The organism is Nostoc sp. FACHB-888 (assembly GCF_014696655.1).
Lineage (GTDB): Bacteria > Cyanobacteriota > Cyanobacteriia > Cyanobacteriales > Nostocaceae > Nostoc.
Map to the genome: position 1 here is coordinate 1 of NZ_JACJQM010000012.1, position 57,671 is coordinate 57,671.

A 57,671-nucleotide genomic window follows, 5' to 3' on the forward strand; every position below is an offset into this window, starting at 1 on the left:
GTGATGTTTTTTCTGTCAGACGTTCCGCGATTACAACTATCGCTATAAATACCCCAGGCATCAATCTTTTTAGTTATCTCACCCCATTCAGATTAAGAAAACCAATCATTATAACACAAAATCAATTCTGCAAGAGGTCTAATAGAGATGCAGCAGGCACAAAGCAAATACTAGATTTAAGCAACAATTCGGTTCAGGTATCCAAAGTCCCCGAAGGAAGCATAATTATAGGTTTACTAGCAGTATGGAGTTTAGGATTTAGCCTCAAGCAGAAATTCAATCCAAAATCCAAAATCTAAAATTGCTAAGTGTTACTTTACAGGGATAAAGGTAAAAATCGGAGGCGATCGCTATGGTATCAGTCAGCGATGCACAAGCAATTATTTTAAATTTAGTACAACCGTTGGATCACCAGCGTGATACAGAAGTTATCGATTTATTAATAGCCGATAGCCGGATTTTGGCAAAACCTGTCACCAGTCCGCTAGATTTTCCCCATTGGGATAATTCGGCAATGGATGGCTACGCAGTTCGCTACGAAGATGTACAGCATAGTAGCGAAAACCCAGCCGTTTTAGAAATTGTTGAAGATATTCCGGCTGGGTATCAGCCCAAATCCACGATTCAACCAGGGCAAACTGCACGGATTTTTACAGGTGCAGTGATCCCAGGCGGTGCGGATACTGTAGTTATGCAAGAAAAGACACGCCGGGAGGAAAACCGCGTATTTATTCTAGATGCGCCAAAACCGCAAGAATTTGTCAGACACAAAGCATCTTTTTACCAATCTGGAACACAATTACTACCAGCCGGAATTAAGTTAAATGCCCCAGAAATAGCCGTATTGGCGGCAGCACAATGTCCACAAGTAAATGTTTACCGCCGTCCGCGTGTGGCAATTTTTTCCACTGGTGATGAGTTGATGACAGTTGATCAACCCTTGCAACCAGGGCAAATTGTGGATTCTAATCAGTATGCGCTAGCAGCTTTGGTGAGACAAAGTGGCGCAGAACCAATACTTTTAGGCATAGTCAAAGATGATCCAGTTGCCTTAGAGAAAGTCATTGCTCACGCCGTCGCGATCGCTGATATAGTTCTCTCTTCTGGTGGTGTCTCAGTGGGGGATTATGACTATGTTGATAAAATTTTAGAGTCATTAAGAGCAAAAATCCACATTCGATCTGTGGAAATGAGGCCGGGGAAACCCCTTACCGTGGCCACTTTCCCAACTCAAACCTCCCCACTCTACTTTGGTTTACCAGGAAACCCTGCTGCTGTATTGGTGACATTTTGGCGGTTTGTGCTACCAGCAATCAAGAAACTTTCGGGAATTACTGAAGGTTGGGAACCAGTATTTTTGAAAGTGCGATCGCATGATGAATTGCGATCAAATGGCAAGCGCGAAACTTACCTTTGGGGTAAATTGCATTTAATTAATGGAGTATACGAATTTCATCAAGCTGGCGGTAGTCAAAGTTCCGGCAATTTAATTAATTTAGCTCAAACCAATGCTTTAGCTGTTCTCCCGGTAGGTAAAACATTAATTTACCCACAAGAAGAGGTGCAAGTTTTGCAACTTAGTAATGGGTAATAGAGAGTGGAGAATAGGAGGCAGGGGGAGCAGGGGGAGAAGAACAATTTATGATTATTCACCAATGCCCAATGCCCAATCTTAAAATACTTGCTCAAAAGCTTCAATCAAGCTGTTAACTTCCTCAAGTGTGTTATAATGCACCATACTCACCCGGACTATTCCACCTTGAGACGCTAAACCCAGGTAATCAATCAGCCGTTTAGCATAAAAGTCTCCGTAGCGAATTGCAATATAATGTTGGTCAATTTTTGCCGGAATGGTTGAGCTATTTATTCCATCTACTACAAAAGATATAGTTGGCACACGAAATTGACGGTCAGCTTTTGATTGACCAATTACTCGCACATTAGATTTGCTGTTGAGGTAATTTAAGAGGCGATCGCTAATATGTTCTTCATGTATGCTAATTAAATCAAACGCCTGTACCATTTGATTTCTCAAGTCAGGTGCAGTTTGATTGCCGTAGTGCAGTTGTGCTAACTCACTTAAATAATCACATAAACCCAACATCCCATAACTCAATTCAAAATTGACATTCCCTAACTGAAATTTATAAGGTATATCTGTTTGCTCAATAAAATAATGGTTAAGACCAGGTAATCTTAATAAATGTTCTTCTTTGCCATAAAGTAAAGCATGGTGTGGCCCATAGACCTTATAACAACTAAAAGTATAAAAATCAACATCCAAATCTTGGACATCAACTAATCTATGGGGTGCATAAGCTACACCATCCACACAAATCATTGCGTTGCGATCGTGTACAAATGCAGCAATTTCTTTAATAGGATTGATGGTTCCCAAAACATTAGAAGCATGAGTCAAGGCTACTAGTTTTGTACGCTGACTCATCAATGGTTCTAAATCTGCTAAATGAAGTTCCAAGGTATCTGGGCGAATTTGCCACACTTTAACCCTCATTCCTTGTTTTTCAAGAGCCACCCAAGCACCAATATTGGCCTCATGGTCACAATTAGTAACAATAATTTCATCACCAGGTGTAAAGGTTTGACCAAGACAAATAGAAAGAACTTTCAACATCATTGTGGTAGATGGGCCCATAACCACTTCTTTATAAGAATTGGCGTTAATGAAAGTAGCCATTCCCCTAGTTGCTAAAGCCAATCGTTCTCCTGCAAGTTGAGAAACTGCATAAGAAGCTCCCAACTGGACATCAGAAGTCAGGAGAAACTCGCTAATTCTATCTACTACTTTTTTCAGCGTTTGTGATCCGCCAGCATTATCAAAAAAAGTCCATTCACCAGCTAGGGCGGGAAAATATTGGCGAACTTTATCAACATTCAGGAGCATAGTATAAGTTTTTTGGAGAATGTTCTTTATCTTTACCCTAGCCTACCTTTTGGCAAGCCGCCTAGAGAGCATCTAGATTCTCTCTTGATGTTTACAGCTTGTTGTGCCAGTCTTCTGACTCTGTAATAATCTCTCTACAGAGGGTATATTTGGAGACTCAAAGAAGATATTACTAAAATATAGTAGTTCCAGAATAGGTAAAGTATAGAAAAAAATAATTAATCACGGATAAACACGGTTACTCATAGGGACAAGGGATTATCGTGTACCTCATTCAAGTGAGAATCACTATATCTAAGTTCTTGTAAGGATTAATGTCTTGATTCTTCACAATTCTCGCCAGTTTTATTTGATAAGTTTAAGGTAGAGCCAAAGCAACTATTGTTTTGATTCAGGCGGAGATCGTTGAAGCAGGAATCACCCGACTTTGAGTCGTGTGAGGTTCAATGAAAACAAAGGAACGAGCTATGAACATTACGGTTGAATACGACATTGAGGTTATCAAGGAAGAAGCACTTCAACTTGTTAAAAAGAGACTTGTTAACCGTCAGCAGCCAATTTATACCCTCTGTAAATATATTCCTTATCGTAACTGGGTTAATTTTGAACTTGAGTTAGAAAAAAACGAATTTCTGCTTAGAGATAGAATTATCGATCTACTGAATCACGAATCGTGGGAAGATGATTGAGGCTACATCTAAAAGCTGAATCTTATTAACGGCATTCCGATAAAATTAAAATTAAAAATTCATTTTTCAGCATTAAAAACCCTCGAATTGAGTCGGGGGTTATAAACAAGAGATTATTAAAGTTGTAATAAATATTTATAAAAAGGCGTCAGGAAAACCCATTCTTTTTAAAGATGGGATGAGAGACGCACTGACACTGTTGACGGTTGACGTTTAACAGTCAACAGTCAACATTTACGTGTTATTCCATCCCCTTTTAGGGGTGGGATGAGCTTAAGAATAGGTTAGGTGCTTGAAAAGAAAACTATGACTAGTACAGGTCAGCGTAAATAAACATAACACACCCTATCAGCGACTTAGTATTAGGCAGACATCTCTTCTAACTCTATCCATTCGTTGATAGATTGCCATTGCCTTGCGTAAACAGTAGTATTTCTACGTTTTTCTTTTTGGGGCTTGCTAGATAGTTTCCCTATGACAGCTTCGGTGAATGAACTGGATTGGTTCAGATTATAAACAGGCATTTCTTGCCAGCAGTGGCGGCAAAACCAGTAACTCTCTGCACCGCGTATATGCTCTAAAAGTAGATTTGAACAGCAAGGACAGTAATTCATATTTTTCTAAAATCCTGTTAATAAAAGTGTTATTGCAAATCAGGGCAGCCAGTTGACAAGCCCATAGATATTTAAAACCAGGTGTCTATATTTGGACTATAAGGTTTAAATATGAGGAACTTGTGAAGAAAGTTAAAATATTTAATAGTCTCGTATAAATTATATTTTTTATTTAAGTAATATTCTCAAGAAGAGGCAGGGGGAAGGGGGCAGGGAGCGGGAGGATATGCTCCCTGACTCCTACCGTGGAATGAAGAGAGGAACATGGGTTTGAGTTCCCCACTTCTATTAAGTGGTTCTCGTACCCTACGGGAAGCTAGCGCAATAGGTGGGGTTGAATCCCCATCTGAATTATCCCCCTTGCTCCCTGCTCCCCTGCCTCTTTGTCAATATTTACACTCACCAAATTAATTTCAAAGGTTTCAGACTAACAAAACTACCAAAACCATCAATTAAGTTAATGTATTGAGATGGATGGTCTGCTATCTCTAATTTGACAATAGAATGAGTTTAGCGGCTCTAAAATTCTATCTACTTACTGGTTTATTTATTAACTTACATTGTGTCCACATATATTAGGCATTCTAATATTGAAATGGCGAATTTATCAATATAGTTAATCCAAGTTGATTGATAGTTAATTGCACCAAAATAATTCCTGATTTTCAACAGCTTACTTTTTCTGATTCTCACTAGCTTTTACTAGTTCGTTTTGATATCAAAAAGATCATTAAAATCGACTAATTAACTATGCGGTTCAACGATCAACTGATTAACTTACCTAGCTTAAATCATGTTATTAATCGTTCTCCCTTAACGATTAACCCTGAAAGTTTTGTAGTTGAAGCTATTATCTTGATGACTCAGGAAAGATGTAGTAATTATGCACCTACTAGTTTAAATTCGTCATTAGATTTAGGCTCCAGAAGTCAACCATCTAGTTGTGTCTTGGTTTTGGAAGAAGCAAATTTATTAGGCATTTTTACTGAAAAAGATGTACTGAGACTTATAGCTTCTGGAATGGACTTATCCAAGCTGACAATTGCTGAAGTGATGACGCAGCCAGTGGTTACCCTTAAAGAATCAGAAATTGGGGATATTTTCATTGCCTTATCCTTATTGCGTCAGCATCAGACTAATTATTTGCCCGTTTTGGACGATCGCGGACAATTAATAGGAATCATTACCCAGACTAGCTTGCTACAAGCCTTCGACATAGTAAAAATGGTTGGAGTCGTTGAAGGATTGCAGCAATACTTACAAAAACCTAGAGATGAATTCAGGCAGGTTAATCAGTCAATTGAGATAGAGCAAGTCCGCTATCAAACTCAAAATAACTTAAGATTATGGGTTGAGGCACAATCGGCTGAAATCATGCAAGTTAATCAGGAACTTCAGCAAGCCCTCGAAGAACTCCAGGTTGTAGAAGAAGAACTGCGCGAACAAAACGAAGAGTTGGCCGTTGCCCGCGAGCTAGTAGAATTGGAGCGCCAGCGTTACCAGGATTTGTTTGAATTCGCTCCAGATGGTTATTTGGTCACTGATACAACAGGAATTATTCAAGAGGCTAACCGAGCAGCAGCCATTTTGCTGGCTGTACGCCAAAAATATTTGGTAAACAAACCATTAATTTTATTTATTGCTCACCAAGACCGCAAGACTTTTACCATTCGACTAAATAATGAACAGCAGGAACAGCAGTGGGAAGCTTACCTAAAACCACGGGGAGGTACAGCTTTTCCGGCTAGTATTAGAGCCTCTGCCATGTACGATTCAGAGGGTAAACAAGTTGGCTGGCGCTGGTTACTGTGCGATATTAGCGACCGTCAGCAGGCAAAGGAAAGGCTGTGTAAAGCTTACGAGGAGTTGGAACAACGAGTGGCAGAACGGACAGCAGAACTTGTTACGTCCAATGTCCTATTGCAACAAGAAATTAGCGTTAGCGAAGCTGCCCGAAGGGAACGCCAACGCGCAGAACTTGCATTACAACAAAGCGAAAACCTCTATCGCCATCTCGTGGAAAGCCAAATTGACATAATTATTCGCATTGATTTGCAAGGGCAAATTACCTTTACCAATGCGGTAGCTTGTCAAACCTTTGGCCGGAAAGAAGATGAGTTGCGTGGTCAATCATTTTTTCAGTTTCTTCATCCAGATGACTTGCCTGAAGCGATGGAAGATATAACAAATTTAGAATCTTCATCCCATCCTTTGACTAATCATGAGCGACGTGCATTCACAGTCAAAGGTATCCGTTGGTTTCAATGGAATGCGATCGCAATTCATAATGACAAAGGAGAGGTTGTTGAAATCCAAGGGGTAGGCAGAGATATTACCGAAAGGCAAACCGCGCTACAGGAATGCCAACTTGCCGAAGCCGCACTGCGTCAAAGCGAGGAGAAATTTCGCAATTTTGTCGAAAACACCCATGCCATCATTAGTATTATTAGCCCAGATTCATTCCATCCCTTGTACATTAGTCCTGCTTATGAGAATATTTGGGGCCGCTCTTGCCAAAGTCTTTACGACCAGCCAGACTCTTGGCTAGAGGCAATTCATCCAGACGACTGTGATTGCGCTACCAAATCAGTAGAGCAACTACTTAATGCTAAATCTAGTTCAGCAGAATATCGAATTTTGCGACCTGATAACTCGGTGCGCTGGATTTGGAATCGGGGTTTTGCTGTCTATGATGGCCAAGGAGAAGTTGACTACTATGGTTGCATTGCCGAAGATATCACCGAGCGCAAACTGTCCGAAGATTCATTGCGCCAGAGTGAGGAGAAATTTCGCACTATTGCCGAAAATATCCACGCAGCCATCTGGATTGCTGATCCAGATTCATTCCGAACCTTGTACGTTAGTCCTGGTTATGAAAAAATTTGGGGTCGCTCTTGTCGCAATCTATTGGATCACCCTGAGTCCTGGATAGACAGCATTCTTCCAGACGATCGCGACATTACAACCATTGCAGCAAAGCAACAGCTTAATGGTGAATCCGCTTCAATAGAATATCGAATTTTGCGACCTGATGGATCGATGCGCTGGATCTGGGATCGGAGCTTTACTGTCTATGATGACCAAGGAAAAGTTCAGTACTATGGTGGCATCGCCGAAGATATTACCGAACGCAAACTGGCCGAAGAGTCACTGCAAGAAAGTGAAGCGCGATTGAGTTTAGCTACCGAAGCTGTTCAAATAGGGATATGGGATCGGAACCTGATCGCCAATACTGCTGTTTGGTCTGCCAATATGGGGCCACTTTATGGTCTACCTGCCAACACCTTGTGTCCAACCTTTGAAGACTATCTTAATTTAGTCCATCCAGAAGACCGTGAATCTGTAGCTGCGAGTATAGATTGGATGATTAAGGAAGGAAAAGGATCTATAGAATATCGGATTGTCTGGCCCGACGGTAGCCTACACTGGTTAAACTGCAAAGGTCAGGTTTACTATAACGAAATCGGTCAGCCGATTCGGATAATTGGCACAAATAGGGATGTCACTGAGAGCAAACTGGCAAAACAAAAAATCTCTGAACAAGCCGCTCTACTTGATATTGCCACCGATGCCATATTAGTTCGAGATTTCCAGTCTCAACTCTTATTCTGGAATAAAGGCGCAGAGCGGATGTACGGTTGGCTTTCTACAGAAGTTATGGGAAAAGACCTCCAGGAGATTTTGTACTCAGCAGAAACTCAGCAGCAACTAGAAGTACCGTTAAAAAGGGTAGTTGAGAGTGGCTCGTGGCAAGGCGAGTTATCTCAAGTTACCAAATCCGGTAAGGAAATTGTTGTAGAAAGTCGCTGGACATTGATGCGTGATGCTGAAGGAGAACCTAAATCTATCCTTACTGTTGACACTGACATCACCGAAAAGAAACAACTTGAAGAACAGTTTTTTCGCACCCAGCGATTAGAAAGCCTTGGTACTCTTGCAGGTGGTATTGCCCACGACTTGAACAATATATTGACACCAATTTTGGCCGCAGTTCAATTGCTACAGGGAACATTTTTCCAAGACGACCAAGAGCGTTTTGAGCAAATGTTGTCACTTGTAGAAACCAACGCCAAACGTGGAGCAGCTTTAGTGAAGCGAATCTTGTCCTTTGCGCAAGGATTTAAAGGAGAGCGGACAATTATCCAAATTGAGTACCTGATTTCAGAAATTATCCAAATTGCTAAACAGACATTTCCCAAATCTATTAAATTTTCTACGGTTATTCCAGAACACATTTGGGCTATCACTGGAGACACCACACAACTGCATCAAGTGTTGATGAATCTGGTAGTAAATGCCCGCGATGCTTTACCAGATGGCGGCAATATCGAAATTTCTGTGGAAAATAAGTTTATTGATGAAGCTTATACCAGAATGAATCTCGATGCTAAAGTTGGGTCTTATATTGTGATTACCGTTGCAGATAACGGAATTGGCATACCACCAGACGTATTAAATAGAATTTTTGAGCCATTTTTTACTACAAAAGATGTTAATACAGGTACGGGGCTTGGCCTTTCAACAGTGCTTGGCATTATTAGAAGCCATGATGGTTTTATCAAAGTGTCTAACAATGTTAGTAGTGGCAGCAAATTTGACTTATTTTTACCAGCAGTGGCAGCAACCCAAGGCTTCAGCATAGAAGAGATGGATTTGCTACCAGGACAGGGAGAATTGATTTTGATTGTAGATGATGAAGCCCAAATTCGAGAGATTGCCACAATTATCCTGGAAAACCACAACTATAAGATACTAACTGCCAGTAATGGCATAGAGGCGATCGCACTTTATGCCCAACACAAGCATCAAATCAATGCCGTATTGATGGATATAATGATGCCGGACATGGACGGAATCACCACTATTCGCACCTTGCAAAAAATAAACAAGCAGGTTCAAATTATTGCCTGTAGCGGACTGAATTTAATGCAAGTCTTTGCTCAAGCTGCTGATGCTAATGTGCAAGCAGTTTTATTAAAACCCTATACGGCCAAAGAATTATTGAAAAGTTTACACCACCTATTCAGAAGCTAGTACCGCAAGGCGGAAGTCAAAAGTCAAAAGTATTATGGAATAAGCTCTTTAGGGATTTTCAATGGTTGTTCTATTTACGCAACCGTGACATATTAGTGGGACTTAGACAAAAAGTAGCCAGAAAAAACCATCAAACGTACATACAGAAAGACTTTGACACCGTTTTGACTAGTTTGTTGATATATAGGAATCATATTTGATTTCTGAAAAAAGCTACGAGATAATACGGAGAAATATATCTGTCTAACAGCGAACCATGATAAACCAGCATCTACAAGGCGCGATCCCTGCGGTGTTCTCGTTGCCATCGCAGAACTACAAGAATTTATAGATGATCGCCCAGATGCGCGTGAGGTGAGGAAAGCATTGGCAGTAAAACTGGTTTATCAAGGCTACAAGTATGAGGAAATTCAAACAATTTTAGATGTGTCACGCTTTGCTCCGAATTGCCCGTCACAAAATCCCATTGAGGATATTTAGTTACAAGCTAAAACCTGGGTGCGACGTTTTTGTGCTTTGATTCCTTCATTCTCTCATCTCAAATGGATGTTTCAGTGCTTTATCCAACACACTACCTTTGATTTTTCCACTCTTCAAATGTACGGAGCTTTTTCAGAAATCAAATATTAGTCCTATATCAATACGTTTGGGTTGAAGGTAAATTTTAAAGCCTATTAAGAACCTTGCAAAAGCTCATTGATTGAACTTATACTCTGTTTAATCTGTTCTATCAGAGGAGTTCTTAATAAGTTAAGAGTTTCGTCTGAAAGGTTGAGTAATCCCAAAGCATATAACAAGCTCGAGATCCCAATAAATAGAGCCAAAAATCTACCAAAACAACCGGGATTAATTTCAATAAAACCTAATTTAGATTGCCCAATGACAGCAATGGTTATAAAAACAATCCCTGCTATTATAAATGCGTTACTCGAAGTTAAATCTGTCATTTAATTATATTAAGATACCTCTGTAGTTTTATTGTAACTATTATTAATTCAAATTAAAAGTGCGGAGAATCATGCAGTTAATCAAGCGCTACCATCACTGGGTGCGCCGTTGTAATTGTCATGTCAGTTATTTTAATACCATCCGAAATATTCCCGTGCATATTATATAAACCAAAGGCATTAGCTGGAAAACTACCGACTGGTACTGAGCATTTTGGACATTGCACCAAGTACGATACTTACCTCTTCCTTGCTCCACGAACCTTTGCGCCCCTACCCTACGGAGGCGTTTGCGTAGCGTCTCGTAGAAAAGCGCCTATGCATTAAAAAAACTACCCCTCTCCGCCACCGGAAAGGGGTTAATCACTGCTGAAACTCAGCACTTAGCAGTTTAATAAGCGTCTTGCAACTCGTAGAAATCAGGCGAAATGTAATCCTTCCGCAAAGGCCAACCTACCCAATCTTCCGGCATCAAAAGCCGTTTGAGATTTGGGTGTCCTTCGTAGATAATGCCGAACATATCGTAAGACTCGCGCTCTTGCCAATCTGCTGTCTTCCAAATCCAGTACAGAGAAGGGACTACGGGGTTTTCCCGTGGTAAGAACACCTTAACTCGCACTTCTTCGGGGCGATCGCTATTATCACCCACTTTAATCAAGTGATACACACTCACCAATTCCTGTCCTGGCCCAAGGTCAACGCCACCTTGAAACTGGAGATAATTAAACCCGTAAGCATAAAGGGCTGTAGCGGTAGGAAGCAAGAAATCTGCCGCCACCTTAATTATCTCTACACCATTCTTATCCGGTGCTAGAAACTCATGGTCAAAGCCATTTTCCGTCAACCACTGGGAAATTTTACCCGCTTGTACCAATGACTCTTCTTTCTCTGCTGGTACTGGTTTAGATTCTTCTTCAGCCACGGGTTTGTTCCTCCTTTTGCGCCTTTTCTGTCAGCAGTGCAGGTGGTATCGGCATACCGATCGCTTCTGCCAATTCCTTCGGTGGTGCAGAGCGAGTTGCTGATTGCAAATACTTACCAGTTAAGATTTCCTCTACTGGCTTCAGGTTATGAGTCGTGCTGTAGTAGCGGTGGGTTTGCTTAATTTTATCCCGCTCTTGCATCGATTCATTAGAGATTTTCTTCCGCAGCTTGATGATTGCGTCGATAATTGCTTCTGGACGGGGAGGACAACCAGGCAAATACACATCTACAGGAATCAGTTTATCGACTCCGCGCACTGCCGTGGTGGAATCAGCGCTGAACATACCGCCAGTAATTGTGCAAGCACCCATCGCAATTACATACTTTGGCTCTGGCATTTGTTCATAAAGACGCACCAGTTGGGGGGCCATCTTCATATTAATAGTCCCTGCCGTAATAATTAAATCGGCTTGGCGGGGGCTAGAACGGGGAATTAGTCCAAAACGGTCAAAGTCAAATCGGGAACCAATTAAAGCTGCAAACTCAATAAAGCAGCAAGCAGTACCAAATAGCAACGGCCAAAGACTAGAAAGCCGCGCCCAGTCGTAGAGATCATCAACCGTCGTCAGAATGACGTTTTCTGAAAGGTCTTGAGTAATTGTAGTCCGCTCAATGGGGTTGATGATTCGTTCTTTGCCCTGGGTTGTTAAGTTAGAATTCAAGACCATTCCAAAGCTCCTTTACGCCACGCGTAAACTAAAGCGACTACAAGAATTGCAATAAAGACTAGCGCTTCAATAAATGCTAATAGCCCCAAACGGTGGAAAGCTACCGCCCAAGGATACAAGAAAACAGTCTCCACATCAAAGACGACGAAGACCAAAGCAAACATGTAGTAGCGAATGTTGAACTGAATCCAGGCTCCCCCGATGGGTTCCATGCCAGATTCGTAGGTGGTGCGCCGTTCTGGGCTGTAACCACTGGGTCGTAGGAGCTTGGAAGCTGAGAGCGCTAAGGCAGGAACTAGGCTACAGACTATGAAGAAGCCTAGAAGGTACTCGTAACCGCTGAGGACAAACACAATGAGTATCTACCGTTTATGGAGTATTTTAAGTTGGGAGTGGGGAGTTGGGAGTGGGGAAAGGGGAGATGAGGGAGCAGGGGGAGCAGGGGGAGAATAACTATTGATTTTTAACTAATGCCCAATGCCCAATGCCCCATACCCAATACCCAATACCCAATACCCAATCCCTTGAATTACGTTACTTTCTTTTACATTATATCTGTTTGGTTTTTCTGAAATCTGGGAAACAGATACACTTCAAGTATTTAATTAGCTTTTGATAGTGATAGAAAAGCCTAACAATTATGTCATAATTTGTAACGTATATTTCAGATTTCTCCTCTGCGAGGCCCTAGCCATGAGCGAACCAGCTGTTGAGACTACGGTGTTAGACCGCTACGAGTGTCGCGCCTGCGGTTATGTTTACGAACCTGAAAAGGGAGACGACAAGGATGATATTCCTTCAGGGACATCCTTTGCAGAACTGCCCGTAAATTGGCGCTGTCCAGTTTGTAGTGCTAAAAAAACCGCTTTTGCCAACATTGGCCCCGCGGGTACTGCATCCGGCTTCAAAGAAAATCTCGGTTACGGTTTGGGTGTCAACAACCTAACGCCAACCCAAAAGAATATCCTAATTTTCGGTGCTTTGGCTCTTGGATTCTTGTTTTTTATCAGTCTCTACGGCTTACAATGACAGCCGTTATCTCAAAAACAGGGAGTAGTGAGTAGGGAAAGAGATTTTCATTATTGGTTGTGCGACTATAAATCACACAATTATGCTGTTTTACCTATTCTCAAGAGCCTTTAATTAAGCTAAAAATGCTCACTTTTGTTTACATTGATTAGCAGTGTATTCTCTGATAAAATATCAGAGATTCAGGTGAGAATGCGTAACGTCAAGCAACCTCTATACTGATAAGTTGCCTCTGAAGTGTTACAGCAAGTAATCGCAAATATGTTGCTTCTCAAAGCAAGAACCACGCTAGAAGCAAACAAGTAAGAGTGCATAGAACTTGTTTTTATGCATCGATTGATACACTTTGGTTGAGATTGAGCTGCTCAACTTATGTATTTGTTAGCAAATGTTAGCAAAAAAGTATCAGTAAACCTTTTAGAGAACAGCTACAGAAATTTAGAAACAAGTTAAGAAATACTAATGCATTCAATTGTGAAAGGTTGGCAACGAATAGCTGCCTTGTTGATAGTAGTCCTTATGTGCATAGGTTGTAGCAGAGTTCCTTCTGTTAGCTACAACCCTTGGAAAGTCATTTCTGTGCCAACAGACTCAAATCTCCTGGATATTGCTTTTACTAATAACCCTGAGCATGGCTACTTAGTAGGTAGCAATGCCACCCTATTGGAAACCAATGACGGTGGTAATACCTGGAAGCCAATAACACTGCAACTGGAGGAGCAAAAGTATCGCTTTGACTCGGTAAGTTTTGCAGGAAAAGAAGGCTGGATTGCCGGAGAGCCTGGACTGTTGCTGCACACTACCGATGAAGGTGCTTCTTGGTCGCGTATTCCCCTAAGTGAAAAGCTACCAGGTAGCCCGATCGCAGTTAAGGCACTAGCAAACAGCACAGCTGAGATGGCTACTGATGTAGGAGCCATATATAAAACCACAGACGGCGGCAAAAACTGGAAAGCCCAGGTAGAATCAGCAGTCGGTGTAGTGCGTAACTTAGAACGTTCTCCTGATGGCAAATATGTTGCCGTTTCCGCCAAGGGTAGTTTCTACTCGACTTGGGAACCGGGACAAGATGCTTGGGTACCCCATAACCGCAATAGTTCTCGGCGCGTAGAAAACATGGGTTTTGCTGAGAATGGGCAATTATGGTTACTAGCTAGGGGAGGTCAAATTCAGTTTAGTGACCCAACTAAACCTGAAGAATGGCAAGAGGCAAAATATCCAGAGTTATCCACCAGTTGGGGTTTACTGGATTTGGCATATCGCACACCCGATGAAATTTGGATAGGTGGCGGTAGTGGCAATTTGCTACGGAGTGGCGACGGTGGCAAAACCTGGGAAAAAGACCGTGAGGTAGAAGAAGTTGCTGCTAATTTGTATAAGATTGTCTTCTTAGAGCCAGAGCGGGGATTTATAATTGGCGATCGCGGCGTATTGCTCAAATATCTACCAAACCCTGAAACAACTTCTCCAGAAGCCGCTTAGTGAGTAAGAGGTAGAGGGAGTAGAGAGTCGGGAGTAGGGGAGATGAGGAAGAAATAAGCAATTCCGAATGCCCCATGCCCAATGCCTAACGTACAATTTCTGAGAAGAACTTTGCAACTTGTAACTCTTTCTTAACTTTGTAGGATAATAAACTCAATAACACTCTATGTATAAGGTAGGGATCTAAATGTCAGGTACCACTGGAGAACGTCCGTTTTCGGACATTATTACTAGCGTTCGTTACTGGGTAATTCACAGCATCACCATTCCGGCATTATTTATTGCTGGTTGGCTATTTGTCAGCACTGGACTGGCTTATGATGCTTTTGGCACACCCCGCCCCAACGAGTATTTCACACCAGCGCGGCAGGAAGTGCCGATTGTGAAGAACCGTTTTGAAGCTAAAAAACAAGTTGAAGAATTTATTGGAAAGTAGTTTGAGATCATGACTAGCGGAAACAACATCAATCAACCAGTTACCTATCCAATTTTTACCGTTAGATGGCTGGCAGTACACACATTAGGTGTACCAACTGTATTCTTTTTAGGCGCGATCGCCGCAATGCAATTTATTCAACGTTAGGAGCAATTATGGTAGAAAGATCGCCCAATCCCAATAATCAACCGGTTGAACTAAACCGGACTTCGCTATACCTAGGGCTACTACTAGTTTTCGTTCTGGGGATTCTGTTTTCCAGTTACTTCTTCAACTAAGTAGAAGTCCTGTTGTTAATTTTTGTTTATTGAACCTGTGTTGATTAGTTGTTAAGGGAGGAGAGAAGCTGTGTCTGGAAGTGGGAGAATTCCCCTGTGGGTCGTCGCTACGATCGCAGGTTTAGGTATAATTACAGTCTTGGGCATTTTCTTTTATGGTGCCTACGCCGGACTCGGTTCTTCGATTTAACATAAGTTAGTTTGAACCGAATACTATAAGTTAGAATTTTCTAGCATTTGTTGAGAAATCAACCTTAAAAAAACCGCCTGTCTCTATGAGATAGGCGGTATTAATTTTGGTCAATAGTCATTTGTTCTACCCTGCGGGTACTCCGTTGGAGAACTCGAAGAGTAGCCGCTGGTGCGTCTATGTCATTTGCAAATAAATAACTGATGACTAATGACCATGACTATATCAACCAATATCGTCTCTTTCAATGTATAAAAAGAAAAACGCGAAGGTCACGGCTGGGAAAACCAAACCAACGAGCGGAACTAAGATAGAAGGGATAAAGGAAGCTGCCATAGTAAAGGTTCCTGCTAAATAACACTACAATTCAAAATGAGCTTACTGCAAATTCTGCCAGATTTTTGAAATTCTTTCATATTTTTAACACAGGCAATATCGGGAGTCGGGAGCAGGGAGCAGGGGGAAAATTCCTTTCCTCTGTATATTTCCTTATGCCCAATTCCCAATTCCCAATTCCCTGATTTACATACCGAGGAGTTCATCTAGTTGCAAGCTTGGCAAGTCTGGAGGAACCACAGTCCTTACTATTGTGACTTTGTGACTCTCCTGTTGGGTTGTCAAATCAAGTGCGATCGCTTCCAAGCGAATTTCCAAACAGCCAAAGGGAATGTTTAATTGGGTCATCACTTCCAATCCTCCCAAAGCGTTAGGTAGCAAATTTGTCAGTAAATGGGGCCCCTCTAGTAACCAACGAGTTTGATAATCTTCAACCCATAACTTGACAACAACTTGGGGAGGTACTTCAGGCAGTACTACGCGCACTATGATGAACTTGCCGGCAATTAGTTCGCCTTCTGGTAGATACAGTTGTGGAATTGGCAAAGGCTCAATAGCTGCCGTAGTTATAAATGGTGAAGAGGATGAACCTAACAGTAATTGCTTCTCTTCTTCAAGAGAGTAATTCTTCGCCCTATCGGCTTCCAATTCATATGTATCATCTACAACGATTTCTTGCGCCAACCAAGCTGACGCTATATTCATTTTTATCAGAGGAGGGGGGGGCGGTATTTGTGTAACCACCATTGAGAGTGTTGGTTCGGATACTTTTTCTACTTCCGTATCTTCCCCTATTTCTAGATCAGCTTCCTTTGCTGTGTCTGCATCTTCCGCAAAATTATCAAGAGCAAAAACTGACTCTTGAACTTCTTCCCATGTCTCTGTATCAGCATCGACGCTTAACGGCATTACATCAACAATGGGAGTTTCAGCACTAAGAGAAAGTTGAGTCTCCTGGGCTTGAACATAGCTATTGTAATCTTGACGTTGCAGATCATTGATCGATTCAGGCAAAGAGTATCCTTGGCTCTGCATCCACTTCCTGAGCAAGGGAGATGAGTAAAGATTACCTGTTGCAATTAATTGTTCATTTAGCTGGGTTTCTACCTCAGCAACAGATTCTTCCTGGAATTGTGCATTTAGCTGGGCTTCTACCTCAGCAACAGATTCTTCCTGGAATTGTGCATTTGGCTGGGTTTCTACCTCAGCAACAGATGCTTCCTGGAATTGTGCATTTAGCTGGGCTTCTACCTCAGCAACAGATGCTTCCTGGAATTGTACATTTAGCTGGGCTTCTAGTTCAAGTGTATTTTCATCTTCAGCTACAGTTGTGTCCAACTGTGGGAAGTTTTCAGCCGCTTGAACTTTCAATGCATCTGAAGGGACATTGTTTTTTACTTCTTCTTGTGTGTTACTTGGCAAAGCTTGTAGCCGTCTCAAGTATGGAAAAGTAGTCTCCAGTATTGGCATTCGACGTTGCTTAATGACCAACTGCTCCAAGTTGATGGCAGCTATAGTAGTAGCATCCTTTTCCAGAAATTCCTCCTCTGTAGGGGGTTCTGCACCAACATCTGTGAGAGTGTTGCCATTGGTTTGAATAGGGGGCAGTTTCGGCAATTGAGGCGAAGTGCCTGAATTCGTTAAGTTAGATGTCCGCAGGGTGGCTTCTCGCAGAACTTGTAAGTTAATTTGCGGTGGTAGGGGTGTATTTGGTGATGGATTGAGTATTTGAGACTGGTATGTTTTTGGAATCTTGACCAGATTGAATAATTTCAAATCGATCTTCACAGCCGTCTCTGGCTCCGTGAAAGCAACAGACGAGTTCGATGGTGCTATGGAATCATTTAAAGATGTGCTAGGTTTTGCTGCGGCTGTGATTGCCAGTAATTCTGTTATATCTGCTGTAATCGTGAAAGACTGGCTGGCTAACCGGATGACTTCACCAACATCGGCGAATCGACCATACAAAGTGATATCTGCTAAAATTAACTTGGATTCACAGTCATCAGGAATATCAATTGAGGTATTGATGGTGAAGGGCAATTCCTGATCTGGTAAGGGTTGCCGTACCTGGGTTAAGATTTTTGATTCTACAGGCGATCGCAGTTCAATTCCTAGTTCAAGGGCCTGCAGGCTTTTGGAGAATAATGTTTCAGCCTGATCTTGAGTTGTCTTTTCTTTGAGTTCTATGTGCCCATCAATTGTAAGAGGTTGTCCCCAACGAGCAATGTAACTATCTTGACCTAAAGTTAGCAGTAATGGAGACGGTGGTTGTGTTGCTGGAGAATCTGTAACCTTTTCATCATTGAGCAAGGCTTCAGAATCGGGTAAAGCTAAATCTATTAAATTTTGTAAAATCTGCTCTGCCGTATCACCTTTAACCCATACAGGGCTAACAGGCTCATCGATTTCTTCCTCTGCTTCATCTGGCAGAACAGTGGTAGCGGGGTGATTGTCTGTAGTAATTACCAATTCTGTAGCGCTGGCTTTATCGAAGGTAATTGCGGGTTCAACTGGGGCACTATCCAAGTTCCCTTCATCTGGGACAACAATGGTAGCGGGGTTGGTGTCTGTAGTAATTACCAATTTTGTAGCGCTGGCTTTATCGAAGGTAATTACGGGTTCAACTGGGGCACTATCCAAGTTCCCTTCATCTGGGACAACAATGATAGCGGGGTTGCTGTTTGTAGTAATTACCAATTTTGTAGCGCTGGCTTTATCGGAGGTAATTGCGGGTTCAACTGGGGCACTATCCAAGTTTTCAGAAACAGTATCTAGGTGATCAGGCGAATTTGATTCTACCTTTTCCTCTGCTTTCTGGCACAATACTTGAACTTGGACACTGTATTCCCAAGATTTACCGAGTAAATCTGACATCAAATCGCCAGTACAACGCAACTCCCAAACTCCCGGCTCGAAGTAGGTAAAGGGAATTACCGCCATTAAACCTTCTGAATTAGTACGACGCGATCGCTTGAAAATTCGTCGCTTTGGTTGAACTTCCTGGGTTGAAGAGTGAATTACCCGCACTTCCACGTGTGTATTACGAAGGTTTGAACGAGCCAAAACTCTATACTGCCCTTCCAAAATTTCAAAATTTGGCGATTCTAGGATATGCCACGAGCGAGCGCCTTGTTTCTGTATCAGAAATTGCCAGTGTTCCATTGTGAGTGATGCCCAGACCGACGAGCCGCCCAGTTATATTGTGTAATTACCTTGCTTGCAAGTTTACCCCAGTATTTTATAAATGCATCCCTTAAATGGCTATCTAGTTAACTAAGTTTTACTTACCTCACTTCTGGCACTTTAACTAGTTGCGTCAAGGGAATTCCAATGGATTGCTGTGTTCCTTGTGCGTAAAGGTTTTGTTGTTTCCTGAATATTAATTTTGACACTCTCCAGTGCTAATTTAACAGGCAGGGTATGCTCAACTGATTGCAAATATTTTTGTATTATTTTTTACTGAAATGTCCATTTGCAATAGACACAACATACAATATATTAAGATTCACTTGACAATTTAATAAAAATTGTCATTGCCCACATTTTGCTACAAAGAGGTAGATGTGGCTCTTAAGTGTCCCCTGCGATCGCCTACGACGGGCGCAAAGCGCTATTGCAAATCACAACACTTAACCGCACAACGCGCATCCAACCTACCTGAAGCGTTTGAACCGCTACAAAGCGTATCCTCACCTGAGTGAAATGTGGGTAACAATGAGGATTTACAGGAGGGATTCGATGCTAGTCATTTTAATGGACGAGCAAATCCTTGCCCCTGAGCAAGTTTGCCAGTCTTGTTTACTCGCTGACAGGAGCGGTCAACCCCGTTGGCGTGCAGGTCAACTGCGTTGTGGTCAAGCCATTCACAAACTTGCTCAACAGCAGCCAGACCAGTATGAGTGTGTGATGGGTTTTCGCATCGCCCATATAGAATAGTTGAATTTGCCAGCAAGACCAAGTAACTGCGTTATCCTAAGCTCAAGTAACTATAGAAATTTAACCACAGGAGAACGCATAATGTCTTGGCGTGGGTCTACAACCGTTTCAGATCGAATTTTTGCTTCCTTGCCTTATTTGCTACCCTTAGTTGATGGTTTAGTCTTTGGCAGCTTTTTGTTAAATCAGTTTCCAGCACTACGAGTTCTGCTTGTACCACTGCAACCAGTGCTAATAATTTACGGTAGTTTAGGACAATTTGGACAAATAATTGTGTTCTTTGCCTTGTTTCTATTAGTGGTGAGAAACGAAAAAATCAGTCACTTCATTCGTTTCAACACAATGCAGGCGATTCTTTTGGACATAGTTATATTTTTGTGTTCCATACTGGTGGAAGTTTTAGGTCAGGTTCCTGGTACTGGCTTTGCAATAGAAACAGTAGCTAACACCATCTTTTTAGGCATAGTGGCAGCAGTTGCATATTCAGTCATCCAGTCAGTAAGCGGGCGTTATGCGGAAATTCCGGCGATTTCCGATGCAGTATATATGCAAGTGCGTTAGAAGTTAACGGGTCGCTACGGTGTTTTCCAGGCGACCAATACCTTCAATTTCGACGCGGACGCGATCGCCTGGATGCAATGGACTCACGCCCTCAGGCGTACCTGTAAGCACCAAATCACCGGGTAGTAGTGTCATAATCTGACTGATATAGGAAACTAGAACATCGGGGGAAAACACCATCTGATTTATACAGGCAGATTGGACTGGATTGGCGTCGTCATTCACAAAAGTCTGCAATCTCGCTCCTGGATTTAATTCGCGCACGATCCAAGGCCCCAAGGGACAGAAAGTATCAAAACCTTTAGCTCGCGTCCATTGACCATCCCGTTTTTGTAAATCTCGCGCTGTTACGTCATTGGCGATGGTGTAGCCCCAAATCTTGCTTTGGGCTACCTCTGGTGTACATTCAAAGGCGTAATCGCCAATCACTAACGCTAACTCTCCTTCGTAGTCAACTCTTTGTGACTGTGGAGGATACTTAATTTCCCTCTCAGATGGAATGATAGACGTAGGTGGCTTGAGAAAAATTAGTGGCTCAGAAGGTACTGAAGTTCCCATTTCGGCTGCATGGTCTGCATAATTCTTACCCACCGCCACAATTTTTGAAGGAGCGCAGGGAGCCAGAATTTGGTAATTTTCTGGTGTCAAAATTAAATCAGTGGGTTGTCCTTGTAACCAGGGCGGGGCATCTAGCACCTGCACATTGAGGGATAGTTGTAGTGTCCCATAATAAATTTGTCCTTCTTGATTTTGAATTCGCACATAGCGCTGCGCCATAACCTTGATGAATATCCTTTTATCTGCTTTTTTGTTGCTGTGAGCAAGTAGCAATCCTTTAGTTAGCTTTTTAGCGAACCGATTAACTCTTGAGCCTGAAAGCGATAGCTATAGATGCCCTTAAGGAAAAACACCCCTTGGTCAAGCTAATAGCTTAAGCAATCTTGCTAAAGAAATATCGGGGTTGCCTCCCGACTTAGTTTTCGTTAGGGACATCCAAAAAATCCAAATTTTGGCGATTTGGCTAATGATTCAAATTGAAAACTGGTAAGATTATAGTTCCTTGTTGCTTCAGATGTTGATTAATACTGGCATTTTGAACTAAAACAGGTATAAATTAATATCAGCAGCCATTTTTGTCCATAAGGAGACTGAAAAATATGACTACAAGTTACGAAACAATGTACATTCTGCGCCCTGACCTGGGAGACGAACAGGTAGAGCAAGCAATTACAAAATACCAGAATTTGCTTCGCGACCAAGGCGCTGAGGATATGCAAATTCAAAATCGTGGTAAGCGTCGTCTTGCTTATGAAATCAAAAAACACCGCGATGGCATCTATATCCAGTTAAATTACACTGCGCCTGCAACTGCGATCGCACCCTTTGAACGCGCCATGCGCTTGAGTGAAGAAGTGATTCGCTATTTGACAGTTAAGCAGGAAGCCGGAGAGGAAAAACCCCCTAAAGAAGAAAAGGAAAAACCCACTAAAGTGGCAGCAACGGTCTAGGAAATAGGGAGTAGGGAAAACAAGGCGGAAATACCAATCCCCATTCCCAATTCCCACTCCCCATTCAATAAAATTTTGTTTTTTCTTTTTTCGTGACTTGCTTGGGAATGCTAAATTAACAAATACTTGCCAAAGGTAGTACTCCCGCAGTTATACCTAAGAGTGGACAAGATTCTGAATGGGAGCTGTAAGCTACTGTGAGCCAATCTGATACACCCAATATTGAAGTTCTCTCGACGGAAGTATCGCAGTTACGACAAGAACTGCAACTTCGTGACCAATTAGTACAACAACTATCTCAAGAACTCTTCCGGCTGGTAAAGGGTAATACTAGTTTTATGCCCCAGCAGCCGGATCTTGAGCGTGATATGAGCCAGTTACAGGCTTTGCAAGAACAACTCCAAGCTGTGGAGCAGCAGGTGGCGTTCTACCAAGAGCAAATTACAACTCGTGACTCCGAAATTTACCAATTGCGACAGTCAGTCCAAGAACTCACCGATCGCACTCGGATGTTGGAGCAAGTAGTACAAGAGTTGCCTCAAATTTACCGTCGGAAGTTTGAGGAGCGGATGACACCAGTGAGAGAAAAGGTAGCAATGCTACAACGGGAAAATCGCCAACTACAAGCAGAACTGCAAAGTGTGAGTTACCGTTTAGCACTCAAAACTCGCAATGCTAGTCACAGTGGCATTGATTTACCCAATTTCCCCCGCCCAACATCCGAAGAAACTAACATTTCAACTCCTCAGAATGCCTAAAGTTACCATTCTGGTGGAATAGAAGAGGTAATAAATTGGTACAGGAAATAAAGTGTCTTGGAGACATCCAGCTAGTACACCAAGGCAAAAATAATAACTATGGAGTTATAAATAACGCAAAGGCTGATATTATAACCATTCTTTGCTTTACTGATTTAGGTACATGGTTTCCAATAAGCATATTTACTGGTGTGCTATTGAGATTACCTACCTCAAAGCGATGAATTTTCCTTGACATTCTTCTCTAAACAAAGAAAATCAGCCTGCTAGCACCAGACTGTTATCTTTGAGAATATGGAAGAATACAAATATTGCTTGACTCCACCATCCTTCTATAGGTAGATTTATTACTCAGCCTGCTAGCACCAAACTGTTATCTTCGACGGGGGTAAAAATGTCTTCATAAGTAGGGAAAATCTCAAACACTGAATCTAGTTGAGTAAGTTCCAAAATTAACCGTACAGGAGCTTGCACGTTGCATAGAACTAAGCGACAACCACTCTGGCGTGCAGCTTTCAACCCTTTTACTAAAGGCACTAACCCAGAACTGTCCATGAAATTAACTTCTGCTAAGTCGATAACCCAGAGTTGATCAGCTTGAGGTACTACTCCAGCCATCTGTACACTCAAAGCCTTGCCACCTTCCAAATCTATGCTTCCTTGGGGTTTAAACAAAATAACTTGAAGTTCTTGTGTGAGAATCATGATTTTAACAGGGTAATTGGAACACTTGACAAAAATTCAAAAAGACATCAATACCTTTTCTGTTTCAACGGCAAAATCACTGTTTTACCTAGATATTTGGGTAACTGGAGTAGTGCAGCTGAGAGACATTATTTCAGTATTCATGCCGTATAATTTATGATAACTTTCACCAATATAGGCATAAACGCTTAACAATTTCGGTATCAACCGTATCTTTTACGAAATGTTTATAATTCAACTGGCTATTGATAAATTTTTTATAAATACTTTTAATTTTTTTTTAATAAATATTAATTTGTAGTAATAAACTCTAAAAAATAAAATGCATAATATCAAAAGTTAATAGTTATCATAGACTTTAATCTATGAAGTATTCAGAATTAAAGTAATGACTCAATGGTTAAATGTAGCGGTTTGATTGACACCCCGCGCATAAACAAGCAAAGATATAATAAAAGTAAAAATTTGTAAAGACGGCGGTACGGGATGTCTTTAGAGCTGATTTCACTAGAAAATATCCAGGAAGTCGCCCACAATTACGGGTATTGGGCAATTTTTTTGGGAATTTTGCTAGAAAATTTAGGCATTCCCCTGCCTGGCGAAACCGTGACCTTAGTAGGCGGGTTTCTAGCTGGCAGCGATGAACTAAATTTCTGGCTGGTTCTCGGTGACGCAATTATGGGCGCTATCATTGGTGGCACTTGTGGCTATTGGATTGGTAGGGTTAGCGGTTGGTCTTTCCTGGTGAAAGTTGGTAGCATCTTTCGGATTTCTGAAGTGCGACTGCTGACTATTAAAGAACAATTTAGTCAAAATTCTGCCAAAGCAGTATTTTTTGGGCGCTTTTTGGCATTGTTGCGAGTTTTTGCGGCACCACTAGCTGGTATAGCCGAAATGCCCTTTGGAAAATTCTTTTTATACAACTTTTTAGGAGCAGTTGCTTGGGCTAGTTTGATGGTGACATTAGCTTTCTTTGCTGGCAGAATTGTCTCTTTAGAACAATTGGTTGCTTGGGTGGGTCAATTTGCGATCGCAGCGTTACTAATCTTAGCTGCCTTAATTATTGTGCCCCTGTGGCTAGAGTCTCGCCAAGTTAAGGGTGCAGCAGAAGAGTAAGTAGTGGAAGTGGGGAGATGAGGTAGCAGGGGGAGACAAGGTAAAATTTTCTCCCTCATCCCCCTCATCTTCCTAACCTCTAACTTGCTGTGACCAAATACGAGTTGGTAGCCCCCAAACGTAGATAAAGCCTTCAGCAGCTTTGTGGTCAAATTGGTCTTCGGCTCCGTAGGTTGCTAAATCGGGAGTATAGAGGGAATTATCACTCGAACGTCCAACTATTATAGAGTTGCCCTTGAACAACTTGACTCGCACAGTTCCAGAGACTCGCTCTTGTGTCTTTTGAATAAAGGCATCCAGTGCAACTTTGAGTGGACTGTACCACAAACCGTTGTAAACGATTTGGCTGTAAGTTTCTTCAATCCCACGCTTGTAATGGGTGACATCTGCCGTCAAAGTCAAGCTTTCTAAATCCCTATGTGCTTGAATTAGCACCAACATTGCGGGTGATTCGTAGATTTCCCGCGATTTGATCCCGACTAGACGGTTTTCTATCATATCGATCCGTCCAATACCGTGATTTCCTACCACCTGATTGAGTTCTTCAATTAGCTCAACTGGCTTTTTAGCTATACCATTGAGGGTTGTCGGAATACCACTGTGGAAACCAATTTCGATGTACTCTGGCTCGTTAGGAGTATCAGCGATCGCTTTGGTCATCTCATAAATTTCTTCTGGTGGCTCAAATGACGGATCTTCGAGTAAACCAGCTTCAATACTACGACCGAGTAAATTCTTGTCAATGCTGTAAGGAGAGGATTTTTTGACTGGTGAGGGGATACCAAAGTTTTCACCATAGGCGATCGTTTCCTCACGGCTCATGCCCCATTCTCTGGCTGGTGCAAGGATCTTCAGGTTGGGGTTTAAGGCGGTAACTGAGACATCAAAGCGAACCTGATCGTTACCTTTGCCGGTGCAACCATGAGCGATCGCATCAGCACCATATTTTTCGGCTGTTTCTACCAATACCTTGGCAATCAGTGGACGAGCAAGGGCAGTTCCGAGAGGATAACGATTTTCATAAAGGGCGTTAGCTTGAATCGCTCCAAAAGCGTAATTTTTAACGAAGCTGTCTTTGACATCCGCCACAAGGGATTCACTTGCACCCGATTTCAGAGCTTTTTCTCGAACTGGTTCTAATTCATCTCCCTGGCCTAAATCTGCTGCTAAGGTAATCACCTCTTCCACACCCCACTCCTGTTTGAGGTAAGGAATGCAAACAGAGGTATCCACTCCACCAGAATATGCCAGGACAACCTTTTTGGCGCGACCCATTAATTTCTCCAGTTAGGAAAACAAAGAATGAGTCATTATTATATCTAAACTAATCCATGTATATTTTACTCATGCAACTGAATAGTGAGATTCCCTACTTATTAAAGAAGTCGAGAATCTGAGGATTGCGATCGTTTCTATACAAAGCTTTTTTATATGCGTATTTAAATTAGTCTTGGTCACAACCAAGGTTAAAAACCAACGACAAATTTACTTAACAGATAGCCCGTTTAGAATGCAGATAATTTTAAAACAGAAATTAACAGCGATAAAAGTAATCGCTGTTAATTACCGCTTTTTGATCACTCTATACAGTTAGTTGCAGCATACTAGCACTATTGTATAAGCCTACCAATTTCCTAACTGCGCTGCTGACTCAGCGCTTTCCTTATCTGACTATCTTTTCATATTTAAGGACTTAAGTCATTACCTTTGCTCTATGACAGTTTGAGATGCAGGCTTTACGACGACTACGCTCAGTACAAGTGACTAATGACTAAATCGACGCGCGGCTATCCCGGACACCCCTTGAAGGGATAGAGTTAACACTTAAGATACTTTCGGTTGCTGCCATAGGATGAGTTTCAACTCAGAGCAGTTGCAAGCCCCATTACTAATTTCTCCTTCGTGGCTAGCTAGCCAATCATAAATTTGTGCAGCTTTTGCCAATGCTACTTTTTCTGAACGATAAAGCCGAGGGGTAGGGCAGTAGGCTTGGCCATTGATATGTATAGCTGCAATCTGCCAATAGTCGCTGTCTTCACCCTCTGGTATAACGTCTAAAAATCCGCTATTGTAAGACTCGATTATTCCTATGTTCATCTACAACCATCAAACTTTAAACGAAGACCACAACAAAGCCGATACCAGCCATTTAACTGAGAAAAAGCTGGAATCGCCAGGGAATGCTGTAGCAACCCCTGTTAAGATTGTGGGTTCGTAATGGATGTAAATCTGAATTATTGGTCACTTTTTAGCTTTATTTCGTTATTGGCAGCAATAATGGCAATAAAACCAATTCGCAATTCGCAATTAAACTAAGCCCGACACTAGGGGTGGGGTTTTTACCTACCTTGCGATACAAGGACTGTTTCGCCCACCAGGGGCGAGGTTTTGAACCTTCACTTTTTAATAAAAATAAGTTTAAAAATTTACAGGGTGGATAATTCCACCCTGTTTTAGATAAATGCAAATCACTGCCTAACAGTTTATTCTTGATAATCTGGTTTAAGATTTTGTACTTGATAGTCTAGAAGATGCTATCTTTTTACCCAAGAACAAACTCAACCCGAATACAGACAATCCAAGCATCAAACTTGGCTCTGGAACACTGGTATAAGTGACGTTTTGAACACCCGCAGCAGTCGAATCATTCAGATTAATAAAATTTTCGCGGTAGACATTAAAAGCGCTAGGTGTAAAATACAACCCTAACCCTGCTTGGTTAAAAATTGTTCCCGAAAAGTCGGTGAAAACTGACGCTAAAGGATCATCCGCTTCAGTATATGATTGGCCACCATAGCTAGCAGAAATTTTTAAACCTTCGGCGATCGTTACCTCTTGATCATCTGCTGCTGCTGCTGGCTCGAATGAAAAAGTGCCTGTGAGAGTTTTATCGTCGTTAGAAAAATTATAAGTTAGGGCTGCTGCAAGAGCCGGCATAGTCTCCCCTAACGAAAAAATCAAAGCAGTTCCTACCGTTGCAGCTGCTAACTTCTTGAAGATGGAGTCAGTCATTTTTTTTCCCTCAATAAAGAACGGGTGCAAAAATACCGCAATAGTTTTATGAGACAGAGACGTGTGTTACCACGTCTCTGCAACACAAAGCTTTTGAGTTAGTGTTTAGTGAAGCGGTGTATTCAATTCACAGGCTTATTTGTGATCGCAGTTTTCATGGCTTGGAAAATATGGCTTTGGTCAACCACACCCCGAACACCAGGGACACTGTAAGTTCCAGAGCTATCTGTAATCTCGAAGCCTTGTCCTAGCTTACGCGTCAAAGCTGATGCGTAAGCACCTTGGTAGTAAACAGGTACAATCCGGCGGGTATGGCTACCCCAGAGGTACTTGTAATTTGGATCAGACCCCCAGAAGTGACCAGCATCGGTAGGATTGTGCTTCACGAAAGTGATGTCTTTGGCGTTATATTTCAAGCCTTTAGACTGATTGGGGTCAGGATTGGGAGTCAATTTAGAGGGAAAGTTATCATTCAGAGTTAGATAGTGGTCATGGTCAGCAGTAACTAGTAACAGGTTCTTGCTCCAACCACCATGATTATCTACCCAACTAATAACCTGCTGGACTGCCTTATCAAAATCATTCATGGTTCCGATGAGGTTATCCATGTTGTTGTCATGAGCAGCCCAGTCGATATCGCCTCCTTCAACCATCAACCAGAAGCCATCTTTGTCTTTACCTAAAACTGTTAAAGCTGCTTTGGTCAGATCAGCTAAAGTCGGATTTTCGTTAATCTCTTTAGCAATAAAGCTGGCATCAGTTTCACCGGGAGCCAGAGGACGGACAGTATCAGGTGCAGGAGCATTAGGAGCAATGGGATTACCAGCTGCATCAATGACAGGAACACAATCTCCAGCAGTACCAGTTATTATCTGACCTGATGGACAGGTATCCGGCGTTCCAGCCTTGACAACAGAGCTATAGAGAGAGAAGTTATCCAACCCTGTCAAACTATAATCTCCCTTAGAGGAACTAACAGGAATGTTGCCATTTTGTCCACGCGCACCATACAGACCAAATAATCTGCCTCCCTTGTTAGGGTCGATTTTAGCAGCAGTGTTTAGCAGTGTCTTAGCTGCATTAGGGCCACGTTCCAAAAAGGTATAGCCGTAACGATTGGACTTAGGATTATTCTTCAGATGCTGGTAAGTGTCTTCTGTAATGTACGTATACTTAAAGACACCTTCTGCTGTACTTGTACTTTCTCTATTTTCAAAATCTTTGGGATGACCGCCACCCAATAAAATATTGGGCTTAAAGTTCAGCAATGTCTGTTGCAAAATGCTGTCTTGGTTGGTCTTGCTGGGGTCGTAAACACTGTCATACTTACTACGACGATTTACAAAAGAAGCCGCAGCACCAGGCGTTGCATGGCTAACAGGTACGGAAGTTACCAAGCCTGTAGACTTACCTTTTTCTTTGGCAATTTCTAGGATGGTTTTCAACTTCTTCTCGTAAATGTCTACCCCCATCGCATTGTTAAAGCTTTTTACCCCCGTATACAGAGTTGTAGCTGTGTTAGCAGAGTCGGGATAACTATACTTGATGTAATCTTTGTCGTATGTACCAGAATTAGCAGGGGTCAAAGGAACCCAGGGAACAGGGCCGCCCTTATTGATTTCATAACCTGCCAGATTACCATCCTCTAGACTATTGCCATCAGCTCTATTGCCAGGGTTAAAAGGAGTAGGCTGGAATGAGAAGTTGGGACGAACAGGGCTTGCACCGGTGATTAGATTAGACCCATCTAGAGCAGAGTTACCTGTTAGATGAGGCTGGTCTATTGGATTTTCTGGTGTATTTCCCTGAATTGTTGTGCCGTAAGTAGTCACCAATCCATATCCACTTAGCTTTTGGAAGCTAAGACCAGAGCCTTTACCACTTGTGTAAAAAGGAGCGCCTTTGGCAACGGCTGCCGCCCGTGCCATCTCCCAACCCATACCATCGCCAATCATGATAATTACGTTAATTCCATTACCAGCAGCTAGGGTGGGCTGAAAAACAGAATTACCAAATACCAGCAGAACGGTACAGAGCAAGCCAGCCATCATAAGGGCTAGAAATCGCTTGTACTTTTGCAAAAATGAAATCATTGCAATGTGCCTTAAAGTTAATTGAGCAAGTGTTAGCTGTTAATACTGATAAAAATTTGGTTCTAGATGACTAGCACCGAAGTCTGAGTATGTAGCAGTCACATCTGGCTGAGTGGAGGCTGTGGTATGACTTTGAGCAGTTGCTGGTTGTTGAGTTGAGGTTGCCAAGAACAACAAAGCTGCCATAACTAGACCAGATATAAACCAAGCCAAGGTGCGTTTGTACTGTTTCAGTAACGAAATCATTTTGGATTTTTGAATGAAACTCATCATCAGGAAACCTCTTAGTAAATAACCGAGTTGCAATCAGCGTAGGCGTAGCCTGTCGTAGACATCGCTATGCTTTGACAATTGCGATAATGCTAATAAGCATTATGTTTAAATAGCTTTTAAAAACCAAATATAGGTAGGCTAAATTCGCACAAATATTTTGGTATTTATAACGGTAATTAGTAAAATTATGTATTTAGCTATGTTCTAAGAGTGAATTCGTTTTACTTGCAGACAACATGAAAGCTAAATCTTGCTTAAACAAAGGATGAATTGGCAGCACTGAAGGGTTTGTACAGCTAGTTAGCTGTAAAGTTATCTCAGCAATATTAAAAGTTTTTCGGATGTGAGCTTCTAACTTATTGAGTAAGCGATCGCGTTCCTGGATAGTTGCAGATTCAACTGTCAAATTGGCACAAAGCATTACCTTATTTAAACTAATTGTCCAGATGTGGAGTTTTTCTAATTGGACAACGCCAGGAAAAGATTTGAGAGATATTTCTACCTCAACGGGGTTAATTGATTCCGGTGCATACTCCAAAAAAATCTTTAAACTTTCTTGCACTAAAGGTAAAGCACTTAAACCCGTAAAAGTTGCAACTACTAAACTAATTGCAACATCTGCCCACCACCAATCCCAGAAATGAACTGCTAAAGCAGCTATAATTACACCCACAGAACTAGCAGTATCAGCGATGACATGAAGCAAAGCTCCCCGCAGGTTTAAATCGTTGTGAGTGTGGGGATGAAGCAAAGTAATATTGAGCACATTGACGATTAAACCTAACACCGCAATTGCTAACATTGGTAAGCCCAAAATGGTTGCTGGATGTTGCCAGCGTTGAATAGCTTCCCATGTGACAAAAGTAGCGATCGCTAGCAAACCTAATCCATTCAGCAAAGCTGCTAAAACTTCGATCCGCTGATGTCCAAATGTTGCCTTTTTTTTAGCTGGTTTTTGTGCTAAAAAACTGGCAATTAGCGATATTGCTAAAGCTGCAATATCAGATAAAATATGTCCCGCATCCGCCTGTAGAGATAGACTTTGGCTCCATAAACCCACACTCCACTCAGCAACAAAAAAAACAGCAAGTAAACCTACTGTTACCCACAAAGTTTTTGCTTTTTGCTGATTATTAAATACTTTTACCTGATTCTCTGCACATCCACACCATTGAAGTAAAACCATTACTCAAAAGCCTTTTTGCAGTACAGTATTAGCTTCAAACATTCTCACCAGCCGTATCTGTGGTGAGTATGCTCTCAACTTTGAATGTATATCTTCAAATATTGTCTTTTAACAGCCTATGTTTAAAGACTTTTTTTTCATGCCTCTTTTATATTACTCACCAATCTTTTCTTAAAATCTATTTTGTTAGATTCAGAAATTTATGAATACTACACAAAATATATGCCTATAAAAAATCTATCTTACTTAATTTAAGAAATGGTAATGGTCTTGTTAAAAATCAAAAATTAAAGCATATTAATATTTACAATTTACAGTAATCATCATATTAACCATTAGTTACTAATTACACATAATTTTATTGGTAACTAAAACTTGGAATCGACCTATTATCCTCATTAAGAGGATGATAACCATTATCTTTTAAGCTCGTACTGATATAGACAATAAACACCTTTTGGGCAGGCGATATACCTCAATAAATACATATTGAGAATAAGAATCTTTTTTACGGATTTTTCTAACTTTTGAATAAAATTTTAAAGATTATGAGCTTCCAATTTGCATATTCACTTACTACTAATACGGTTCAGTGAATTATTTTCACCTGATTTCATAACAATTTGACAATAACAATACAAGGACTAAAGTCAGAGCCTTGAAACCTTTTGATACTGTGTAGATGGGTGAAATTGCTATTTTACAGAAAATTTATATACACGTGAGAAGCTTAAAGATTTTATAATGATAATCTTTTGTTTGATATTTCTTAACCTGTACGCAGTGGTTAAAAGCTTATTTAAGTGGAATTACAGGACTATTAATTTTTTTCCTTTGGAGTATTTTCTGATGAAATTAGCTATGAATCTTAGTATTGCTACCGTTGCAGCTGCCATTTCCGTTGCTGCTGTTGGTACTAAATCGGTGCAAGCTGCCTTGGTTAATTACGATTTCACTGTAAATGCCACATCTGGCGATAATCCCGGTCAGTATTTCGGCTCTTTTCAATACGATGACTCGACCTTAACCAATACAGGTCTTGAGACATTAGGAGTTGAGAATGGATTAGCAGTTGCATTCAACTATTTAGGTACTAATTATACACAGGTAGATGATAGTGATTTCGACAGTTTTCCTATAGCTAGCTTTAATAATGGCGAAATTTTGGGACTAAGCTATTTTGTTGCAGACCAGTTTGCGATCGCAAGTGATCCAAATACTCCAAATGTAGGAGGAAACAACTTTTATCTAATTGACCAATCAGTAAACACAACACAGGTAGGTACTGTAAGGTACGCTAAAGTACCCGAACCGTTAGCTGTTGGTGGTACGGCTATTGCTGGTGTTATGGGATTGTGGATGCAACGTAAGAAGAGGGCAACAAAAGTTGTGGGTTAATAGCTACAAGTAAATCACCTTACCCTTACCCATGTTTAGGGTTAAGGATTAAGGTGATCTAAAACTATTTAAGATACTGTAGTGTAGTGACAAAAGAGCGATCGCTAAATAAATCTATTCCTATCGTCTTTAAAGACCACCAACAACACCACCGTCATTTCGGGTAATCACTACCACTGATGAACGTGGGCGACCTGATGGGCCATACCCTTGGCTGTGAGGCCAATTGCTAGCGATCGTGGGATTCGAGGCATCCCCGCGATCGCCTGGGTGCTGGATGTTAATAAACATCGCTTTGCCATCGGGTGTGCTGGTAATACCAGTTACCTCACAATCCGTAGGGCTGGTTAAGAAGCGCCTAACTTGCTTAGTGTTGGGGTCAGCACACGACATGGTGTTGCTACCGATGTTTACTAAATCACCGATACCATCACCTGCGTGGTCGGTCTGAACCCAGAGGCGGCCGAAGTCGTCGAACCACAGACCATCTGGTGAACTTAAGTCGTCACCTTTAATGTTGCCCTGAAGATTTGGTTCGGGTCTAGTTTTGTCGCCAGCTTCAAAGAAAATATCCCATTTGAAGGTAGTTGCTGTAACACTGCGTCCATCTTCGCGCCAGCGAATGATGTGACCGTAACGGTTGTCAGGACGTGGGTTGGGAGGATTCACGGGAGGACGCGCACCGCCTGCTGCTGTTGTGCCGTCTGGCTGGTTAGAGGAAACTGGAGTTGTGCCCCGACGATTATTGTTGGTCAGTGTGCAGTAGACTTCAATCTCTTTATATCCGCCGATGCGAGGACGTACAGCTACCCACTCTGGGCGATCCATCATGGTTGCGCCGACGCGATCGCCAGCTTGTCTTGTCTTGACAAGCACCTCAGCTTGACTTCTGAAACCATTTTCTGGTGTCAAACCACGCTGACCGTAGACCAAAGGAATCCACTCACCAGTACCGTTGTCATTGAATTTGGCAACGTACAAAACACCGTTGTCGAGCAAATCGCGGTTGGCTGCACGATTTCTAGGATTGAAAGGTTGGGCACAAACGAACTTGTAGATATACTCGTTACGCTCGTCGTCACCCTGATAGAAAGCAACACGGTTATTGTCATCAACAACAACCTGAGCGCTCTCATGCTTGAACCGACCAAGGGCAGTGCGCTTGACTGGTTTGCTTTGCGGATCGTAGGGATCAATCTCAACCACCCAGCCGAATAAATGGGGTTCAAGTGGGTTGGTGCTGGCATTGAAGCGTGGATCAACCTCCGGCCAGCGATAGCTAGATGATGTTGAAACGCCGTACCGATTTTGTCCTGCCAGGATATCGGACTTTTCGATGCCTGGAATTGCAACTACATCTCGTGTAGGGTTAGCAAAGTAGCCGTTCCAGTTCTCTTCGCAGGTCAAGTAAGTACCCCAAGGAGTGTAGCCATTGGCGCAGTTGTTGAGCGTACCATAAGCGGTATAGCCGTCGTTCAATGTCCCGGTGTCAACAGAGCCAGTTGGCGTAATGTTAAACTTTTTCGATTTTAACAGTGCATTGCCAGCCGCAGGCCCCGATACTCGCATCTCGGTGTTGCCGGTAATGCGGCGACCATAAGACGAATTGCGATTGAAACTCCACTCATTGCCCTTCTTGGAAATTTCTACAACAGACACGCCATGAGCAGCCTGAGATTTACGTACTTTGGCAATTGTGACTACATCCAGACCATCAGGATGCAAAATTGATTCCTGGGTATATTCATGGTTCACGCACAGCAGACCAGTATTGATGGGCTTATTTACAAAGCCTCTAAGTGATCTTGTTTGTGAACTTACTGTCCGACCAACGACATTCCCTGGCTGTAAAGGGAAGTAGTACATGCCGTCATTGTGCATACCAAACTGCTTTTCTTGAGCAGCAGCATCCTGAGAGACATCTGGTAGCCAAGTTGGGCCACCAGGTGTGATCGGATCTCCCCAAGCAACTAATACTTTGGCTGTATAACCTTCAGGAACACTGACAAGATCCTTTTCCAGCAGTCCTGTAGCTGGGTTGAGTAGATTTGGTGGGATGCTCTTAAAGCCTATGCCAGCAAATCCCGTTCCCTTGGGTATTGGAGCTGCATCAACACTTTGAAGAAAGCCTCCGATGGAAACATCGCCCAGAACAGTTAGCACCGACGTACCCACAGCCGTCATGATGAACCGCCGCCGACTCAGACTAACGCGGTCAATCACATCACGAATTGACTCGTTACCAGATGGATTGAGGGTCAAATTGTTTTTAGGGTGAAAGCGTCCTTTCATTCTTTGTTCTCCACTTAAGGCTTATGAGGTTGCTAGTCAGTTCATCTCTTAATGAACATGAGTAATTCAGTAAAAATAAACTCTAAATATTTACAGAAATTACTTAGATATTTATTGGAAGTTGATGCATCTTTCACAGCTAATAAATAGCAGTGAATAACAGATTAAGGCTGGCTGATGCTGCTTACGCAAAGAAGATTTATGAAGTTTCTATTAATTTATGTACTAAGTGTTAACATCAGGTTATATATTGATTAATTTGAATTTATCAGTTGTTATTTTTTACGTAAAGATAAGCTTTCAAAGCACAAATACTTATAAGTTTCAAAGCAAAATAATATTTAACAGATATGCAAAAATTTAGATTTTCAGCTTTTAAACTTGGTAAATTTATATAGCTGTTTTTAAATGTCTAGCAAATATTGCATCATCAGCAGATTGACTACTTCCGCCGCTAGAACCAGATAAGGAACAGTGTCAGCGTCGCATCTGTCCTATGCTGAAGATGGATAGTGTTGTGGGTGAGACTGTGTTTTTCAGCGTTGTAATACCGACTTATAATCGCCAACCGATTTTAGAAAAGTGCCTCCGCGCCTTGGAGCTGCAGGAATTGAGTAAGCCAAGTTCGGTTACTAGTTACGAAATTGTCTTAGTGGATGATGGTTCTACTGATGGCACATTGGAGTGGTTAGCAGGACACAAAGAAGATTTTCCCCATGTGCGCTGGTTTCAGCAAGATCATGCTGGCCCAGCTGCGGCTCGGAATTTGGGGGTAGAACGGGCGCTAGGAGACACAATTATCTTTATTGATAGCGATTTAGTGGTGTTGGAAAATTTCTTGCAAGCTCACGCAGATGCGCTAGTGCAGGGAAAGGACAAATTTGGGAGCGATCGCTTTTTCACTTACGGTGCAGTTATCAATACTTGTAGTTTCGACAATCCAACTGCTGAACCCTACAAAGTCACAGATTTTTCAGCAGCTTTTTTTGCTACAGGAAATGTAGCAATCCCTAAGCATTGGCTAGAGAAAGCCGGACTTTTTGACACTAGTTTTCAACTCTATGGTTGGGAAGATTTAGAATTGGGTGTGCGACTCAAACAACTAGGTTTAAAACTAATTAAATGTCCGGAAGCTGTAGGATATCACTGGCATCCAGCATTTAACTTAGAGCAAATTCCCAGATTAATTGACCAAGAAATTCAACGCGGACGTATGGGAGTTTTGTTTTATCAAAAGCATCCAACATGGGAGGTGCGAATGATGATTCAAATGACTTGGTTGCATCGCTTACTTTGGGGTATTTTGTCACTCAATGGCTCACTTAATGAAAGGACAATGGCTCCATTGTTGCAATGGCTAATTAACTTAGGTAAACCTCAACTTGCTTTAGAAATTGCCCGAATTTTTCTTAACTGGTACAACGTGAAGGGTGTCTATGAAGCCTATGCTCAAATGCAACAAGCATTGTAATTCAACATTGAGGTGTAGACATGATCCGATTTTAATGTGACTTGAAATCAGCGATTTGTTCAACGCAATTGTACAACCTTGACTACCTAAAAACAGCTTTGCTTTTTATACTTAGTGTAATAAGCTACTTTTTTATCTAGAGGCGGAAAATCTTATGCATCAGGGCATTTAATAAATTTTAACCCTAAATCTAGAAAATAATCCGAAATACTTCGATTTGCATTTGAATTTTAATTATGTTATTGCCCCATAGATAACTGAGATGCGCCTCCTATGCCAAAGTACAGCGTTAGCGAAGTTTTAGAGATTATCAAAAATTTCACAGCCTCAGAAAAGTTGGAATTGCAACAGTCTTTACCTAGCGTTTTAGATACTATATCTACTGCTGCGAAACCTGTAAAATCCCATTCTCAGAATATTGAAGGGATCAACATTGGTCATGGGAACTCCGATATTGGATGAACCTATCCCACTATTCTAAAAATCCCTACTCCTTTTCGTAAAATGTGCTTGAAAACCTTAATTTTTCGTTTTCAGTTCTCAATAAGCTTAAGCTTTGTAGCACAAATATTATTAGTGGGATAGGTTCATTTAATCAGCTTCAGGTAGATCGGGGAAGCAGCGTCAATTAAAACAAAACTGAAGCTACTTTCTTGATTCTAATAACTGGTCTGAAAATGTTCGTTTTGACATTCAAGATTTGCAACAAACTGTGGAACTTCAAAAATCACGCCCATCTGAATCGGCTCCACAACCAATTATAGAACCAACTATAGAACCAACCCCTATTATTTATTAGTTGAATTCTAATTTATTTTATACAGACTCAGTCGTAAATACTGTTTCTCCCAACAATCTAAAAATTACAACCTTAATTATTAAATTAAAATCACATTGTCGTATGATGAAATTTAATCGATTCTGGAAGCAACTACATCATTTTACCCGACCAACTACTAGATTTTTGCTGCTCATAACTTTTAGCTGCACTCTAGTTGTGACATTTTTTTTAGCATCTTCAACAGCACAATTCTCCGCAGAACTGGAATCTTCTGGTGATATAGGGTGGGAGTTTGCAGGAAGTCGAGAACTTAACAAAGCATCCATTCAAGAAATTGAGTACGATGGTGAATGCCCAGGTAAAGACTTAGGCTCAATAAAAGCTTGGTTTACTTCTAGTAAAACTCCTCCAGCTCCTAAAAGACGTGTAGTTGTTAAAAATGTAACTAAAGGTTTGGAAAGCGATCCATATCCGTACACAGATAGAGAATACCAAAAGGGAAAATCTTCTGAAGGCACTCAAGTAGCTTTTGGAACAAAACATCGTGGTAGTAATTTCGCTGTTATGGAGGGTGAAAATGAATTTCAGTACGAGATTAAAGAGAATAAGAAAGTGATTGATTCTGGCTCATTTACAGCTGTAATTGATAAAAAACTTGATGTTAGACGCAGAGATGCTACAGTAACTAAAAATTCTGTTTGTTTTAACTCGGCTGTTGCTCTCAATGTATGCGCTGATATCCGAACTAAAACTGCATACACTTGTCCAAACAACAAGATTCTTCGCTCAATTTTTGAGCCAAATAATCCTGAGATTTATACAATTATCTCTAATCAAATGTTTGGTGAGATGGTATATGTCCTGAATGGAAATATACATACATTACGCCCAGGAGAAGAAAAAATATATACAGGTGAATATTTAAACATTCAGTTTAATTCAACTTGTAGAAGTGGTTGCAGCCCAACAACTCCATCCCAGTCACTGCAACCAGGTAAAAGATATCAATTTAAATCCTCTGGTATATCTGGTAGCAAAATTATTCAATTAGTTGATTTCCCTAGATAGAATCTAGCCAAATCCGGTTCGGATAAGATTATTTGCCTAGGGATAAGGATTGTAGAGACGTTCCAATGCAACGTCTCTACACACAATAACATCCTAACTATTAAAGACTTCCAGTTAAAAAACGTGAGCTCGACAAGTCTTATTTGACCTCTCCCCCAACCTTTCTCCGACACGGAGAGGGGAGCAAAAAGCTGAATTTTTCGTTGCTCCTCCCTTTCCGAAACGGAAAGGGAGGCTGAGGGGGAGAGGTTCATCGAACTCACGTTAAAAAAATATCCCATCCCTGCGGGACGCTTCGCGAACATAGGGGCGCAACGCCTTGCGCCCCTACCAATGTAAAAATAATTTGGAATAATTTATTTTTTGCAAGTCCCTTAAGTCAATATCGCCCCACCCATCAACCGTTCATACCGATACTTCAACTCTTCTTTCATCAAATACCAACGCTCTAAAGTTGCATCCATCTCTATTATTTTCTCTGCTGCTTGCCGCGCTAAAAGTAAAACTTCTTCATCTTCAACCAAGCTTGCCAATGTAAAATCTGGCACTCCAGATTGACGAGTTCCGAGTACTTGCCCAGGGCCGCGAAAACGCATATCCATCTCGGAGATGAAAAAGCCATCCTGAGATTGTTCCAACACCTTCAACCGTTGTTGAGCATCAGGACTTCTGGAACTGCTCATCAACAGACAATAAGACTGAGCCGCGCCACGACCGACACGCCCCCGCAGTTGGTGCAATTGCGATAAGCCAAATCGCTCTGCATTTTCAATGAGCATAACTGTAGCATTAGGTACGTCTACACCAACCTCGACAACGGTAGTGGAAACCAAAATTTGCGTTTGGTTATCACGAAATTTAGTAATCGCTTCATCCTTGTCGGCTGAACTCATACGACCGTGTAGCAGCCCTACTTGAAAGTCGGGAAAAACGCTTTCTTGTAGCTTTTGATGCTCCTCAGTCGCCGATCGCAGATCCAGTTTTTCTGATTCTTCCACCAAAGGCAAAACGACATAAACCTGTCTACCTTGGGCAATTTCTCGCCGGATGAGGTCGTAAGCATGGTTGCGTTGCTGCCCTGATAATACTGTTGTCTGAATTTTTTGTCGTCCTGGCGGTAACTCATCAATCTGGCTCACATCCAAATCCCCGTGTATTGTGAGTGCTAAGGTTCGGGGAATCGGGGTAGCTGTCATAGTTAACACATGGGGTTGCTCACCTTTTTGCTGTAAACGCGCCCGTTGTTCTACCCCAAAGCGATGCTGCTCATCAATCACCACTAATCCAAGTTGATGGAAGTTTACGGGGTCTTGAATCAGGGCATGAGTTCCCACTAACAGAGGTAATTCACCAGTTCCTAACTGAGAATGTATTTGTCTTCGTTTAGCAGTTTTAGTAGAACCTGTCAGTAATTCCACTGGTAAATGTAAGAGGTTAAACCAGCTAACTAACTTGCGATAATGCTGTTCTGCCAAAACTTCTGTGGGAGCCATCAGCGCCGCTTGATAGCCAGATTGAATTGCTGCGAGTATAGCTAGCACGGCGACAACTGTTTTACCAGAACCGACATCGCCTTGCACCAAACGATTCATTGGCACAGGTTTTTGTAAGTCATTAAGAATATCATTGAGAACTCGTTGCTGTGCGCCAGTGAGTTGAAAAGGCAGTATTTCGTGGAATTTCTCTACAAGTTGACCGCGTGGAACGAGGATGGCGCTGGTTTGAATCGCCCTTGCTTGCTGCTGACGTTGCAGTAACCCAAGTTGTAGATAGAAAAATTCATCAAAAACTAAGCGACGACGGGCAATTTGTAAGGCGGCGCTATCGCTGGGAAAATGGATATTAGCGATCGCATCTTTCAATTCCATCAAACCATACTTTTGTCGCAAACCACTTGGTAAAGGGTCTTTCAAGTTAGCCGCAGCAGGTAAAGCAGTTATTACCGCCTGTCGCACTGTATTCGCCATCACGCCTTCAGTCAGTCCATAAATTGGCACCACCCGCCCAATATTTAGCGACTCGATCGTATCTCCTGGATTTGCCAAAACCTCTAGTTCTGGATTATCCAGTGTCAAGCCGTATTTGCTTTCTTTTACCAACCCACACGCCGCTAAAATACTACCTACTGGATAACGACGTTTTAAACTTTCTTGCCAAGCGCGACTGCTAAAACGTGTGCCTGCGTAAAAACGACCAATTTTGATTTGACCACTGTTATCTTTTACAACCAGTTCCAAAATTGATAATTTCTGATTTTTAGGGCTGGTAAAGCAGTTGCAACGCTTCACTGTAGCCACTATTGTCACCGTTTCACCCGCCTGTAACTCGCGGATATTCACCTGACGCGCGTAATCAATGTGGTCACGAGGATAGTAGAAAAGCAAGTCGCGGACAGTGTGTAAACCAAGCCGTGCCAAATTATCAGCTTTTTTGAAGCCTATTTCTGGTAAATCGCTAAGTTTTTGGTCAATGTTCGGTGCAAGCCTCCGACTCACCTCAGAAACGATTTTTGATTTTTGATTTTTGATTTTTGATTGATAAGTTTTCCCTTGCTCCCCTGCTCCCCTGCTCCCCTGCTTCCCCTGCTCCCCCTGCTCCCCCTGCTGTAATTGGGAGAGATACCTACGAGTCTCTGCTACTAAATGTTGTCTTTCTTTCAGTGCCAGATGTGGATAACTAGCAAATTGCACCGCTAGTCCTTGCCAACGGCGGCGTTCAGTTTGGGGTAAGCCTGTTGGGAATTTGCCCAAAGTTAGGCTCAGAAATTCACTGAAGCGGTATTGTCTGCCCACTAAGTCTGTAAAGCCTCGTTCGGCTTCTATTGCCAAGGCTTTGTGCAATCTTATCCAATCTGGTTCTTCATTAGTCATTGGTCAATAGACATAGGAGTGAGGAGTTAGGAATAAATAACTCATAACTCATAATTCATAACTCATAACTTTATTCAAACCAACTAGCACGCCATGCAGCTTCAGCTTCTGCGATCGCTTTTTCTCGATGTTTCTTTTGATACTCTCGTCCTAGCTTGTTTAGCTGAACTAAAATACTGCGGATTTGCCTGCGCTCAGAGGAGAGTGCCACATCAGCAAATTCAATTTCTCCTAGCCGCAGGTTAATAGCCATGATTTGCGTCAGCCCGGAATCTTCTGACTGCTGCTCATTTTCAATTTCAATTACTAAGTTTAATAAGTTTGGTGGCCCTGGCATAGCCTCGGCAGATGCTTCTGATGCCGCAGCCGCCGCAGCCGCTAAAATCGGTTCTGGTAATTTTTTGGGTAATACCCCAGATTTTTGTAATAAAAGATTAGCATCATGGGAAAGTTTTTTCAGTATCTCTTGCGTGACCTCTTCTAAGTTCTGCTGCCATTTTGCCAGTTCTATAGGATTAGAGGTGTCGGCGGTGAAAGACTGAGAATTCGAGGTGTCGAGAAGTTCAGAAGATGTTACTTCCTTATTGCCCTCATCTTCGTCATCTTCGTCATCTTCGTCATCTTCGTCATCTCCCTTATCTACTTCAGCTTCCTGACTTTTAATACAAGCGAGCAATTGCTCTGCTGCAACTTGACCCAACTTGCGGATAGCTTGTTGCAATTGCTGGCGCTGATTTAATGATAAATGCAGAAAGTTTTCGGGATACCCTTGGGTACAAAGGTGGTAACTTGCCAGAATCAACTGTTTTCCTACAGATGATCCTAAGGTGTTTAGATAACTAGCATAAGCCCTTTGTAGTTCTACTGCGATCGCCCGAATCGCTTCTTTTAGTGCTGCAATATCTCGTTCAATTCGCTCGATTGCTCTTGCCATATCTTTTCATTCTTGTCCATGTGAACTATTGCATAGTACAAATGTACGAATTTATTTTATAGTAACTTCCCAAAGGTCTTTAGATTTTAAATTAAATGCGATATTTCGTGTATCCACTAAAAAAAACACAGGTCAGGCTATTTGCTTGACCTGTTTGTTAAAGAATCATTTGTCCTTAGTCCTTGGTAAAAACTAATGACCAATGACCAATATTACTTGCTGCCAATTTGTGCAGCGACTTCATCAGCAAAGCTCATCTCTTGTTTGTCAATGCCTTCGCCCAATATATAGCGGACAAAGCGAGTCACATTAATCTCTGTGCCTAATTGCGTCTTCGCTTGCTTCAAGAGGTCTTCGACGGAAATACTCTGATCGCGAATGTAAGGTTGATCGATCAAAGTCAATTCTTTCAGGCGTTTTTCAATCCGTCCCTGAACAATCTTTTCTTTGATGTTATCTGGCTTGTTGGCCAAATCATCCTTGCCCATTTCAATGTCTTTTTCCTTTTGGGCAATTTCGGCGGGGATTTGATCTACGCTCACATACTCGACATTTGGACAAGCCGCAACTTGCATTGCAGTGTTCCGTGCCAAGCTTTGAAACTCTGGATTAGCAGCTACTGATTCCGCTTGAGAACCCAGTTCTACTAATACACCAACTCGACCGCCAGTGTGAATGTAGCTGTCTACTACACCTGATGTGCCTTCTGCTAGTGCAAAATTGATAAAGCGACGCACTTGGATATTTTCACCAAGCGTAGCAATAGTTTGCTTGATAAATTCTTCTACAGTGGCGCTTGGACTATCAGCATAGGGTTGAGCCAATAAAGACTCAACATTATCAGCAGTTGCTGCTTGTTTTGCCAGGTTCTTAACTAAAGCTTTAAAAGCCTCGTTACGAGCTACAAAGTCAGTTTGACAGTTGACTTCGATAAGTACACCTACTCGACCACCGGGTTGAATGTAAGTGTCTACTAGACCTTCTGCCGCAATGCGATCGCTTTTTGCCCCTGCCTTAGAGATGCCCTTTTTCCGTAGCCAGTCGGCGGCTTCTTCTACATTGCCTTCAGTTTCTATCAGCGCCTTTTTGCAGTCCATCATGCCTGCACCAGTTTTTTGGCGTAGCTCTTGGACGAGTTTTGCAGATATTTCCGCCATGTTGCCTCAATTCCTAACTTGACCTCGAGTTGTAATTGCTCACCTAATTTAGTGGTGAGTGCTGAGTTTTGTTAGCGTTAGCGGGGCGTTTAGCCCGTGCTGAGTTTTGAGTGTTCAGTTATCAATTTTATTCTTCATTGACAAATCACAACTTACAACTTCAAAAATCAAGACTCAGCACTATCCAATTTGCTGAGTCTTTCTATCTTACTAAGCACTCAGCACTCTTCACGGGCTAAACCTTAGCTTTCCGCCAACACTACTATTCTTCTGTTTCCTCGTCGGGAATTACGGCATCAGTATATTCGGTTTCTTCGTAGTCATCGTCATACTCACTACCGTCGTAATCTTCGTAATCGTCTTCAACATCCAGCTGACCATGACGGCCCTCATAAATTGCATCCGCCAATTTTCCGACTATCAGCTTAATGGATCTGATAGCATCGTCGTTTGCGGGGATGGGGATATCTACTACATCTGGGTCACAGTTTGTATCCAACATGGACACAATGGGAATACTCAGCTTTTGGCATTCTTGAACTGCGTTATATTCCCGCCGTTGGTCTACGATTACCACAATATCGGGTACTTTCCGCATTGTTTTAATGCCGCCCAAGTATTTCTGAAGCTTCGTCATTTCCCGACGTAGCATTGATGCTTCTTTTTTCGGTAATAAATCTAGCGCGCCAGTTTCCTCACGGCGTTCTAAATCTTTTAGACGATCTACCCGTGTTTTGATGGTTGCCCAGTTGGTCAACATTCCGCCCAACCAGCGTTGGTTAATGTAATGGGAACCACAACGGCTGGCTTCTTGGGCGATAATTCCAGCTGCTTGGCGCTTGGTGCCAACAAAAAGAAACTTCTTCCCTTGTTCAGCGTGCGATCGCATGTAGTTGTAGGCATTATCCATCAACTGGGCAGTTTGCACCAAGTCGATAATATGCACACCATTGCGGGAAGTATAAATGTAAGGAGACATTTTTGGGTTCCAGCGCCGGGTCTGATGCCCGAAGTGAACCCCTGACTCCATCATTTGAGCCAATGAAACTACTGGCATATATTTTCTAACTCCTATTCGGGTTAAACCTCCATCCAAGTGCATTTCCCAACCGGGAAACACCCGAATTCTCAGATGTGCGAGATTAGTTAACCATACTAGGTTAGCACATTTGCAAAAGTTGTAGTTTGGTAAGGGTGATAAAATAGCGCCGCCCACTCAATAATAGGAACGCTATTCTTGTATTTAACTCAAAAATTACGAATTACGTAGCTTGCTTCTTGCTAGAGGCGAGGATTACGAATTACAAATCGCGGTCTTCTTGATCCTTAGGCTTGGGTTTTGGCCGCCGTTGTTCAATTTGCTCGTCGATAGTTTCTCTTATTTTTCGATCAGCAGCATCCATTGCAGAATACTTAAAGCGGTTGATTATGCCACTGAACAAGTTGCCAAAAAATCTTTCAATTTCTTGCATAATTTATACTTCAGTATTTAAAGGTAAATTCTTGACTCTACATTACATTGGTCTGGGATTTTATAGTGGAGTTGGAAATAAAACGCTAACGTTCTTATAAAAAGGCGTCGGGAAAACCCACTCTTTCTAAAGATGGGATGAGGCCCCGACGTCATCAACGTTAAATCCCATACCCTTTTAGGGGTGGGATGAGCTTAATTCTTGCTGATAACGCTTGGGAGTTGTGTGTAGCATTCGTTGAAACACAGATGTCATGTGACTCTGGTTGCCAAATCCCGCTTCTGCGGCTACTAGTGCCAGCGATCGCTTTTGGTTTTGTAACAGTTTTTGGGCAAGTTCTAGCCGACACCGAAGGACATACTGATAAGGTGATAGTCCAGTTGTTACCTTAAATGCTCGTGCGAAATGATAGGGGCTGAATCCTACTGTGGCAGCAATCTGGTTTAGGTTAAGTTCTTGGGATAGATTTGCTCTAATGTATTCCAAGACAAGCTTTAACAAATTTGGGTCTAAAAACTCTGGTGAACGTTTGAGCCGTCCAGATAGATTTGAACGTCGGTAAATTATCTGTGCCAACACCGCCGTTGCAACTGATTCTAAGTAGAATGCACCACCAGTTTGCCCATTATAAAAAAACTCTTGCATAGCGATCGCAGCACTCAAGCCCCAATGAGTTTTGGGAATTTGCCCTGGCTGCAATTCAATTGTCTGTCCCTCTGCTTCCACTTTGACTATGCGTTCTAGAAAAGATTGGGAATATCCAAACACTACAAAACAAGAAGCATCTTCCACCGAAGTATAAGTACTGCCTTGAGGCACAATATCAAAACCTCCTGGTAGTGCTTGGTAAGGTTGCAGTCGATCAGCATTGAAGGCAGCAATCCCACGAGTTTCCCCAAAACTTGTTACCACAAGGTTAAGTGGTGAGCGAATATTGACTTCTAAATGTCCTGGCGGAATGATTGCTACCATCAACTCTGGTGTTTCTAGCCAGTGTCCCCACTGGGGTAGAGCTTCTAGTGGGGGCTGATCAAGGGGAATTTTACATTCTGGGGGATTGAACAAAAACTCTTTTAGCAGATTCATCGGCACAGGCAATTAATAGCAATTTAAATGCTTCAACCCTATTGTCTCAAAAAGTAGATTTCGATATTCCGCAAGAATTGAAAAGACAGGAACAATTGCGGTCAAGTATTTTCAAAGTTAAGATTTTGATTCGAGTGATTGTCAATGCCTGTTCTGATTCCCATTTCAACTTTCTTTATTGGCTGTCATGGGCTAATTGCTCTAGGTTTATCCTATCGAGTGGCAATGGAACGCACCCGTACTCGGATTTGGCATGGTGCGTCTACATCTGAGGTTGCTTCACAGCCCAATTATCTAGATCATCCGAATGCTTGGGCAGAGTTTGTGGAAAACATGACACAACAATCTTCTGTCACGAAAAATATCGAAGACGGGGTGTTGCAGCGTACTATCCGAGCGCATGGTAACTTTACAGAATACGTACCCCTTGGCCTTATATTCCTAATTGCCCTAGAGTGTATGCAGGCTGGGAGAGGACTGTTGTGGATGCTAGGGACTCTTTTGACATTAGCTAGGATTGCCCATGCCTGGGGATTGATACAGACTTATGGCCCATCACCGGGCAGGGCGATTGGTTTTTTCGGAACTTGGTTAGTTTATATCGTCGGCAGTTTGGCTTGTCTTTACTACAGCGTGCAGCAATTTTTATAGTCTAGCGACGGTTCTAACTCAAAAATTATAATGCTTAAAGCAATTGATACCGACCTTTGGGTTGCTGAACAACCTCTAAAATATTTTGGCTTGGAAGTAGGGACGAGGATGACTGTGATTCGTCTGACCATTGGTAAATTAATGGTGGTCTCGCCTATTGAGATGGATGACGCAACTATCAATGAGCTAAATCAATTGGGAGAAGTGATTTATATTGTCGCCCCCAATTTGTACCATCATCTATTTGTTGCTGACTTCAAGCTGTGTTACCCCCATGCCAAACTATGGGCAGTATCTGGTCTGGAGCGTAAACGACCAGATTTGCAAATTGACTATATTATTAGCGATCGCAGCATTCACCAGATTAATGGAGTTGAGTATTTATTAGTACAAGGATTCAACACATTAGATACTAGCGGATGTTCACCACTCAATGAATGCGTCTTCTTTCATATCAAAAGCCGAACTTTGATTGTCACCGATACAGTTTTTCATTTTGATGATCAATGTTCGCCAAGTACAAGGTTTATAGCCAAACTTCTAGGTGGTTACAACCAACTTCGTCCATCAATATTGGAGAAATTTGCAACTCAGGATAAAGTCAAAGTCAAATGGTCAATTCAACAGCTTCTTGCTTGGGATTTTGAACGAGTAATTATGGCGCATGGCAGCATAATTGAACAAAATGGTAAATCTCAGTTTAAAGCAGGTTATGAGTGGTTTTTAGAAACCTCTTTGTAGCAATACTTAACCCATAAGTAAGTTGGCACGATAAAATCCATGTCTAATTACACCCTGCGTGTTACTGAATAGTATCAGGATCTACATTAAGCGATGGCTGCGCCAACGCCAAGGGCGATCGCAACCTTGCCTTTAACTGCTCTATCTGCAATTCTGCCTGTTCTGCTCGTTGGCGTTCCTGTTCTGCTCGTTGGCGTTCTTGTTCTGCCAGTTCTTCTGCTTGCTGTCTTGCTAAAACTTCCTGCCTTAAAGCCTCTGCCTGTTCATTTGGTATCAGTAATTTTTCTCCCGTATTCTCTCGATAAAACCCAATTAGCCTTCCCTCAACCACCAAACGCAGTTGTAATGGTTCACTGCGTCCATCTTGTATAGGTTCGTAGATTTCTCCTACTGGTTGACCATCAGCACTGGGGTAGAAGATTTCTGATTCGACATTAACAGGTAGAGTAGCCGTCATAGTTGTAAAATCAGTGCTACGAGATTATTGTAGAACAACTCTACTTCTCCTTAACTTGAGATGTGCAAGCTTTTCAAAATATAATTAGATAACTCACAAAATCCCTCGCCTTCGGCAGCGTGAGTAATATAAGCAGGGTGATATTTCAACTGATTCACATATTCCATAACATTCGCCACGCCTACAGAAACAGGAAAATAACGCCGATCAAATAAACTTTCATCATTGGGACTATCGCCCACAGTAACAATTTGTTCTGGTGAGTACTGGGGCAAATATTCGCGCAATACCTGCAACAATCCCACAGCTTTATCTTGCCCTTGGGGTTTAATGTGACACTGCACGTTGCTATAGGTAAATCCCCAACCCATTTGTTGACAAAGACTATCCAGGGTTTGTAGTTCGTCTTGACGCAAAGCAGCTACATCAAAAGTCCAGTCGGTGATGCGAAAGCGATTATCAGCAGATTCTTGGATTTGGGGAAATTTAGTTTGTAAATTCTCAAAAGTCATAGCCAAGTGCTGGCGATGTTTAGCTAAATCGGGAATGGGTGTTAAGACTACTGGTTTCTGGTTTCCAGGTGGAAAGTACAAACCACCATTTTCTGCCATAGCACCTGCCACTGGCATCAAACTACTCAATCCACTCACCCACCCAGCAGAACGTCCTGTGACAATCATTACTTTAATGTCAGCTGCGGCTAAATCCTCTAAAGCTTGCAGCAGTGCAGGAGTAAATTTTCCTCGTCTAGTCAGAGTGCCATCCATATCTGTGGCTATCAGACGAATATGAAGAAAGCTTGTAGATGAAAACTCAGACAGGACAGGGATGCTCTGGTGTCTGGACATACGTGGTTTTAAAACGATGTAAAAAATATTAATCATACAGCAAGATGGCATTGAAGATTTGGGCATCCTAAACATCAGGAGTCAAGTTTTTCAGTTTTCCAACCATGCCCACTTCGATGTTTCTTGCCCAAACCCCAGGAAAGCTTAAAAAAGCATCCCAGGAAGTGCCAGCAAGTAATCCTCAACTACCACCATTATTGGTGATAACCTCTGGAGGACTGGCTTTAATGGTGATTGCTTTAATTGTGTATAGTAAGCTCCAGATGAATAAGCTGGAGAAAAAACTTAAGTTTGAACAATTCCGTGCGCGAGAATTAGAGAAAAAGTTTAAGCTGGCGCTGGAAACAATTCGCAAAATGGAAACTAATCCCGATTTAGTCAACTCACGGGACTTTAATTTAGATTATCTGCGAATGCGGATGTCAGAGGAGGTGTTTCATTTTGCAATCCTGAATCAAGTGAAGATTCAAATCAAAGAGAAAGTTTCTCAAGCTCTGCGGCCAAATCAAGCTCAACAAGGAACAGTCGGAATTGCTAATAGTGCTGGACGGCAAGTAGATGAAATTTTTGATGTAGAGTATGAGACTGGTAGTCCAGGGAACTCTGCCAAGCGAGTGCTGTTTCGTATTCAAATCCGGTTAATGAAGTTACCGACGCAAGCAACTTCTGCGACTATTAGTCAAATTATTGACTGTATAGAAACTTATCTAAGCCCTATAGAAGACGAAGATAGTTGGCAACCAACAATTCAAGGTCGGATTGCTACTATGCATTGGGATCAAAAGGCTAAACCTACGCCTCTACTGGTACTGGAGCAATCGAATGAAGGCGTAAATGTAACTTTTCGCACTAGTCGCCAACCAAATGCCCCAATGCCACCAAACCAACCTGGAATGAAAAAATCAGGCTCGGCAAGACAATAAATTATGGCTGTCATTAATCATTAGTCATTTGTGCTTTGTAAATACAAATGACCAATGACAAAGAATGACTTTTACGAGTAAATAGGCTATGTTTATTTGCGTCACAGCTTAGTTATCAGCTGTGATTTCTCGCTTCGGAATCATGACTGAATAGCTGTATTGGGGGAATTACGAGTTAAAAGACCATCTTCCATTTCTACGATGCGATCGGCTATATCTAAAATGCGGTTGTCGTGTGTCACTAATAAGATAGTAGTTCCCTGATTTTTAGCCAGACTCTGCATTATTTCTACAACATCGCGTCCTGATTGTTTGTCTAATGCAGCTGTTGGTTCGTCTGCTAGCACCAGGGGGGGGCGATTCACCAATGCGCGAGCGATCGCAATTCTTTGTTTTTGTCCACCAGAAAGATTGTCTGGGTAGTAATCAACTCGTTCATCTAGCCCAACAGAACCAAGCATGGCTTTTGATTTAGCCACTGCTTCTATTTGAGAAATATTATCATTCAATTCTACCGCCATTTGTACATTTTGCTTCGCTGTCAAGAAACCTAACAAATTGTGAGCTTGGAAAATATAGCCAATGTTGCGTCGCATCTGCACCAATTTGTTCTGATTAACGCCAAAGAGTTCTTCACCTAAAAATTTTAAACTTCCCTCTTGTACTGAGCGCAAGCCACCAATTAAGCTCAGTAATGTTGTTTTACCTGAACCTGATGGCCCAGTCATAATTACAATTTCACCTGGATAAATTTCTAGGTTTATGTCAAACAATATCTGTTTTTTTAGTGCCCCTTTGCCATAGTAGTGATTGAGATTTTTAATGGCAATTACAGGTTCTTTTCCCATCATATTTTGGTTGGTTATAAGTTAGTAATCTTGAGACTTTGTAGTGCCTACCAAAAAATTAAGTTTTCTTAAATATTGATTTTAGTATAGAAATATAAATACTATATTTTAATTAATGTTTAATTAACTAAAAGATATCTGCTGGATCGGCAGAACGTAATTTTCGGACTGCGATCGCCCCAGAGATAATACACATTAGTATAGTCAGAATCAACACCATCACGGCACGATCAAAACTCATAAAAACTGGTAACAGAGTTGCTTCTCTGGCGCTTTTATACATAAATAAAGCAAAAAATATTCCAGGCAAATATCCTAATACTGCTAACAGCAAAGCTTCTTGAAGAATGACGGTTAATAAATAATTTTGTGTATAACCTATTGCCTTAAGAGTAGCGTATTCAGATAAATGATCTGCAACTTCTGTATAAAGAATTTGATAAACAATCACAGTCCCCACAATAAAACCCATGACAGTCCCTAATGTGAAAATAAATCCGATAGCTGTACTATTTGCCCAATAATTCCGCTCAAAATCAATAAATTCTTGCTTGGTTAAAACATTAACCTCGCTAGGTAAATATTTTCGTAACTCTTGGGCTACAACTGTAGAATTCGCTCCTGGTTTTAATCTAATTAAACCAATATCAATTAATCCTCTTTGACGATTGTTGAATATTCGCAAAAAGTTAATATCACTTGTAATTAAATTACCATCTGCACCAAATGATGCACCTAATGTAAATAGACCTTCTACTTTGATTCGCCGTCTTCGCACTTCTGCGGTTACAGTCTTTCCTTGATCATAATTAGCAGCAATTGGGCCATATTCTACTCTAGAAGAACGGTCATATAAAACTACATCAGGCAGTTTTAGTTTATCTAAATTTTCCTGAACTCCAGGTAAGTTAACTATGTTAGTTTCTGGGTTCATTCCAAATATCAGAATACTACGAGGGCGGCCTGTTACAGGATTTTTCCAGATTGTAAAGTCCAAATATATCGGATGTACTGATTGGACTGCGGGTAACTCTAAAGCTTTATATAACCGTCTTTGAGAAAAACTCCTCATCGCCAAAACAGCACTGGATTGACTATTGATTAAAACAATATCGCCCTGCAAGCTGTTATGAAATCTAACGTTACTATAATATAAGGCATCTCGGAAACCGAGTTGCATAAACATTAAAATATCAGCAAAGGAAATTCCTGCTAAAGCCACAGCTAGACGAGTTTTTTCTCTTGTTAGTTGTAGCCACGACAGAGGTATTTTTTGACTCATTTTATAGGCATCCAAGCACAGTTAGCAATTTTAGATTTTTCCTTGAATTCATTGTGATGACTCGGAGCAAATTTATAGAATCAGAACATTTGTAATCCAAAATATCAAATCATAAATTGGTATTATTGCTCGCCAATAACTTGATTAGTTATTAATATCGACAACAACTTTGGCGTAAGTTAAACCAGAAACTCTCTGGCTATCTTCTGGAGACAGAGCAATTTTCACTTCTACGACTCTGGCATCCACATCTGCAGCTGGATCTGTATTCAGCACATCTTTTTTACCAATTTTTCTGCCAATTTCAGTGACAGTTCCTTTTAATTCGCCGCTAAATGCTCCATTATCGCTGCTGATAGTGGCGTTTTGACCAATACGCACTTTACCAATACTGTCTTCGGCGACTTCAGCAATTACAAACATTTGGCTGGTTTGTCCAATTTCAGCAATGCCATTTGCACCGATCGCTTCGCCTGATTTGGTGTAAACTTTTAAAATCTCTCCAGCAATTGGTGCTTGAACGTAGCTTAACTTGAGTTCTGCTTCGGCTCTTCTAATATTTGCGATCGCATTACTAACTTGGGCTTGCGCTATTTGCACATCGGTAGGACTAACGTCTAAGATTCTGCTCAGTTTGGCCTTTTCTTCATCGATTTGTCTTTGCAAAGTTGCTACGGTTTTATCACGGTTAACTTTGGCTTCGATTAGCTGCTGTTGCAAAGTTGCTAAATTTTGTATTTGGGTAGCTCTGGCTTCGGCAAGTTGCTGTCGTATAGTTGCCAATGTTTGCTTTAGCGTAGCTTGGCTTTCGGCCACCTGTTGATTAGAAGTTACTGCACTCAAGCGTCTTCTGTCCCGCTCTTGCTGAGAAATGGCACCTTCTCTGTATAAATAATCATAGCGTCCGGCATCGACTTGAGCATTGCGCTGTTCGGCTCGAATACGTGCGACTGTTGCTCTGAGAGCATCTCTTTGCCCACTGAGTTCAGCTTCTAAGCGATTTACGGTTGCTTGTTGGACAAGTTTATCACCACTTAACTGAGCTGCAATCCGCGCGATCGTTGCTTGTCCTGCATTCCTTTCCCCAATTAACTGTGCTTGTAGGCGAGCAATAACTGCTCTTTGGGCTTGAATATCTCTTGGAGATCCGGCTCTGATTTGCGCTAAATTGGCACGGGCTTCTTGCACTTTGGCTTTTGCCTCTTGTAGTCCGGCTATTTGGGTATCGCGGTTATCCAAAATTGCGATAATTTGGCCTTGCTTTACCTGTTCACCCTCTCTCACCAGAAGTTGCTGAATTCGTGACGATGGTGCTAATCCTGATGATGGCGCGGACAATTTAACAACTTCGCCTCGTGGTTCCAAACGCCCAACAGCACTAATGCTATTGGTAGATGGCATTACAGGGGCAGATGTAGTTAGTTTTCTCAGCTGCTCGATTTTTGCTGTACCTAGTATCCCAGCAGCGATTACTATTGGCACAGCTACAGCGATACCCCACCAAATCTTAGGTTGTTCTTGATTAAATGCCTGCTCACTTGGCTTTGGCTTTTCAGTCACCCTTGACATAGTATGTTGCCCATTTACCTGAATTGTGCTAATGGAAGTAAAAATAAAAGGGTTTTTAATCAACAGCCAGCCACCTAGGACAAACAATAGTAGTTTAAAGCTGGGTATGGCTTAAAATCCATCGCGTGATGAACGCTTAACACTATGGCTTTACAAAATGGTGTTTTCTATAGTGCTTCTTGTTTGTATGCACTACATTTTGACCTCACTTCCATTCCTCTCTCCTTTTAGGAGAGAGGCTTTGAGGCATACTCCCCAACGTTAGCTCTTAAGGGGCTGGGGGTTAGGTCTGTATTGAAACCTAGAAACGCTATAGTAGCTGGCTATTCAATAACTCTGAGTATTGAGTGCAATGAACGTTAGCAAAATTCACAAGCAGTATGAATCTAGATGTATAGACGCGATGTATTGTGTCTATACACAAAATCCTAAATTGGTATGATGCGGTACTTTACTGCTACATTCACTACGGCTATAGTTAGCCACAAAATTGAAAAGAAACATCAAAAATAGATTGTTGCCTTTGCTGGATACAATCTTGGTACAAAAGTTAGTCTTCCTTAAGTGAATCAAGGATTAATTAACTAAAAAATATCTGTCAACTTGAGCATTTCTAACATTAGAGTTTCCTTAACTTTCTGGTCAATGACTTAGCACGGCTAGTTGCTTGCACCTACCAAGACAACAAACCATTTTGTGATATTGGCTTCAAAGACCTTACTATTCTCGCTGTTGCTGTTTTAGGACTCCATTAAACTCTCGTTGAATGAATTCTACATTTATCCGTTACGCGAAAACGTAACAGAGCCTACAGATGAGGGGGATAAGAGAGATGATTAAGTAGGGAGATCAAATAGAACTGTGGTCATGTAATTTTCTGCCCAAGCTGGGCCAAAAGCTTTTTCTAGTACGCGGCGGGTTTTATCGTTTTGCTGCTGTTTGGTGCAGTAATTATGTTGTCCAGCGAGATTTTGTGTGACTTGTTCAGCTGAAACAGGATGTGAGGCGATCGCTTGGGTGCAATGAATGTCTAAAAATTCTCGCACACGCGAGAGAAACATTGTTTCTTCTTCAGGGGAACCGGGGCGCACAAAGATACAAAAATCTGAAAAAATATCTCCCCATTCAGGTAATTCACGGGGTTGGGAAAAGTTAAGCACTGTTAGCTGTGTCAGTGCAGAAGTATAAGATTCTGGTAAGGTACGGTCTATTTGGATTGGAGAAAGGTCTGCGATCGCTGCACTAATTTGCCCTCTACCCCCAACTAAATCGCAACCAAACATTGGCAGGTTGTATTCGGGACGGGGAAACATGACGCAGTGCAAAATATCCAGCATATTTCCGATTTTCGCCAGTTCCAAGTGCATTTTCCGAAACTGGGGCGTTTGATAGCAACGATTTTCAATTGTCAGTTTTTCCCCTTCTAGTCTACCTTCCACATACCCCAACTCATCAGGCAGATGGTAGGGCGATAGATCCAGGTGCTGATGCCAAGCTGCTTCAATACAATCAGCTAGCTGACGAATTAGGGGATGTTGTTGCTCACGCAGCGAGGGTGTAGAAGTAAATGACATATTCTAGTTGGGAATGCGATCTAGTGGCCAGTCTACAACCTGTTGTGCCATAGCTGTTGTGGTCTGCAATATAAGCAAACACTTGCACTCAGCCAACGTAAATTTATAAGACAGATGCTTTTCAGAAGGATTATTTATTTTGTAGTCTAGGTTACAGAATTAATTTTAGATTAGCCCATTGGTAAAGGCTAATAAAAAGCCATGAAACTAGATTCTCGTAGACCAGATTTTGCTGTGCAACCAAGAAGACAGAATCTGGAAGGTTTGCAGCAGTTAAGAGCTTCTAATTGGGTGAAGCTTTTGCAACTTCCCAACCCCTTTAGTTTTGACGAAGCACTTTTATTGTGTCCGGTTTCAGCAGATGAGTGGCTAGCCTGGATTCCAGATCATGGCGAAGCAATACTCAATATTAGACAATTTAGTTATTAGTCATTGGTCATTGGTCAATTACTTGGGTTGAAAGACTATTGCCAGAAATCTGTGGCATCGTATCCCAGTTCTGCGAGCATATGCCGTAACAGGGGTAAACTGAGTCCTATTACATTGGTATGACAGCCTTCGATTTTTTCTACGAAGAAACTACCAAAACCTTCAATTGCAAAGGCTCCAGCACACTTGAGGGGTTCACCTGTGGCAACATAAGCTTTAATGGCGTGATCGCTCATTTGAGCAAAGTAAACTCTTGTAACTTGAGACTTGACTATAGTGCGATTTTGCTGACGGTCAATTAAGACATGGCCCGTGTACAAGTCGCCGAAGTTACCTTGCATTATCTGCCAACGTGCGATCGCTTCAGAGAAGTCTGCTGGTTTGCCGTAAATTTCATTATTCATGGACAGAACCGAATCACAACCCATAATCAAAGCCGATTCAAACTGTGGGGCTACAGTTTCCGCCTTGTACTGGGCAAGAGTTTTAACCAATTCTGCTGGTTCACTTAATTCAATTTGCGACTCATCAAAATCACTTGCTCGAACTATCGGTTCAATACCAACAGTTTGCAGCAGGCGGCGTCGGGCTGGGGAAGCTGAAGCAAGTACAAAAGGTGGAATTTTCATGAGATTTCAGAAAAACTTCGTAATTGGGTATTGGGTATTAATCAATAATTAATAGTTCTTCTTCCCCTGCCTCCTCTACTCGCTACTCCTCAATTAATAAACAGAAAAAGAATTTACAACCTCATCAATCATTCGTTTAACTTTCTGCCAACGTTTTTCAGGAATTGAGGCATTGAGGGTAAAAAGTTTACCACGGCTAACAGCGACGCTGGCGATGTTATGTCGTTGCTGTTGATTAGGGAGTTTAACCTCATACTCTAAAAGGTAGTATGTTTTTCCGTCTACTTCTCGCTGTGCAGCATTGACTAATTCAGCCGAACGACCAGATTCAGGAGGCGCAAGAGCAGCTTTTCCCAATTTATATCCTACTTCTGTTGGCGTTCCCAATTCTGACAAAGTTTTGCCTTCTGGAACTGGGCTAATCACAACAGAAACATTTTCAGACACCTCAATCAAATCGTGGAAAACCACATCTGGCCCATTGGCAACTTTAACTTGCAGCCAGCCGTTAGGATATAAAAACTGATAGCCATCATCAGAGTCTACAAAGCTTTTGAGTCCAGCCGCAGCCGCTACAGCAGAATTACTCAGGCTGAAATTCAACACCAGTAGCAAAATTAATACAATTCGTTTCCACATTTCTAAAGATTCCTTTGGGCTGGAGACAACACCAAGCTTGCATCATTTCTCGTTATTATTCTCCCATCAACAGGGACGCTTCGGATGAGGCATTAAATGTTGACAAATACTCTCTGGTGTATCACCTTACTGAAGAAGCGGTGTGAAATTATCCCCCTTGCCTCTTTGTCAATCCATTTTTATTATCTGGAAACTCGCTCAAGGTGGACTTGTATATACACAGTAGGATTCTTGGCGAGGGTTGAGGTCGTAAGGACTTTTGCAAGGGGTCTATTTTCTCAAATACAGCGCCTACATAGCTTTTACTATTATCTTATTTAGACGATAAAAGAGCGATATTCACTAATTATCCCTGAATACAAAACTCAAAGTTACGGTTATGTCATTGGCAAAATATTCTAGGTTTAAACTACTTAGATACATTGGAATTTTTCTCATTACTGCCTGTTTGCTATTTGCTTGTTATGCTTCAGCGCCAACTAAATTGAAACGCCCTCCCTTAAGAGTGGTATTTGGATCTTTTATTGGTGAGTATCCAGGCATAATTGCTCAAAAAAAAGGATTTTTTAAAGCCCAAGGGGTAGATGTGGAACTAATTTATAAACGATACACCCAATTGGAAAGAGCAAATTTCAGTGCGGGTAAATATGATGGTATTACATCGTCCTTGGGAAGTCTTATAATTTTGACTGCCACAAATCCCGATATACAAGGCGTGATCATTATAGATGAATCAATAGGGGCAGATGTAGTAGTTGCCCAATCACAAATTAAAACCGTCGCTGACTTGAAAGGGAAAAAGCTGGGTACAAATCTAGGCGGTTTTAGCGAAGTTTTCATGGCTGAGATGTTGAAAGCTGCTAACTTAACTAGCGATGATGTTAACTTGGTTAAATTAGAGGCTTTAGAAATTCCTCAATACCTGAGCAATAATGTTATTCAAGCTGGACATACTTGGGAACCTCATCTTTCTGAAGCTATTAAATTAGGGGGACATATCCTATTTACCAGCAAACAAACTCCTGGCTTAGTTTTAGATATGATTATCTTTCGTAATGATGTAATCCGCGATCGCCCCGAAGATATTCGTGCATTTGTGCAAGGATGGCTGCAAGCCTCGACCTACTGGAAAGCAAATGTTCAGGAAGGAAACGCGATCATCAGTAAAGCGTTAAAAATTCCTAGCAATACACTCTCTCTGGAAGGAGTAAACCTAAGTGATTTAGGTGAAAATCAAAAATTATTTCAATCTAGCAACCCCAACTCTATCTACAAAACTGCGAAGATATATGCAGACTTTTTTATTCGTTCTGGAAACGTGACGCGCATTCCTGAGCTAAATAGTTTGTTTAATTCTTCTTTCTTGAATTCTGCCTCCTAGTTTAAAGCTATGCAGTACTCTCCTTTGGGCAGTATCCGTACAAAGTTGATCGCCTCGTTTCTCATTGTTGCTTTGATTCCGTTGCTGTTATTGGCATTTATCAACAAACAGACAACTGAAAAAGCACTAACTGAGAACGCTCAACAAGCCCTATCTGCGGCGGCTAACGAAACTAGTAACAGAATAGATGCTTTTATTGATGGAAATCTCAATGCTGTGCGTGTAGAGGCGATTTTACCAGGTTTGGCACGCTACCTCAGCCTAACTCCAAAACAGCGAGATGACAGCCCCGAAATGCAATTGGCTACAGAAACATTAATCCGTCTCAGCCGCAAAGATATGCTCAATATTCTCTCCTATGCTTTGCTCGACTTAAACGGAAAAAATGTATTGGATACATATACATCGAACATTAGCCAAGATGAATC

General features: G+C 41.7%; 57 protein-coding genes and 2 pseudogenes (1 of these 59 running past the window's edge). 26 read left to right on the top strand and 33 right to left on the bottom strand.

The annotated features are described in order from the left end of the window. Together H6G26_RS42045 and glp are read left to right on the top strand one after the other, a co-directional pair. Positions 1-299, top strand: a 299-nt coding sequence (locus H6G26_RS42045; protein WP_206757534.1) for a hypothetical protein, incomplete at its 5' end; no start/stop codon positions are given. 53 nt (positions 300-352) lie between these two features. Beyond that, the gene (gene glp / locus H6G26_RS09815) at positions 353-1,591 is read left to right on the top strand and encodes a gephyrin-like molybdotransferase Glp (RefSeq protein WP_190729077.1); all 1,239 of its coding nucleotides are present in this window, start codon (positions 353-355) and stop codon (positions 1,589-1,591) included. 81 nt (positions 1,592-1,672) lie between these two features. On the opposite strand, the gene H6G26_RS09820 is transcribed toward glp, so the two are convergent. Then, positions 1,673-2,905, bottom strand: coding sequence for a cysteine desulfurase-like protein (locus H6G26_RS09820; RefSeq protein WP_190729078.1), 1,233 nt, complete (start codon positions 2,903-2,905; stop codon positions 1,673-1,675). Positions 2,906-3,372: 467 nt separating this feature from the next. Between H6G26_RS09820 and H6G26_RS09825 the strand changes: the two genes are divergently transcribed. Further along, the gene (locus H6G26_RS09825; RefSeq protein ID WP_190729194.1) at positions 3,373-3,594 is read left to right on the top strand and encodes a DUF4327 family protein; all 222 of its coding nucleotides are present in this window, start codon (positions 3,373-3,375) and stop codon (positions 3,592-3,594) included. Between the two features lie 362 nt (positions 3,595-3,956). Here H6G26_RS09825 and H6G26_RS09830 read toward each other — a convergent pair whose 3' ends face one another. Further along, entirely contained in the window at positions 3,957-4,208 is a 252-nt protein-coding gene (locus H6G26_RS09830) for a hypothetical protein (protein WP_190729203.1), read from the bottom strand. A gap of 750 nt (positions 4,209-4,958) precedes the next feature. Between H6G26_RS09830 and H6G26_RS09835 the strand changes: the two genes are divergently transcribed. Next, positions 4,959-9,242 (top strand): PAS domain S-box protein, encoded by a 4,284-nt coding sequence (locus H6G26_RS09835; RefSeq protein WP_190729079.1) that lies wholly within the window; start codon positions 4,959-4,961, stop codon positions 9,240-9,242. Between the two features lie 92 nt (positions 9,243-9,334). Here the strand turns inward: H6G26_RS09835 and H6G26_RS42050 are convergent, their stop codons facing one another. Beyond that, on the bottom strand, positions 9,335-9,550 hold the full coding sequence (locus H6G26_RS42050; protein ID WP_206757535.1) for a hypothetical protein: 216 nt from the start codon (positions 9,548-9,550) through the stop codon (positions 9,335-9,337). 124 nt (positions 9,551-9,674) lie between these two features. Here H6G26_RS42050 and H6G26_RS09840 point away from each other — a divergent pair. Beyond that, positions 9,675-9,872, top strand: a pseudogene (locus H6G26_RS09840) (IS630 family transposase); the annotation flags it as partial. A gap of 44 nt (positions 9,873-9,916) precedes the next feature. Here H6G26_RS09840 and H6G26_RS09845 read toward each other — a convergent pair. From H6G26_RS09845 to ndhC, 5 genes are all read right to left on the bottom strand, one after another. Then, positions 9,917-10,189, bottom strand: coding sequence for a hypothetical protein (locus tag H6G26_RS09845; RefSeq protein WP_190729080.1), 273 nt, complete (start codon positions 10,187-10,189; stop codon positions 9,917-9,919). A gap of 77 nt (positions 10,190-10,266) precedes the next feature. Then, positions 10,267-10,416, bottom strand: a complete 150-nt coding sequence (locus tag H6G26_RS42455; protein WP_229559846.1) for an SUMF1/EgtB/PvdO family nonheme iron enzyme — start codon at positions 10,414-10,416, stop codon at positions 10,267-10,269. 164 nt (positions 10,417-10,580) lie between these two features. Beyond that, the gene (locus tag H6G26_RS09855) at positions 10,581-11,111 is read right to left on the bottom strand and encodes an NAD(P)H-quinone oxidoreductase subunit J (RefSeq protein ID WP_190729081.1); all 531 of its coding nucleotides are present in this window, start codon (positions 11,109-11,111) and stop codon (positions 10,581-10,583) included. Next, on the bottom strand, positions 11,104-11,841 hold the full coding sequence (gene ndhK, locus H6G26_RS09860; protein WP_190729082.1) for a photosynthetic/respiratory NAD(P)H-quinone oxidoreductase subunit K: 738 nt from the start codon (positions 11,839-11,841) through the stop codon (positions 11,104-11,106). Before ndhK ends, H6G26_RS09855 begins: the two co-directional genes overlap by 8 nt. Next, positions 11,832-12,194 (bottom strand): photosynthetic/respiratory NAD(P)H-quinone oxidoreductase subunit C, encoded by a 363-nt coding sequence (ndhC, locus tag H6G26_RS09865; RefSeq protein WP_073644368.1) that lies wholly within the window; start codon positions 12,192-12,194, stop codon positions 11,832-11,834. Before ndhC ends, ndhK begins: the two co-directional genes overlap by 10 nt. Before the next feature lie 340 nt (positions 12,195-12,534). Between ndhC and H6G26_RS09870 the strand changes: the two genes are divergently transcribed. The 6 genes from H6G26_RS09870 to H6G26_RS09895 all read left to right on the top strand — a co-directional run bounded on the left by H6G26_RS09870 (position 12,535) and on the right by H6G26_RS09895 (position 15,256). Beyond that, positions 12,535-12,870 (top strand): rubredoxin, encoded by a 336-nt coding sequence (locus H6G26_RS09870; RefSeq protein WP_100899268.1) that lies wholly within the window; start codon positions 12,535-12,537, stop codon positions 12,868-12,870. Between the two features lie 462 nt (positions 12,871-13,332). Further along, positions 13,333-14,352, top strand: a complete 1,020-nt coding sequence (locus H6G26_RS09875; RefSeq protein ID WP_190729083.1) for a photosynthesis system II assembly factor Ycf48 — start codon at positions 13,333-13,335, stop codon at positions 14,350-14,352. Positions 14,353-14,539: 187 nt separating this feature from the next. Continuing rightward, positions 14,540-14,788 (top strand): cytochrome b559 subunit alpha, encoded by a 249-nt coding sequence (gene psbE, locus H6G26_RS09880; RefSeq protein WP_094348030.1) that lies wholly within the window; start codon positions 14,540-14,542, stop codon positions 14,786-14,788. Positions 14,789-14,797: 9 nt separating this feature from the next. Further along, a complete protein-coding gene (gene psbF / locus H6G26_RS09885; RefSeq protein WP_015115279.1) occupies positions 14,798-14,935 on the top strand; it encodes a cytochrome b559 subunit beta in 138 nt (45 codons plus the stop codon). A gap of 8 nt (positions 14,936-14,943) precedes the next feature. Next, positions 14,944-15,066: a photosystem II reaction center protein L gene (locus tag H6G26_RS09890; RefSeq protein WP_012411802.1), complete on the top strand. Its 123-nt coding sequence runs from the start codon at positions 14,944-14,946 to the stop codon at positions 15,064-15,066. Between the two features lie 70 nt (positions 15,067-15,136). Beyond that, positions 15,137-15,256 carry a photosystem II reaction center protein J gene (locus H6G26_RS09895; protein ID WP_012411803.1) on the top strand — a complete coding sequence of 40 codons (120 nt, stop codon included), beginning with the start codon at positions 15,137-15,139 and terminating at the stop codon, positions 15,254-15,256. Between the two features lie 225 nt (positions 15,257-15,481). On the opposite strand, the gene psaI is transcribed toward H6G26_RS09895, so the two are convergent. Together psaI and H6G26_RS42460 are read right to left on the bottom strand one after the other, a co-directional pair. Next, positions 15,482-15,592 carry a photosystem I reaction center subunit VIII gene (gene psaI / locus H6G26_RS09900; protein ID WP_190729084.1) on the bottom strand — a complete coding sequence of 37 codons (111 nt, stop codon included), beginning with the start codon at positions 15,590-15,592 and terminating at the stop codon, positions 15,482-15,484. Between the two features lie 186 nt (positions 15,593-15,778). After that, on the bottom strand, positions 15,779-18,757 hold the full coding sequence (locus tag H6G26_RS42460; RefSeq protein WP_242053651.1) for a hypothetical protein: 2,979 nt from the start codon (positions 18,755-18,757) through the stop codon (positions 15,779-15,781). A 576-nt stretch (positions 18,758-19,333) separates the two neighbouring features. Here H6G26_RS42460 and H6G26_RS09910 point away from each other — a divergent pair. After that, a complete protein-coding gene (locus H6G26_RS09910) occupies positions 19,334-19,531 on the top strand; it encodes a hypothetical protein (RefSeq protein WP_190729085.1) in 198 nt (65 codons plus the stop codon). A gap of 81 nt (positions 19,532-19,612) precedes the next feature. Next, positions 19,613-20,092 (top strand): Tic20 family protein, encoded by a 480-nt coding sequence (locus H6G26_RS09915; protein WP_190729086.1) that lies wholly within the window; start codon positions 19,613-19,615, stop codon positions 20,090-20,092. Positions 20,093-20,095: 3 nt separating this feature from the next. Here H6G26_RS09915 and H6G26_RS09920 read toward each other — a convergent pair whose 3' ends face one another. Beyond that, on the bottom strand, positions 20,096-20,869 hold the full coding sequence (locus H6G26_RS09920) for a fumarylacetoacetate hydrolase family protein (protein ID WP_190729087.1): 774 nt from the start codon (positions 20,867-20,869) through the stop codon (positions 20,096-20,098). 380 nt (positions 20,870-21,249) lie between these two features. Between H6G26_RS09920 and rpsF the strand changes: the two genes are divergently transcribed. Then, on the top strand, positions 21,250-21,600 hold the full coding sequence (gene rpsF, locus H6G26_RS09925; RefSeq protein WP_190729088.1) for a 30S ribosomal protein S6: 351 nt from the start codon (positions 21,250-21,252) through the stop codon (positions 21,598-21,600). 197 nt (positions 21,601-21,797) lie between these two features. Continuing rightward, a complete protein-coding gene (locus H6G26_RS09930) occupies positions 21,798-22,358 on the top strand; it encodes an Npun_F5560 family protein (protein ID WP_190729089.1) in 561 nt (186 codons plus the stop codon). Between the two features lie 351 nt (positions 22,359-22,709). Here H6G26_RS09930 and H6G26_RS09935 read toward each other — a convergent pair whose 3' ends face one another. Beyond that, positions 22,710-23,063: an STAS domain-containing protein gene (locus H6G26_RS09935; RefSeq protein ID WP_190729090.1), complete on the bottom strand. Its 354-nt coding sequence runs from the start codon at positions 23,061-23,063 to the stop codon at positions 22,710-22,712. 486 nt (positions 23,064-23,549) lie between these two features. Between H6G26_RS09935 and H6G26_RS09940 the strand changes: the two genes are divergently transcribed. After that, positions 23,550-24,179: a DedA family protein gene (locus H6G26_RS09940; RefSeq protein WP_190729091.1), complete on the top strand. Its 630-nt coding sequence runs from the start codon at positions 23,550-23,552 to the stop codon at positions 24,177-24,179. 72 nt (positions 24,180-24,251) lie between these two features. On the opposite strand, the gene H6G26_RS09945 is transcribed toward H6G26_RS09940, so the two are convergent. From H6G26_RS09945 to H6G26_RS09970, 6 genes are all read right to left on the bottom strand, one after another. Next, positions 24,252-25,454, bottom strand: coding sequence for an argininosuccinate synthase (locus tag H6G26_RS09945; protein ID WP_190729092.1), 1,203 nt, complete (start codon positions 25,452-25,454; stop codon positions 24,252-24,254). A gap of 549 nt (positions 25,455-26,003) precedes the next feature. Next, positions 26,004-26,276: a hypothetical protein gene (locus H6G26_RS09950; RefSeq protein WP_190729093.1), complete on the bottom strand. Its 273-nt coding sequence runs from the start codon at positions 26,274-26,276 to the stop codon at positions 26,004-26,006. A 405-nt stretch (positions 26,277-26,681) separates the two neighbouring features. Continuing rightward, the gene (locus H6G26_RS09955; protein WP_190729094.1) at positions 26,682-27,191 is read right to left on the bottom strand and encodes a PEP-CTERM sorting domain-containing protein; all 510 of its coding nucleotides are present in this window, start codon (positions 27,189-27,191) and stop codon (positions 26,682-26,684) included. 122 nt (positions 27,192-27,313) lie between these two features. Then, entirely contained in the window at positions 27,314-29,284 is a 1,971-nt protein-coding gene (locus tag H6G26_RS09960) for an alkaline phosphatase (RefSeq protein WP_190729095.1), read from the bottom strand. A gap of 39 nt (positions 29,285-29,323) precedes the next feature. Beyond that, on the bottom strand, positions 29,324-29,557 hold the full coding sequence (locus tag H6G26_RS09965) for a hypothetical protein (protein WP_242053652.1): 234 nt from the start codon (positions 29,555-29,557) through the stop codon (positions 29,324-29,326). A gap of 193 nt (positions 29,558-29,750) precedes the next feature. Then, positions 29,751-30,743 carry a cation diffusion facilitator family transporter gene (locus H6G26_RS09970; RefSeq protein WP_190729096.1) on the bottom strand — a complete coding sequence of 331 codons (993 nt, stop codon included), beginning with the start codon at positions 30,741-30,743 and terminating at the stop codon, positions 29,751-29,753. A gap of 849 nt (positions 30,744-31,592) precedes the next feature. Between H6G26_RS09970 and H6G26_RS09975 the strand changes: the two genes are divergently transcribed. Beyond that, positions 31,593-32,141, top strand: coding sequence for a PEP-CTERM sorting domain-containing protein (locus H6G26_RS09975; RefSeq protein WP_190729097.1), 549 nt, complete (start codon positions 31,593-31,595; stop codon positions 32,139-32,141). Positions 32,142-32,270: 129 nt separating this feature from the next. Here the strand turns inward: H6G26_RS09975 and H6G26_RS09980 are convergent, their stop codons facing one another. Beyond that, positions 32,271-34,433 (bottom strand): PhoX family phosphatase, encoded by a 2,163-nt coding sequence (locus tag H6G26_RS09980; protein WP_190729098.1) that lies wholly within the window; start codon positions 34,431-34,433, stop codon positions 32,271-32,273. A 505-nt stretch (positions 34,434-34,938) separates the two neighbouring features. Here H6G26_RS09980 and H6G26_RS09985 point away from each other — a divergent pair. The 3 genes from H6G26_RS09985 to H6G26_RS09995 all read left to right on the top strand — a co-directional run bounded on the left by H6G26_RS09985 (position 34,939) and on the right by H6G26_RS09995 (position 37,753). Then, positions 34,939-35,904: a glycosyltransferase gene (locus H6G26_RS09985; RefSeq protein WP_190729196.1), complete on the top strand. Its 966-nt coding sequence runs from the start codon at positions 34,939-34,941 to the stop codon at positions 35,902-35,904. Positions 35,905-36,177: 273 nt separating this feature from the next. Beyond that, on the top strand, positions 36,178-36,366 hold the full coding sequence (locus H6G26_RS09990; protein ID WP_190729099.1) for a hypothetical protein: 189 nt from the start codon (positions 36,178-36,180) through the stop codon (positions 36,364-36,366). Between the two features lie 535 nt (positions 36,367-36,901). After that, entirely contained in the window at positions 36,902-37,753 is an 852-nt protein-coding gene (locus H6G26_RS09995; protein WP_199326760.1) for a hypothetical protein, read from the top strand. A gap of 374 nt (positions 37,754-38,127) precedes the next feature. Here the strand turns inward: H6G26_RS09995 and recG are convergent, their stop codons facing one another. From recG to H6G26_RS10025, 6 genes are all read right to left on the bottom strand, one after another. Further along, a complete protein-coding gene (gene recG / locus H6G26_RS10000; RefSeq protein WP_190729100.1) occupies positions 38,128-40,623 on the bottom strand; it encodes an ATP-dependent DNA helicase RecG in 2,496 nt (831 codons plus the stop codon). Positions 40,624-40,693: 70 nt separating this feature from the next. Next, complete coding sequence (locus H6G26_RS10005) at positions 40,694-41,557, bottom strand: hypothetical protein (protein WP_190729101.1); 864 nt, start codon at positions 41,555-41,557, stop codon at positions 40,694-40,696. Positions 41,558-41,769: 212 nt separating this feature from the next. Continuing rightward, a complete protein-coding gene (gene tsf, locus H6G26_RS10010; RefSeq protein ID WP_190729102.1) occupies positions 41,770-42,714 on the bottom strand; it encodes a translation elongation factor Ts in 945 nt (314 codons plus the stop codon). A 262-nt stretch (positions 42,715-42,976) separates the two neighbouring features. Further along, positions 42,977-43,771, bottom strand: a complete 795-nt coding sequence (gene rpsB, locus H6G26_RS10015) for a 30S ribosomal protein S2 (protein ID WP_190729103.1) — start codon at positions 43,769-43,771, stop codon at positions 42,977-42,979. Positions 43,772-44,015: 244 nt separating this feature from the next. Then, positions 44,016-44,186, bottom strand: a complete 171-nt coding sequence (locus tag H6G26_RS10020) for a hypothetical protein (RefSeq protein WP_190729104.1) — start codon at positions 44,184-44,186, stop codon at positions 44,016-44,018. 177 nt (positions 44,187-44,363) lie between these two features. Continuing rightward, positions 44,364-45,272, bottom strand: a complete 909-nt coding sequence (locus tag H6G26_RS10025) for an AraC family transcriptional regulator (protein ID WP_190729105.1) — start codon at positions 45,270-45,272, stop codon at positions 44,364-44,366. Between the two features lie 144 nt (positions 45,273-45,416). Here H6G26_RS10025 and H6G26_RS10030 point away from each other — a divergent pair, with 144 nt between their 5' ends. Continuing rightward, positions 45,417-45,923 carry an MAPEG family protein gene (locus tag H6G26_RS10030; RefSeq protein ID WP_190729106.1) on the top strand — a complete coding sequence of 169 codons (507 nt, stop codon included), beginning with the start codon at positions 45,417-45,419 and terminating at the stop codon, positions 45,921-45,923. A gap of 30 nt (positions 45,924-45,953) precedes the next feature. Then, positions 45,954-46,664, top strand: a complete 711-nt coding sequence (locus H6G26_RS10035) for a DUF4336 domain-containing protein (RefSeq protein WP_190729107.1) — start codon at positions 45,954-45,956, stop codon at positions 46,662-46,664. Between the two features lie 61 nt (positions 46,665-46,725). Here the strand turns inward: H6G26_RS10035 and H6G26_RS10040 are convergent. Together H6G26_RS10040 and H6G26_RS10045 are read right to left on the bottom strand one after the other, a co-directional pair. Then, positions 46,726-47,049: pseudogene (locus H6G26_RS10040) on the bottom strand (Uma2 family endonuclease); the annotation flags it as partial. Between the two features lie 122 nt (positions 47,050-47,171). Next, a complete protein-coding gene (locus H6G26_RS10045) occupies positions 47,172-47,969 on the bottom strand; it encodes an HAD family hydrolase (protein ID WP_190729109.1) in 798 nt (265 codons plus the stop codon). Between the two features lie 104 nt (positions 47,970-48,073). Here H6G26_RS10045 and H6G26_RS10050 point away from each other — a divergent pair, with 104 nt between their 5' ends. Then, positions 48,074-48,892: a hypothetical protein gene (locus tag H6G26_RS10050; protein WP_190729110.1), complete on the top strand. Its 819-nt coding sequence runs from the start codon at positions 48,074-48,076 to the stop codon at positions 48,890-48,892. A 140-nt stretch (positions 48,893-49,032) separates the two neighbouring features. Here H6G26_RS10050 and H6G26_RS10055 read toward each other — a convergent pair whose 3' ends face one another. The 4 genes from H6G26_RS10055 to H6G26_RS10070 all read right to left on the bottom strand — a co-directional run bounded on the left by H6G26_RS10055 (position 49,033) and on the right by H6G26_RS10070 (position 54,165). Further along, complete coding sequence (locus tag H6G26_RS10055) at positions 49,033-49,743, bottom strand: DevA family ABC transporter ATP-binding protein (RefSeq protein ID WP_190729111.1); 711 nt, start codon at positions 49,741-49,743, stop codon at positions 49,033-49,035. A gap of 124 nt (positions 49,744-49,867) precedes the next feature. After that, positions 49,868-51,022, bottom strand: a complete 1,155-nt coding sequence (gene devC, locus H6G26_RS10060; protein ID WP_190729112.1) for an ABC transporter permease DevC — start codon at positions 51,020-51,022, stop codon at positions 49,868-49,870. Between the two features lie 144 nt (positions 51,023-51,166). Continuing rightward, positions 51,167-52,591, bottom strand: coding sequence for an HlyD family efflux transporter periplasmic adaptor subunit (locus H6G26_RS10065; RefSeq protein WP_190729113.1), 1,425 nt, complete (start codon positions 52,589-52,591; stop codon positions 51,167-51,169). Between the two features lie 836 nt (positions 52,592-53,427). Next, complete coding sequence (locus tag H6G26_RS10070) at positions 53,428-54,165, bottom strand: phycocyanobilin:ferredoxin oxidoreductase (protein WP_190729114.1); 738 nt, start codon at positions 54,163-54,165, stop codon at positions 53,428-53,430. Positions 54,166-54,366: 201 nt separating this feature from the next. Between H6G26_RS10070 and H6G26_RS10075 the strand changes: the two genes are divergently transcribed. Further along, positions 54,367-54,594 carry a hypothetical protein gene (locus H6G26_RS10075; protein WP_190729115.1) on the top strand — a complete coding sequence of 76 codons (228 nt, stop codon included), beginning with the start codon at positions 54,367-54,369 and terminating at the stop codon, positions 54,592-54,594. A 35-nt stretch (positions 54,595-54,629) separates the two neighbouring features. Here H6G26_RS10075 and H6G26_RS10080 read toward each other — a convergent pair whose 3' ends face one another. After that, positions 54,630-55,223, bottom strand: a complete 594-nt coding sequence (locus tag H6G26_RS10080) for a nucleoside triphosphate pyrophosphatase (protein WP_190729116.1) — start codon at positions 55,221-55,223, stop codon at positions 54,630-54,632. Positions 55,224-55,316: 93 nt separating this feature from the next. Next, entirely contained in the window at positions 55,317-55,862 is a 546-nt protein-coding gene (gene psbP, locus H6G26_RS10085) for a photosystem II reaction center PsbP (RefSeq protein ID WP_190729117.1), read from the bottom strand. 379 nt (positions 55,863-56,241) lie between these two features. Here psbP and H6G26_RS10090 point away from each other — a divergent pair, with 379 nt between their 5' ends. After that, positions 56,242-57,243, top strand: coding sequence for an ABC transporter substrate-binding protein (locus H6G26_RS10090; RefSeq protein WP_190729118.1), 1,002 nt, complete (start codon positions 56,242-56,244; stop codon positions 57,241-57,243). A 9-nt stretch (positions 57,244-57,252) separates the two neighbouring features. Beyond that, a protein-coding gene (locus tag H6G26_RS10095; protein ID WP_190729119.1) for a diguanylate cyclase crosses the window boundary here: on the top strand, positions 57,253-57,671 show its 5' portion. It continues 1,369 nt past the right edge of the window; only the first 419 of its 1,788 coding nucleotides appear in the window; it begins with the start codon at positions 57,253-57,255; its stop codon lies beyond the right edge, outside the window.

What these genes read in the sequence shown, in the direction of transcription:
- H6G26_RS09830 (WP_190729203.1), bottom strand. Translation starts at nt 4,208, where the DNA reads ATGAATTACTGTCCTTGCTGTTCAAATCTACTTTTAGAGCATATACGC.
- H6G26_RS09825 (WP_190729194.1), top strand. Translation starts at nt 3,373, where the DNA reads ATGAACATTACGGTTGAATACGACATTGAGGTTATCAAGGAAGAAGCA.
- H6G26_RS09985 (WP_190729196.1), top strand. Translation starts at nt 34,939, where the DNA reads ATGGATAGTGTTGTGGGTGAGACTGTGTTTTTCAGCGTTGTAATACCG.
- H6G26_RS10045 (WP_190729109.1), bottom strand. Translation starts at nt 47,969, where the DNA reads ATGTCCAGACACCAGAGCATCCCTGTCCTGTCTGAGTTTTCATCTACA.
- H6G26_RS09820 (WP_190729078.1), bottom strand. Translation starts at nt 2,905, where the DNA reads ATGCTCCTGAATGTTGATAAAGTTCGCCAATATTTTCCCGCCCTAGCT.
- glp (WP_190729077.1), top strand. Translation starts at nt 353, where the DNA reads ATGGTATCAGTCAGCGATGCACAAGCAATTATTTTAAATTTAGTACAA.
- H6G26_RS09910 (WP_190729085.1), top strand. Translation starts at nt 19,334, where the DNA reads ATGCTAGTCATTTTAATGGACGAGCAAATCCTTGCCCCTGAGCAAGTT.
- H6G26_RS09935 (WP_190729090.1), bottom strand. Translation starts at nt 23,063, where the DNA reads ATGATTCTCACACAAGAACTTCAAGTTATTTTGTTTAAACCCCAAGGA.
- H6G26_RS09890 (WP_012411802.1), top strand. Translation starts at nt 14,944, where the DNA reads ATGGTAGAAAGATCGCCCAATCCCAATAATCAACCGGTTGAACTAAAC.
- H6G26_RS09870 (WP_100899268.1), top strand. Translation starts at nt 12,535, where the DNA reads ATGAGCGAACCAGCTGTTGAGACTACGGTGTTAGACCGCTACGAGTGT.
- H6G26_RS10050 (WP_190729110.1), top strand. Translation starts at nt 48,074, where the DNA reads ATGCCCACTTCGATGTTTCTTGCCCAAACCCCAGGAAAGCTTAAAAAA.
- H6G26_RS09950 (WP_190729093.1), bottom strand. Translation starts at nt 26,276, where the DNA reads ATGAACATAGGAATAATCGAGTCTTACAATAGCGGATTTTTAGACGTT.
- devC (WP_190729112.1), bottom strand. Translation starts at nt 51,022, where the DNA reads ATGAGTCAAAAAATACCTCTGTCGTGGCTACAACTAACAAGAGAAAAA.
- H6G26_RS09980 (WP_190729098.1), bottom strand. Translation starts at nt 34,433, where the DNA reads ATGAAAGGACGCTTTCACCCTAAAAACAATTTGACCCTCAATCCATCT.
- psbF (WP_015115279.1), top strand. Translation starts at nt 14,798, where the DNA reads ATGACTAGCGGAAACAACATCAATCAACCAGTTACCTATCCAATTTTT.
- H6G26_RS10035 (WP_190729107.1), top strand. Translation starts at nt 45,954, where the DNA reads ATGCTTAAAGCAATTGATACCGACCTTTGGGTTGCTGAACAACCTCTA.
- H6G26_RS42460 (WP_242053651.1), bottom strand. Translation starts at nt 18,757, where the DNA reads ATGGAACACTGGCAATTTCTGATACAGAAACAAGGCGCTCGCTCGTGG.
- H6G26_RS10080 (WP_190729116.1), bottom strand. Translation starts at nt 55,223, where the DNA reads ATGAAAATTCCACCTTTTGTACTTGCTTCAGCTTCCCCAGCCCGACGC.
- H6G26_RS10025 (WP_190729105.1), bottom strand. Translation starts at nt 45,272, where the DNA reads ATGAATCTGCTAAAAGAGTTTTTGTTCAATCCCCCAGAATGTAAAATT.
- rpsF (WP_190729088.1), top strand. Translation starts at nt 21,250, where the DNA reads ATGACTACAAGTTACGAAACAATGTACATTCTGCGCCCTGACCTGGGA.
- H6G26_RS10070 (WP_190729114.1), bottom strand. Translation starts at nt 54,165, where the DNA reads ATGTCATTTACTTCTACACCCTCGCTGCGTGAGCAACAACATCCCCTA.
- H6G26_RS10005 (WP_190729101.1), bottom strand. Translation starts at nt 41,557, where the DNA reads ATGGCAAGAGCAATCGAGCGAATTGAACGAGATATTGCAGCACTAAAA.
- psbP (WP_190729117.1), bottom strand. Translation starts at nt 55,862, where the DNA reads ATGTGGAAACGAATTGTATTAATTTTGCTACTGGTGTTGAATTTCAGC.
- H6G26_RS09835 (WP_190729079.1), top strand. Translation starts at nt 4,959, where the DNA reads ATGCGGTTCAACGATCAACTGATTAACTTACCTAGCTTAAATCATGTT.
- H6G26_RS09955 (WP_190729094.1), bottom strand. Translation starts at nt 27,191, where the DNA reads ATGACTGACTCCATCTTCAAGAAGTTAGCAGCTGCAACGGTAGGAACT.
- psbE (WP_094348030.1), top strand. Translation starts at nt 14,540, where the DNA reads ATGTCAGGTACCACTGGAGAACGTCCGTTTTCGGACATTATTACTAGC.
- recG (WP_190729100.1), bottom strand. Translation starts at nt 40,623, where the DNA reads ATGACTAATGAAGAACCAGATTGGATAAGATTGCACAAAGCCTTGGCA.
- H6G26_RS09990 (WP_190729099.1), top strand. Translation starts at nt 36,178, where the DNA reads ATGCCAAAGTACAGCGTTAGCGAAGTTTTAGAGATTATCAAAAATTTC.
- H6G26_RS10090 (WP_190729118.1), top strand. Translation starts at nt 56,242, where the DNA reads ATGTCATTGGCAAAATATTCTAGGTTTAAACTACTTAGATACATTGGA.
- H6G26_RS10030 (WP_190729106.1), top strand. Translation starts at nt 45,417, where the DNA reads ATGCCTGTTCTGATTCCCATTTCAACTTTCTTTATTGGCTGTCATGGG.
- H6G26_RS09845 (WP_190729080.1), bottom strand. Translation starts at nt 10,189, where the DNA reads ATGACAGATTTAACTTCGAGTAACGCATTTATAATAGCAGGGATTGTT.
- H6G26_RS42050 (WP_206757535.1), bottom strand. Translation starts at nt 9,550, where the DNA reads ATGGCAACGAGAACACCGCAGGGATCGCGCCTTGTAGATGCTGGTTTA.
- H6G26_RS09945 (WP_190729092.1), bottom strand. Translation starts at nt 25,454, where the DNA reads ATGGGTCGCGCCAAAAAGGTTGTCCTGGCATATTCTGGTGGAGTGGAT.
- H6G26_RS09940 (WP_190729091.1), top strand. Translation starts at nt 23,550, where the DNA reads ATGTCTTTAGAGCTGATTTCACTAGAAAATATCCAGGAAGTCGCCCAC.
- H6G26_RS10055 (WP_190729111.1), bottom strand. Translation starts at nt 49,743, where the DNA reads ATGATGGGAAAAGAACCTGTAATTGCCATTAAAAATCTCAATCACTAC.
- psaI (WP_190729084.1), bottom strand. Translation starts at nt 15,592, where the DNA reads ATGGCAGCTTCCTTTATCCCTTCTATCTTAGTTCCGCTCGTTGGTTTG.
- H6G26_RS09920 (WP_190729087.1), bottom strand. Translation starts at nt 20,869, where the DNA reads ATGGCGCAGCGCTATGTGCGAATTCAAAATCAAGAAGGACAAATTTAT.
- H6G26_RS09915 (WP_190729086.1), top strand. Translation starts at nt 19,613, where the DNA reads ATGTCTTGGCGTGGGTCTACAACCGTTTCAGATCGAATTTTTGCTTCC.
- H6G26_RS09960 (WP_190729095.1), bottom strand. Translation starts at nt 29,284, where the DNA reads ATGATTTCATTTTTGCAAAAGTACAAGCGATTTCTAGCCCTTATGATG.
- H6G26_RS10020 (WP_190729104.1), bottom strand. Translation starts at nt 44,186, where the DNA reads ATGCAAGAAATTGAAAGATTTTTTGGCAACTTGTTCAGTGGCATAATC.
- ndhK (WP_190729082.1), bottom strand. Translation starts at nt 11,841, where the DNA reads ATGGTCTTGAATTCTAACTTAACAACCCAGGGCAAAGAACGAATCATC.
- H6G26_RS09875 (WP_190729083.1), top strand. Translation starts at nt 13,333, where the DNA reads ATGCATTCAATTGTGAAAGGTTGGCAACGAATAGCTGCCTTGTTGATA.
- rpsB (WP_190729103.1), bottom strand. Translation starts at nt 43,771, where the DNA reads ATGCCAGTAGTTTCATTGGCTCAAATGATGGAGTCAGGGGTTCACTTC.
- tsf (WP_190729102.1), bottom strand. Translation starts at nt 42,714, where the DNA reads ATGGCGGAAATATCTGCAAAACTCGTCCAAGAGCTACGCCAAAAAACT.
- H6G26_RS09965 (WP_242053652.1), bottom strand. Translation starts at nt 29,557, where the DNA reads ATGATGAGTTTCATTCAAAAATCCAAAATGATTTCGTTACTGAAACAG.
- H6G26_RS10075 (WP_190729115.1), top strand. Translation starts at nt 54,367, where the DNA reads ATGAAACTAGATTCTCGTAGACCAGATTTTGCTGTGCAACCAAGAAGA.
- H6G26_RS10065 (WP_190729113.1), bottom strand. Translation starts at nt 52,591, where the DNA reads ATGTCAAGGGTGACTGAAAAGCCAAAGCCAAGTGAGCAGGCATTTAAT.
- H6G26_RS09970 (WP_190729096.1), bottom strand. Translation starts at nt 30,743, where the DNA reads ATGGTTTTACTTCAATGGTGTGGATGTGCAGAGAATCAGGTAAAAGTA.
- H6G26_RS09975 (WP_190729097.1), top strand. Translation starts at nt 31,593, where the DNA reads ATGAAATTAGCTATGAATCTTAGTATTGCTACCGTTGCAGCTGCCATT.